48 protein-coding genes (2 of these 48 running past the window's edge) are annotated in these 57259 nt (G+C 74.2%); 21 read left to right on the top strand and 27 right to left on the bottom strand.

Features of this window, described 5'->3' with window-relative positions; genetic code table 11:
* On the top strand, window positions 1-643 hold the 3' end of the coding sequence (locus ABZ576_RS08215; RefSeq protein ID WP_360737373.1) for an MMPL family transporter. 1601 nt of this gene lie to the left of the window's left edge; only the last 643 of its 2244 coding nucleotides appear in the window; its start codon lies beyond the left edge, outside the window; the stop codon is at window positions 641-643.
* 104 nt (window positions 644-747) lie between these two features.
* Window positions 748-1773 carry a hypothetical protein gene (locus ABZ576_RS08210; RefSeq protein WP_360737371.1) on the top strand — a complete coding sequence of 342 codons (1026 nt, stop codon included), beginning with the start codon at window positions 748-750 and terminating at the stop codon, window positions 1771-1773.
* 118 nt (window positions 1774-1891) lie between these two features.
* On the opposite strand, the gene ABZ576_RS08205 is transcribed toward ABZ576_RS08210, so the two are convergent.
* From ABZ576_RS08205 to ABZ576_RS08195, 3 genes are read right to left on the bottom strand one after another with little or no spacing between them, the layout of a single operon-like run.
* On the bottom strand, window positions 1892-3163 hold the full coding sequence (locus tag ABZ576_RS08205; protein WP_360737369.1) for an extracellular solute-binding protein: 1272 nt from the start codon (window positions 3161-3163) through the stop codon (window positions 1892-1894).
* Window positions 3163-3996 carry a carbohydrate ABC transporter permease gene (locus tag ABZ576_RS08200; protein ID WP_360737366.1) on the bottom strand — a complete coding sequence of 278 codons (834 nt, stop codon included), beginning with the start codon at window positions 3994-3996 and terminating at the stop codon, window positions 3163-3165. Before ABZ576_RS08200 ends, ABZ576_RS08205 begins: the two co-directional genes overlap by 1 nt.
* A complete protein-coding gene (locus ABZ576_RS08195; RefSeq protein WP_360737363.1) occupies window positions 3993-4940 on the bottom strand; it encodes a sugar ABC transporter permease in 948 nt (315 codons plus the stop codon). The genes ABZ576_RS08200 and ABZ576_RS08195 overlap by 4 nt, the downstream gene beginning before the upstream one ends.
* Before the next feature lie 317 nt (window positions 4941-5257).
* Here ABZ576_RS08195 and ABZ576_RS08190 point away from each other — a divergent pair, with 317 nt between their 5' ends.
* Complete coding sequence (locus ABZ576_RS08190) at window positions 5258-6121, top strand: aminoglycoside phosphotransferase family protein (RefSeq protein ID WP_360737360.1); 864 nt, start codon at window positions 5258-5260, stop codon at window positions 6119-6121.
* A 106-nt stretch (window positions 6122-6227) separates the two neighbouring features.
* On the opposite strand, the gene ABZ576_RS08185 is transcribed toward ABZ576_RS08190, so the two are convergent.
* Entirely contained in the window at window positions 6228-7190 is a 963-nt protein-coding gene (locus ABZ576_RS08185) for a LysR family transcriptional regulator (protein ID WP_360737358.1), read from the bottom strand.
* Between the two features lie 94 nt (window positions 7191-7284).
* Between ABZ576_RS08185 and ABZ576_RS08180 the strand changes: the two genes are divergently transcribed.
* Entirely contained in the window at window positions 7285-8316 is a 1032-nt protein-coding gene (locus tag ABZ576_RS08180) for a DMT family transporter (RefSeq protein ID WP_360737355.1), read from the top strand.
* Window positions 8317-8351: 35 nt separating this feature from the next.
* Here the strand turns inward: ABZ576_RS08180 and ABZ576_RS08175 are convergent, their stop codons facing one another.
* The 4 genes from ABZ576_RS08175 to ABZ576_RS08160 all read right to left on the bottom strand — a co-directional run bounded on the left by ABZ576_RS08175 (window position 8352) and on the right by ABZ576_RS08160 (window position 12806).
* Window positions 8352-9083: a 3'-5' exonuclease gene (locus tag ABZ576_RS08175; RefSeq protein ID WP_360737352.1), complete on the bottom strand. Its 732-nt coding sequence runs from the start codon at window positions 9081-9083 to the stop codon at window positions 8352-8354.
* Window positions 9084-9183: 100 nt separating this feature from the next.
* Window positions 9184-10422, bottom strand: a complete 1239-nt coding sequence (locus tag ABZ576_RS08170; protein WP_360737349.1) for an SAV2148 family HEPN domain-containing protein — start codon at window positions 10420-10422, stop codon at window positions 9184-9186.
* Between the two features lie 116 nt (window positions 10423-10538).
* Window positions 10539-11942, bottom strand: a complete 1404-nt coding sequence (locus ABZ576_RS08165) for a copper amine oxidase (RefSeq protein ID WP_360737346.1) — start codon at window positions 11940-11942, stop codon at window positions 10539-10541.
* Between the two features lie 54 nt (window positions 11943-11996).
* Window positions 11997-12806, bottom strand: a complete 810-nt coding sequence (locus ABZ576_RS08160) for a Tat pathway signal sequence domain protein (RefSeq protein WP_360737344.1) — start codon at window positions 12804-12806, stop codon at window positions 11997-11999.
* Between the two features lie 199 nt (window positions 12807-13005).
* Here ABZ576_RS08160 and glgX point away from each other — a divergent pair, with 199 nt between their 5' ends.
* Window positions 13006-15117: a glycogen debranching protein GlgX gene (gene glgX / locus ABZ576_RS08155; protein WP_360737342.1), complete on the top strand. Its 2112-nt coding sequence runs from the start codon at window positions 13006-13008 to the stop codon at window positions 15115-15117.
* 345 nt (window positions 15118-15462) lie between these two features.
* On the top strand, window positions 15463-17829 hold the full coding sequence (gene treY / locus ABZ576_RS08150; protein ID WP_360737341.1) for a malto-oligosyltrehalose synthase: 2367 nt from the start codon (window positions 15463-15465) through the stop codon (window positions 17827-17829).
* Window positions 17830-17853: 24 nt separating this feature from the next.
* Here the strand turns inward: treY and ABZ576_RS08145 are convergent, their stop codons facing one another.
* On the bottom strand, window positions 17854-18789 hold the full coding sequence (locus ABZ576_RS08145) for a LysR family transcriptional regulator (RefSeq protein ID WP_360737338.1): 936 nt from the start codon (window positions 18787-18789) through the stop codon (window positions 17854-17856).
* An 88-nt stretch (window positions 18790-18877) separates the two neighbouring features.
* On the opposite strand from ABZ576_RS08145, the gene lpdA reads away from it, so the two are divergent.
* Together lpdA and ABZ576_RS08135 are read left to right on the top strand one after the other, a co-directional pair.
* The gene (gene lpdA, locus ABZ576_RS08140) at window positions 18878-20335 is read left to right on the top strand and encodes a dihydrolipoyl dehydrogenase (protein ID WP_360737336.1); all 1458 of its coding nucleotides are present in this window, start codon (window positions 18878-18880) and stop codon (window positions 20333-20335) included.
* Between the two features lie 133 nt (window positions 20336-20468).
* Window positions 20469-21719, top strand: coding sequence for a M14 family zinc carboxypeptidase (locus tag ABZ576_RS08135; protein WP_360737333.1), 1251 nt, complete (start codon window positions 20469-20471; stop codon window positions 21717-21719).
* 40 nt (window positions 21720-21759) lie between these two features.
* On the opposite strand, the gene ABZ576_RS08130 is transcribed toward ABZ576_RS08135, so the two are convergent.
* Window positions 21760-22173, bottom strand: a complete 414-nt coding sequence (locus tag ABZ576_RS08130; RefSeq protein WP_360737331.1) for an SSI family serine proteinase inhibitor — start codon at window positions 22171-22173, stop codon at window positions 21760-21762.
* Window positions 22174-22335: 162 nt separating this feature from the next.
* Window positions 22336-22887, bottom strand: coding sequence for a DUF1707 and FHA domain-containing protein (locus tag ABZ576_RS08125; protein ID WP_360737329.1), 552 nt, complete (start codon window positions 22885-22887; stop codon window positions 22336-22338).
* A gap of 195 nt (window positions 22888-23082) precedes the next feature.
* On the opposite strand from ABZ576_RS08125, the gene treZ reads away from it, so the two are divergent.
* Window positions 23083-24828: a malto-oligosyltrehalose trehalohydrolase gene (gene treZ, locus ABZ576_RS08120; RefSeq protein ID WP_360737640.1), complete on the top strand. Its 1746-nt coding sequence runs from the start codon at window positions 23083-23085 to the stop codon at window positions 24826-24828.
* Between the two features lie 6 nt (window positions 24829-24834).
* Here treZ and ABZ576_RS08115 read toward each other — a convergent pair whose 3' ends face one another.
* The 5 genes from ABZ576_RS08115 to cyc2 all read right to left on the bottom strand — a co-directional run bounded on the left by ABZ576_RS08115 (window position 24835) and on the right by cyc2 (window position 32078).
* The gene (locus ABZ576_RS08115) at window positions 24835-25770 is read right to left on the bottom strand and encodes an aminoglycoside phosphotransferase family protein (RefSeq protein ID WP_360737326.1); all 936 of its coding nucleotides are present in this window, start codon (window positions 25768-25770) and stop codon (window positions 24835-24837) included.
* A gap of 52 nt (window positions 25771-25822) precedes the next feature.
* Complete coding sequence (locus ABZ576_RS08110; protein WP_360737324.1) at window positions 25823-26950, bottom strand: aminopeptidase P family protein; 1128 nt, start codon at window positions 26948-26950, stop codon at window positions 25823-25825.
* Window positions 26951-27172: 222 nt separating this feature from the next.
* On the bottom strand, window positions 27173-27736 hold the full coding sequence (locus ABZ576_RS08105; RefSeq protein WP_360737322.1) for a PDZ domain-containing protein: 564 nt from the start codon (window positions 27734-27736) through the stop codon (window positions 27173-27175).
* A gap of 192 nt (window positions 27737-27928) precedes the next feature.
* Window positions 27929-29794: an O-aminophenol oxidase PhsA gene (gene phsA / locus ABZ576_RS08100; protein WP_360737638.1), complete on the bottom strand. Its 1866-nt coding sequence runs from the start codon at window positions 29792-29794 to the stop codon at window positions 27929-27931.
* A gap of 121 nt (window positions 29795-29915) precedes the next feature.
* The gene (gene cyc2 / locus ABZ576_RS08095; protein WP_360737319.1) at window positions 29916-32078 is read right to left on the bottom strand and encodes a germacradienol/geosmin synthase Cyc2; all 2163 of its coding nucleotides are present in this window, start codon (window positions 32076-32078) and stop codon (window positions 29916-29918) included.
* 152 nt (window positions 32079-32230) lie between these two features.
* Between cyc2 and ABZ576_RS08090 the strand changes: the two genes are divergently transcribed.
* Complete coding sequence (locus ABZ576_RS08090; protein ID WP_360737317.1) at window positions 32231-33127, top strand: alpha/beta hydrolase; 897 nt, start codon at window positions 32231-32233, stop codon at window positions 33125-33127.
* Complete coding sequence (locus ABZ576_RS08085) at window positions 33124-34389, top strand: cytochrome P450 (protein WP_360737315.1); 1266 nt, start codon at window positions 33124-33126, stop codon at window positions 34387-34389. Before ABZ576_RS08090 ends, ABZ576_RS08085 begins: the two co-directional genes overlap by 4 nt.
* Here the strand turns inward: ABZ576_RS08085 and ABZ576_RS08080 are convergent.
* The gene (locus ABZ576_RS08080; RefSeq protein ID WP_360737313.1) at window positions 34366-35565 is read right to left on the bottom strand and encodes a damage-control phosphatase ARMT1 family protein; all 1200 of its coding nucleotides are present in this window, start codon (window positions 35563-35565) and stop codon (window positions 34366-34368) included. The genes ABZ576_RS08085 and ABZ576_RS08080 overlap by 24 nt on opposite strands.
* A gap of 22 nt (window positions 35566-35587) precedes the next feature.
* On the bottom strand, window positions 35588-36235 hold the full coding sequence (locus ABZ576_RS08075; RefSeq protein WP_360737310.1) for a ScbR family autoregulator-binding transcription factor: 648 nt from the start codon (window positions 36233-36235) through the stop codon (window positions 35588-35590).
* A gap of 446 nt (window positions 36236-36681) precedes the next feature.
* On the opposite strand from ABZ576_RS08075, the gene ABZ576_RS08070 reads away from it, so the two are divergent.
* Window positions 36682-37596 (top strand): lytic polysaccharide monooxygenase, encoded by a 915-nt coding sequence (locus ABZ576_RS08070; protein WP_360737636.1) that lies wholly within the window; start codon window positions 36682-36684, stop codon window positions 37594-37596.
* An 18-nt stretch (window positions 37597-37614) separates the two neighbouring features.
* Here ABZ576_RS08070 and ABZ576_RS08065 read toward each other — a convergent pair whose 3' ends face one another.
* Entirely contained in the window at window positions 37615-38265 is a 651-nt protein-coding gene (locus ABZ576_RS08065) for a Tat pathway signal sequence domain protein (protein WP_360737308.1), read from the bottom strand.
* Between the two features lie 619 nt (window positions 38266-38884).
* Between ABZ576_RS08065 and ABZ576_RS08060 the strand changes: the two genes are divergently transcribed.
* Both ABZ576_RS08060 and ABZ576_RS08055 read left to right on the top strand, forming a co-directional pair.
* The gene (locus ABZ576_RS08060) at window positions 38885-39580 is read left to right on the top strand and encodes a DUF6230 family protein (protein ID WP_360737306.1); all 696 of its coding nucleotides are present in this window, start codon (window positions 38885-38887) and stop codon (window positions 39578-39580) included.
* A 5-nt stretch (window positions 39581-39585) separates the two neighbouring features.
* Window positions 39586-40056: a DUF6114 domain-containing protein gene (locus ABZ576_RS08055; protein ID WP_360737304.1), complete on the top strand. Its 471-nt coding sequence runs from the start codon at window positions 39586-39588 to the stop codon at window positions 40054-40056.
* Between the two features lie 114 nt (window positions 40057-40170).
* Here ABZ576_RS08055 and ABZ576_RS08050 read toward each other — a convergent pair whose 3' ends face one another.
* Together ABZ576_RS08050 and ABZ576_RS08045 are read right to left on the bottom strand one after the other, a co-directional pair.
* A complete protein-coding gene (locus ABZ576_RS08050; protein WP_360737302.1) occupies window positions 40171-40539 on the bottom strand; it encodes a metalloregulator ArsR/SmtB family transcription factor in 369 nt (122 codons plus the stop codon).
* Window positions 40540-40709: 170 nt separating this feature from the next.
* Window positions 40710-41672 (bottom strand): ABC transporter substrate-binding protein, encoded by a 963-nt coding sequence (locus ABZ576_RS08045; protein WP_360737299.1) that lies wholly within the window; start codon window positions 41670-41672, stop codon window positions 40710-40712.
* A gap of 323 nt (window positions 41673-41995) precedes the next feature.
* Between ABZ576_RS08045 and ABZ576_RS08040 the strand changes: the two genes are divergently transcribed.
* From ABZ576_RS08040 to ABZ576_RS08025, 4 genes are read left to right on the top strand one after another with little or no spacing between them, the layout of a single operon-like run.
* Entirely contained in the window at window positions 41996-45022 is a 3027-nt protein-coding gene (locus ABZ576_RS08040) for an ATP-binding protein (protein ID WP_360737298.1), read from the top strand.
* The gene (locus tag ABZ576_RS08035; protein ID WP_360737296.1) at window positions 45019-45495 is read left to right on the top strand and encodes a roadblock/LC7 domain-containing protein; all 477 of its coding nucleotides are present in this window, start codon (window positions 45019-45021) and stop codon (window positions 45493-45495) included. The genes ABZ576_RS08040 and ABZ576_RS08035 overlap by 4 nt, the downstream gene beginning before the upstream one ends.
* 16 nt (window positions 45496-45511) lie before the next feature.
* On the top strand, window positions 45512-45928 hold the full coding sequence (locus ABZ576_RS08030; protein ID WP_360737293.1) for a DUF742 domain-containing protein: 417 nt from the start codon (window positions 45512-45514) through the stop codon (window positions 45926-45928).
* Window positions 45915-46517, top strand: coding sequence for an ATP/GTP-binding protein (locus ABZ576_RS08025; protein ID WP_360737291.1), 603 nt, complete (start codon window positions 45915-45917; stop codon window positions 46515-46517). Before ABZ576_RS08030 ends, ABZ576_RS08025 begins: the two co-directional genes overlap by 14 nt.
* Before the next feature lie 3 nt (window positions 46518-46520).
* Here ABZ576_RS08025 and ABZ576_RS08020 read toward each other — a convergent pair whose 3' ends face one another.
* From ABZ576_RS08020 to ABZ576_RS08010, 3 genes are read right to left on the bottom strand one after another with little or no spacing between them, the layout of a single operon-like run.
* Window positions 46521-47189 carry an ABC transporter permease gene (locus ABZ576_RS08020; RefSeq protein ID WP_360737289.1) on the bottom strand — a complete coding sequence of 223 codons (669 nt, stop codon included), beginning with the start codon at window positions 47187-47189 and terminating at the stop codon, window positions 46521-46523.
* Entirely contained in the window at window positions 47186-47839 is a 654-nt protein-coding gene (locus ABZ576_RS08015; protein WP_360737287.1) for an ABC transporter permease subunit, read from the bottom strand. Before ABZ576_RS08015 ends, ABZ576_RS08020 begins: the two co-directional genes overlap by 4 nt.
* Window positions 47836-48969 carry an ABC transporter ATP-binding protein gene (locus tag ABZ576_RS08010; protein WP_360737285.1) on the bottom strand — a complete coding sequence of 378 codons (1134 nt, stop codon included), beginning with the start codon at window positions 48967-48969 and terminating at the stop codon, window positions 47836-47838. Before ABZ576_RS08010 ends, ABZ576_RS08015 begins: the two co-directional genes overlap by 4 nt.
* 257 nt (window positions 48970-49226) lie before the next feature.
* Here ABZ576_RS08010 and ABZ576_RS08005 point away from each other — a divergent pair, with 257 nt between their 5' ends.
* Genes ABZ576_RS08005 through ABZ576_RS07995 form a run of 3 tightly spaced genes read left to right on the top strand, consistent with a single transcriptional unit; the run spans window position 49227 to window position 54334 of the window.
* Window positions 49227-49604 carry a hypothetical protein gene (locus ABZ576_RS08005; protein ID WP_360737283.1) on the top strand — a complete coding sequence of 126 codons (378 nt, stop codon included), beginning with the start codon at window positions 49227-49229 and terminating at the stop codon, window positions 49602-49604.
* Between the two features lie 10 nt (window positions 49605-49614).
* On the top strand, window positions 49615-50493 hold the full coding sequence (locus ABZ576_RS08000) for a hypothetical protein (RefSeq protein ID WP_360737281.1): 879 nt from the start codon (window positions 49615-49617) through the stop codon (window positions 50491-50493).
* A gap of 49 nt (window positions 50494-50542) precedes the next feature.
* Window positions 50543-54334, top strand: a complete 3792-nt coding sequence (locus ABZ576_RS07995; protein ID WP_360737278.1) for a CHAT domain-containing protein — start codon at window positions 50543-50545, stop codon at window positions 54332-54334.
* Between the two features lie 78 nt (window positions 54335-54412).
* Here the strand turns inward: ABZ576_RS07995 and ABZ576_RS07990 are convergent, their stop codons facing one another.
* The 3 genes from ABZ576_RS07990 to murC form a co-directional block, all read right to left on the bottom strand.
* On the bottom strand, window positions 54413-55702 hold the full coding sequence (locus ABZ576_RS07990) for a PP2C family protein-serine/threonine phosphatase (protein ID WP_360737275.1): 1290 nt from the start codon (window positions 55700-55702) through the stop codon (window positions 54413-54415).
* A 111-nt stretch (window positions 55703-55813) separates the two neighbouring features.
* On the bottom strand, window positions 55814-56221 hold the full coding sequence (msrB, locus tag ABZ576_RS07985; protein WP_360737272.1) for a peptide-methionine (R)-S-oxide reductase MsrB: 408 nt from the start codon (window positions 56219-56221) through the stop codon (window positions 55814-55816).
* A gap of 15 nt (window positions 56222-56236) precedes the next feature.
* A protein-coding gene (murC, locus tag ABZ576_RS07980) for a UDP-N-acetylmuramate--L-alanine ligase (protein WP_360737269.1) crosses the window boundary here: on the bottom strand, window positions 56237-57259 show its 3' portion. It continues 366 nt past the right edge of the window; 1023 of the gene's 1389 nt are visible here — the last part of the coding sequence; the start codon falls outside the window, past its right edge — the gene reads right to left on this strand; it ends in the stop codon at window positions 56237-56239.

Below are 57259 nucleotides of genomic sequence, written 5' to 3'. Positions count from 1 at the left end.
CCAGTTGATGGGCTCGGTCGTCCCGGTCTTCGTGTTCGTGGTCGTCTTCGCCTTCCTGCTGATGCTGCTGTCGTTCCGCTCGCTGACCGTCGCGATCACGTCGATCGTGCTCAACCTGCTGTCGGTGGCCGCCGCGTACGGCATCCTCGTCGCCGTCTTCCAGCACGGCTGGGGGGCCTCGCTGGTGGGCGCGGAGGGCGTCGGCGCGGTCGTCACCTGGCTGCCGCTGTTCCTCTTCGTGATCCTGTTCGGGCTGTCCATGGACTACCACGTGTTCGTGGTCTCCCGGATCCGCGAGGCCCGGATGCGCGGCCGTACGACCAAGGACGCGATCCGGCACGGCGTGGTCACCACGGCCGGGGTCGTCACCAGCGCCGCGGTCATCATGGTCGCCGTGTTCGCCATCTTCGGCACCCTGTCGATGCAGTCCATGAAGCAGATGGGTGTGGGCCTGGCCGCCGCGGTCCTCATCGACGCCACGGTGATCCGCGGGGTGCTGCTCCCGGCGGTGATGGCGCTGCTCGGCGAGCGCAACTGGTACCTGCCGAGGTGGCTGCACCGGCTGCCGGACCTCACGCACGACGAGGCGCCGGAGGCGGGCACGGCGCCGGTGCCGGACCGGGGCGAGCGGCTGACTGTCTGATTCCGCCCGTTGACACGGGGTCTGCCGGATCCGGAGGGAACCGGCAGGCCCCGTCCGCGCTCTCGATGTCCGGACGGACACGTTCGACACGGGGGAGGAAACAGATGGACAGACGGAATCTGCTGCGGGGCGCGCTGGCCGTGCCGGCCGCCGGGCTGCTGAGCGCGGCGCCGGCGCACGCGGCGGGTGAGCGGGCGGCGGCCCAGCGGGCGGTGGGCGCGGACGCGGCGGGCGAGGGCGCGGACGCGGCGGGCACGGCGGCGCCGCCCGCGTTCGACGTGCTCGTCGGAGACGTGGTCTCGGGGCGGATCTTCCTCTTCGGCCGCAACCGGCCCTTCACCGACGCCAACATCAAGTGGCAGCTCAATCCGGTGGGTTCGGGCGCTCCGCTGGAGCACCGGTTCCGCGACACGAGCGGTGACGGGCAGGTCCTGCTCGCCGTGACCGGCACCCCGAACAGCGGGACGGCGAGCATCTACCGGCGCCGGGACAAGAAGCTGCTGTGGTCCGCGAACATCCCCAACTACCCGCACGCCATCGAACGGGCCCGGGGCACCGGCGTGGTCGTGGTCGCGGGCCGCAGCAAGGGACCGGGCGGCGGCGAGGCCAAGGGCGGCAGCCTGCACGTGTTCCGGCCGACGGACGGCCACAGCGGCTCACTGGTCCGCGCGGGCGCCCCGATCCCCTTCCCGCAGGCGCACGGTCTGCTGTGGGACCCGCGACTGGAGCGGATGTGGGCGGCGGGCGGCTCGGTGCTGAGGGCCTACCGGATCGTGACGACGGCGAGTTCGGCCCGGCTGGTGGAGGACACCGACCGCCGGCTCACCGGCTTCCACCACCCGCACGACCTCCAGCCGGACCACCAGCACCCGGGCCGGCTCCTGGTGACCGACACCAACGGCGTCTACGCGGTCGACAAGGCGACGATGAAGCGGACGACCCTGCACACCCGCAGGCTGGTCAAGTCGTACGTGCACCACTCCTCCGGCGAGCAGATGTGGACGGGTGCGGTGGCGGGCGGCAACGCCTTCGGCACGAAGTACGTCCACTTCAACGTGAGCGGGGTGCCCCGGGCCCGGGAGGGGGCCGTGATCTACAAGGCCCGGCTCGACACCACGGCCTACCTCTGACGGCCGCCCACGGCCGGTCCCGGCGGGCGGTTCGGCCTCGACGAGGCCGGCCGCCCGCCGGGTGCCGCCCTCCCCGGCCGTCTCCGCCCGGATCGCCCCCAGCCGGCGCGCGCCCCGGTCAGCGCTGGTAGCGGGCCAGGACCAGGTTGCCGTCCCGCTCCAGGCGTTCCCGCAGCTGCCGGAGGCCGATGGAGCCGCTGTAGTACTCCTGGAACGCCGGAGTGGCCACCTTGTCCTTCCACTCCGGGTAGCCGCGCACGGACTGGGCGGGCGCGGGCCGGAGGTGGGCGGCCAGGGCGGTGCCGGTGGCCCAGCCGTACCGGTCGGTGTGCAGGGCGGGGTCCCGCAGGGCCCGGGTGCCGGTGGGCAGCATCCAGTCGCCGAGGGCGAGGCGGACCATGTGCGGCGGCCGGAGCAGGAAGTCGATGAACGCGACCGCCTCTTTCTTGTGCGGGCAGTCGGCGGAGACGGACAGGGTCTGCGGGCTGACGCCCTGGGTGAGCCCGTCGGCGCCCGCCGGGGCCGGCAGCACCTCCCAGCGGAAGCCTTCCGGGGCCTGCTGCACGATCTGCTGGCGGTAGGAGAAGCCGAGCGGGACCATCGCGTACCGGCCGCCGAAGAAGCCGGGCAGGGTGTCCGAGCCGCCGCTGCCGAGGGTCGAGGCGGGCACGCTGCGGTCGGTGGCGATCTGGTCGTGGACGGTGCGGGGCACGACCGCGTCGCCGTCGGTGAAGCGCACGGTCACCTTGCCGTCCGCGCCCCGGTGGAAGAGCCGTCCGCCCGCCGACAGCGAGAGGTTGAGCGTGGCGGAGACGGGCTCCTTCAGCGGCCAGGCCACGCCGTACCCGCCGGGCCCGCCGAGCCGCTTGGCCGCCTGGCGGAACTCCGGCCAGCTCCAGGGGTGTCCGGGCGTCGGCCGGCGCACCTTCGCCGCCCGCAGCCGGTCGGAGTTCGCGATCAGCACCCGGGGCTCCTGGAGGAACGGCACACCGTACACACCGCGCCCGAACGTGACCGTGTCCCAGCTGCCGCGCGGGATGTCCGATCTCAGCCGGGGCGGCAGGAGTGCGCCCAGGTCGGCGAGGTAACCGCCGTAGGCGAAGTCGGCGAGGTCGTCGGACGCGTCGTGGACGACGTCCGGAGCCTCCCCGCCCTCGAAGGCGGTGAGCAGCTGGTCGTGCACGCTGTCCCAGCTGCCCTGCACGTACTCGACGCGGACGTCCGGGTGGGTCGCGTTCCACTGCCGGACCAGCTCCCTGGTGGCGGCGACGGACTCCCGCTGCCAGGCCAGGGACTGGAAGCGCAGGACGACCGGGCCGCCGCGGTGGCCCGGTGCCGAGCAGCCTGCGAGGAGCAGGAGGACCACGAGTGCCTTGGCCAGGACGCGCATCAGTTCTTCACCGCCCCGGCGAGCAGGCCGCTGGTGATCCGCCGCTGGACGAGGGCGAAAAGGGCCACGGAGGGGAGGGTGGCGAGGAACGCGGCGGCGGCCAGCGGGCCGAGGTCGGCCACGCCCTCCGCGCCGATGAAGTGGGTGAGGACGACCGGGAGGGTCTGTTTGTCCGGGCTCTTGAGCAGCACCAGCGCGAAGAAGAACTCGTTCCACGCGGTGACGAACGCGAACAGGGCCGTCGCCGCGATGCCGGGGGCGAGCAGCGGTGCCGTCACCGACACGAGCGTCCTCAGGCGCCCGGCTCCGTCGACGGCGGCTGCCTCCTCCAGCTCGGCGGGCACCGCCCGGACATGCCCGGCGAGCATCCACAGCGCGAACGGCAGCGCCCACACCACGTACACCAGCACCAGACCGGCCAGGGAGTCGATCAGCCGCAGGTTCTTCAGCACCAGGAACAGCGGGATGATCACCAGCACGAACGGGAACGCCTGGCTGACCACCACCCACCCGATGGCGGCGCGGGCCAGCCGGGTGCGGTGCCGGGCCATGACGTAGGCCATCGGGGTGGCGATCGTCACGGCGACGACGGCGGTCACCAGCGCCACCAGCAGCGAGTTGACGGCGGCGTGCGCCAGGGGCTGCTCCGCGAAGGCCTGCCGGACGTTGGCCAGGGTGGGCCGGCGCGGGATCCAGGCGGGGTGCGGACTGCCGAGCTCACGCGGCGCCTTGAGCGCGGTGGACAGCAGCCACAGCAGCGGGAAGGACAGGAAGGCGAGATAGGCCAGCAGGGCGGCGTACTGGCCGGCACGGGCCGCGGGGCGGGTCCTCACGCGTCCTCACCGCCCCGCAGCCGGCCGGCCAGGAACACCGCGAGCAGGACCGAGACCACCGCGACCAGCACGCAGCCCATGGCCGCCGCGTAGCCGAACTGGCCGTAGCGGAACGCCTCCTCGTACGCGAACAGCATGGGCAGCCGGGTCCTGCCGCCGGGCCCGCCGCTGGTCAGCACGTACACCAGGGCGAAGGAGTTGACGTTCCAGATCAGGTTGAGGGCGGTGATCGCCAGGGCCACCGGTCTGAGGGCGGGCCAGGTGACCGTGCGGAACCGGCGCCAGGCGCCGGCGCCGTCCACGGCGGCCGCCTCGTGCAGTTCGCGCGGGGTGTTCTGCAGGCCGGCGAGCAGGGCGACGGTGGTCTGCGGCATCCCCGCCCAGACGCCGACGACGATGACGGCGGGCAGGGCGGTGGCCAGGCCGCTCAGCCAGTCCCGGCCCCCGCCCAGGCCCAGGTCGCGCAGGGTCTCGTTGAGGACGCCGGCGTCCGGGTTGTAGACCAGGCGCCACATGATGCCGACGACGACCTCCGGCATGGCCCACGGGACGATCGCGAGCGCGCGGGCGAGCCAGCGCAGCCGTAACCGCTGGTCGAGCAGGAGGGCCAGGCCGAGCGACAGCAGGAACTGGGGCACGGTGACACCGGCCGCCCACACCAGCCCGATCCGGAACGACTCCCAGAACAGCGTGTCGTGCAGCAGGTCGCGGAAGTTCAGGGCGCCGATCCACCGGGTGGCCGCCGTCCGGCCGGACTGCGCGTCGGTGAACGCCAGCAGGATGCCGTACAGCAGCGGGCCGGCGCTGAGCAGGAGGATCGGGATCAGGGCGGGCAGGACCAGGAACCAGGCGCCGCGACCGGAGACGCGTCCGGCCGGCCGTCGTGCCTCGGCCACGGATGCCACGGAATCAGCCCCTTTGCCAGGTCTGGTTGGCGTGTCCATGGTCGTGAAGGGCGCGGACCGCGTCAAGGTACCGCGCACAAGGCCCCGACCTGTGCGAATGCGAGACTGTCCGCGGACCGCACACGCACGGCACGGGACGCACGGCAGAGGCGCACGGCCCGGACGCGCGGCCCGGACCCACGGCACCGGGCGCGCGGCCCGGACGTGTGGCCCGGACCGACGGCGCTGGACGGACGGCACCGGACGAACGGCACCGGACGAACGGCACCGGACGTACGGCACCGGTTGTGCGGCACCGGGTGACCGGCACCCGGACGAGGACGAACGGCACCGGACGAACGACACGGAGGCGGACGATGGACGAGGCACGGGCGCGGGACGTACTGGCCGCGGCGCGGGTGCTGCCCGGTTCGGCGCGGGACGCGCGGCTCCTCGCTCTCGGCGAGAACGCCGTCTTCGCGGCCGGCGACCTGGTGGTCAAGGTCGGCCGGGACGCCGAGCTGCTGGGACGCGCCCGGCGCGAGCTGGACATCGCCGGCTGGCTGGAGGAGGCCGGCGTCCCCGCCGTGCGGGCGGCCGAGCTCAAGCCGCTGCTGGTCGAGGGACACCCGGTGACGGTGTGGCACCGGCTGCCCGAGCCGGTACGGCCGGCCGAGCCCCGGGATCTCGCCGGGCTGCTGCGGATCGTGCACGCGCTTCCCGCGCCGCCCTTCGCATTGCCGCCCCGTGAGCTGCTGGGCGGTGTGGAGCGCTGGCTGCGGCTCGCGGGGGACGCGATCGACCCCGAGGACGCGGCCTATCTGCGGGCTCGCCGGGACGGCTTCGCGACGGCCGCGGCCGCGCTGGCGCCGCGGCTGGCACCGGGGCCGATCCACGGGGACGCGCTGCCCCGCAACGTGCACGTCGGCCCCGACGGCCCGGTCCTGGTCGACCTGGAGACCTTCTCCGCCGACCTGCGCGAGCACGACCTGGTGGTCATGGCCCTCTCCCGCGACCGCTACGGCCTGCCCGCCGCCGTCTACGACTCCTTCACCGAGTCCTACGGCTGGGACGTACGCGAGTGGGAGGGCTGCACCGTCCTGCGCGGCGCCCGAGAGACGGCCAGCTGTGCCTGGGTCGCCCAGCACGCGCCCGCCAACCCCCAGGCGCTGGCCGAGTTCGAACGCCGGGTGCGGTCCCTCCGGGAGGGTGACGAGACGGTCCGCTGGTATCCGTTCTGACGACCGCACCGGCCGGCGGCCCGCACGGGCGCCCGGGCCGGCCACCGGCGCCCCGCCGGCCGTCGCCGGCCGCACCCCGCGCCCCGGCGTGCGGGGCGTGGGCACGTCAGCCGGTGGGGCGGGGCCCGGGGGCCGTCCGGCCGGGCGGGGCGGATGCCGGTGCCCCGGTGTCCCTGCCGCGGATCGTGCGCGCCGCGGTGCGCAGTTCGGCGAGGACGGTGCGGACGGCGGCGCGGGCCGTGCGCTCGGGCCGGCAGAGCACGTCGATGTGGCGGGTTGCCTGGACGCCGCTGAGCGGGCGGAGGACCAGAGCCGGGTGCGGGCGCATGGTCCAGCGCGGCATCAGCGCGATGCCGCCCCCCGCGGCGACCGCCTCGGCCACCACCGCGAACTCGTTGATGCGGTGGGCCAGACGGAGCCGCCGGCCGGCCGCCGCGGCGATGGCCTCGATGGTGGCCATCACCGGGAACCCGTCGTGCACGGTGATCCACGGCTGGTCGGCGACATCACGCGGTGTCACCCGCCGCCTGGCCGCGAGCGGGTGCCCGGCCGGCATCGCCACGTCGAGCGGCTCGCGCAGCAGGGTCGTCACGGTCACCGTCCGCGGCCAGGGCGGGGCGTGGTCCAGGCGGTGGGCGAGGACCAGGTCGTAGCCGCGGGTCAGCCGGGGGAAGTCCTCCTGCGGCACGTCCTCGTCGGCGAGCGACACCGTCGGCGCGTCCGGCCCGGCGAGGCCGCGCAGCAGCAACGGGAAGAAGGCCGCGCCCGCGCTGTGGAACGCCGCCACCGACACCTCGCCGCCCGGCCTGCCGACGAACGCCTCGACCGCGTGCCGGGCCCGGGCCAGCGCCGACTCCACCTCCACCGCCGCGTCCGCCAACGCCTGCCCGGCGTCGGTGAGGACCAAGCGCCGCCCGAGCCGTTCGGTGAGCGGCACGGGGACGGAGCGCTGGAGCAGCCGCAACTGCTGCGAGATCGCCGACGGCGTCACCAGCAGCGCCTCGGCGACCGCGGTGACACTGCCCAGCTCGCCCAGCTCCCGCAGGATCCTCAGCTGCCGTTCGTCCATCGGGTCAGTCTAGGCCGACGATGTAGCACCGCTAAAAGATCGTTTAAGAAGGTGGTGCTGGGCTTCAGACACGTCGGCAGTGCACCGTGGGCGGGTGACCGACGCCCGCCGTACCGACGCGGTACTCCTTCTCGTCGCGCTCGTCTGGGGTTCCAGCTACCTCTCCGCCCAGACGGCCGCGGCCGCCCTGCCCGTCCTCCTCGTGCTGTTCGCGCGCTACGCGCTCTCCGCGCTGCCCTGCCTGGCCCTCGTCGCGGCCCACGGCGGACCGCGCGGCTGGACCCGGGCCGAAGTCCGCGCGGGGCTGCCGCTCGGGGTCACCCAGGCCGCGGTCCTGGTCGTGGAGACGTACGGCGTCGCCCACACCACGGCCGCCAACGCGGGGCTGATCATCAGCCTCACCATCGTGCTCACCCCGCTCCTGGACCGGACCGGCCGGCAGGGCGGCCCGCCACCCGCCTTCCTCGCCGCGGCCGGCGTCTGCGTCCTGGCCGTCGGTCTGCTCATGTCCGGCAACGGCTTCCACGCGCCGCGCCTCGGCGACCTGCTCATGCTCGCCGCGGCCGGCGTGCGGGCGGCACACGTCGCCCTCGTCGGGCGGCTCACCGCGGGCCGGGCGATCCGCCCGCTGCACCTGACGACGGTGCAGACCCTGGTCGGCACGGCGCTGTTCCTCCTCCCCGCCGCCCGCGACCTCCCCGCACTGGCCCGTGCCGACGCGGCGACCTGGGCCCAGCTGGTCTATCTCGCCCTTTTCAGCAGCGTGTTCGCCTTCCTCGCCCAGACCTGGGCGGTGCAGCGCACCTCCGCGAGCCGGGCCAGCCTGCTGCTCGGCACCGAGCCCGTCTGGGCCGCGGCGGTGGGCATCGCCCTCGGCGGCGAACACCTCACGCCGCTCACCGCCCTGGGCGCGGCCCTGATGGTGGCCGGCACCTACTGGGGCCAGGCCGTGGAGCGCGCCCACCGGACCGCCCGCGCCGCCGCCGGCCCCCAGACCACCGGCAAAGCCCGTCCGTTCGCGCAGGCGCCGTCCCCCGGGAGCGACGAAGGCGATGACAGCGGCGGAGGCGGCGGAAGCAGCGGGGAAGACGCCGTGCGCCGGCCCACGACGCTCACCGGCGGCTGATCCTCACGCGCCCCGCGCCGGCCCGGCCGCCCGCCTCAGACCTTCCCCTGCGCCACGTCCGCGAGTTCGCGCAGCGGCCACACCCCGTCGACCACCGCGTCGGTGTCCCCCTTGCGGCGCAGGAAGGCCTGGAAGTCCGCCGCCCACTCGGCGTACCACTCGATCTGCCGGCGGTGCAGCTCCGCCGGACCGAGGGCCGCGACCTTGGGGTGGCGGCCGGCTATCGCGGCGGCGAGGCGGGCCGCGGCGAGCGCGTCGGCGGTGGCGTCGTGCGCGGCGTCGAGGGCTATGCCGTACTCGGCGCAGACCGCTTCCAGATTGCGTTTGCCGCGGCGGTAGCGGTCGACCCGGCGGTCGATGGTGTACGGGTCGATCACCGGAGCGGGCGGGGCGCCGCCCAGCCGCTCGGTCAGGGACGGCAGCCCGTGGCGGCGCAGCTCGGCCGAGAGCAGCGTGAGGTCGAAGGCCGCGTTGTACGCCACGACCGGGACGCCCGCCGTCCAGTAGGAGGCGAGGACGTCCGCGATGGCGTCGGCCACCCGGTCGGCGGGGCTGCCCTCGGCCGCCGCGCGTTCGTTGCTGATGCCGTGGACCGCCACCGCGTCGGCCGGGATCTCCACGCCCGGATCGGCCAGCCATTCCCGGCGCCCCAGGGGCTCGCCCGCCCTGACCTCGATCACAGCACCCGTGACGATGCGCGCCTCGCGCGGATCGGTCCCGGTCGTCTCCAGGTCGAAGCCGATCAGCAGCTCCCGGTGCCAGCCCATGGGTGGTCCCCCTTCTTGTGGTGCTTTCCCCCAGTGGCCTCCACCATCGCACGCGGCACTGACAACGCGAGGTCGGCATTCCGCTTCCCCGCGCGGACGTTCAGGACACCGGTCGCGAATCCGCCCAAGCCAACTCGAATTCCTCGCGGTATGTCGGGAAGAGCCCTGCTTCCGCCGCATCGTCCGACTTGACCAGCTTGCTGCCGTTGCGGAGTACCAGGACCGGTGACTCCATCCCGCGCGCCCCGCGCAGGTAGGACTGCACCACGGCGACGCCGTCGGCACCGTCGCCGTCCACCAGGTAGGCGGTGAAGCGGGGCGTCTCGTCGTACACCTGGATTTCGAAGGCGCCGGGGTCGCGCAGCCGGGACCGCACCCGGCGCATGTGCAGGATGTTCATCTCCACCGAGCGGCTCAGCTCGCCCCGTTTCATCCCCAGTTCGCGTTCCCGGCGCTTGACCGAGCTGGAGGCGGGGTTGAGGAAGAGCAGCCGCACCCGGCAGCCGGACTCGGCGAGCCGGACCATGCGCCGCCCGGAGAAGTTCTGCACCAGCAGGTTCAGACCGATGCCGATGGCGTCGAGCCGGCGGGCGCCGTCGAAGATGTCCTCGGCGGGGAACTGGCGCAGCAGCCGGACCCGGTCGGGGTGGACGGCGACGACGTCGGCGTACCGGTCGCCGACGAGGTCCTCGACCGCGTCGACCGGCAGCCGGCGCGCCGAGGGCACGTCACCGCCCGCACCGAGCATCTCCAGCAGCCGGGCCGAGGCCCGCTCGGCCTGCCCGAGGACCGCCTCGGACAGTGCCCGGTTGCGGGAGACGACGTTGCGGGTCACCTCCAGCTCGTCCAGGGCGAGTTCGAGGTCGCGGCGCTCGTCGAAGTACGGCTCGAAGCACGGCCAGTGCTGCACCACCAGCTCGCGCAGCTGGGGCAGGGTGAGGAAGCTCAGCACATTGTCGTCGGCCGGGTCGAGCAGGTAGCCCTTGCGGCGGCTGACCTCGCGGACGGCGACCGCGCGCTGCACCCACTCCTGCCCGGCCGGACCTGCCGCGGCCACCACCCACTCGTCGCCGTGGACGGGTTCGTAGACGGGCCGCAGCACGGCGGCCACGACCGCGCGCAGCCGCTGCTCGACGAGGTTCAGCCAGATGTAGGCCCGGCCGGCCCGCTGGGCGCGGGTGCGTACCTCGCGCCAGGCGTCGGCGTCCCAGTCCAGCTCCGGGCCGATGGACCCGGCGTCCATCGGCCGGGCCAGGGACACCGCGCCGGGCGGGACGTCTGTGGAGTTCCCCTCGTGACCCTCGTCACCAGGAGGCAGCTCCAGCCCTCCCGAGCCCACCCGTGCACCGCCTTCCGCCACCCCGGGCCTTCCCCGTCTCAACGATCAAGGAAGGGTACTCCGCGAGCGGTCGGCGGTGCAGCCGGATGGACAGGTCGGTTTGCCGGCCGCTCGGCTCAACTACGCCATTCCCAGTGTCCGTTCTGCCATGCGAGATCCTTGGGAGTGAGCGGATTCATAGCCGTGACGTCCCGCGGGGCGATGGAGAAGCCCTGCCAGTGCACGGGCATGGGCTGCTGGTCCTCGTCCCGGGCGATGTGGTGGAAGCCGACGTTCATCCAGACCACCGGGTGGGTGAGGGTCTGGCCGCCCACCCACTTCTCGACGGACTTCGGGTGACCGGCCGCGCACGTGAGGTTCCTGCTCGCGAACAGCTCGCACGGGTCGTACTGGGTCACGTACACGTCGTGCCGGGTGAACCCGCGGCCCGGGTACCGGGTGGTGGGACCGGGGACCAGCTCGTACGAACGGGCGTGCCCGTCCTTGTTCTTGCCGGTCGCGCTGACCACCCGCCACCAGCGGTAGGCCTTGTGGTCGTCCGCGAACTCCTTGGCGACCTTGGTGCGGGTGGTCCGGGCGGTCGGGCCCTCCTGCCGGCGGGCGGGGGCGCTGACGGTCGAGTCGTACCGTTCCACCTTCGTCCGGGACGATCCGTCGAGGCCGAAGTCGAGCCGCCAGAAGACGTTGTGACTGTGGCTGGTCGCGTAGTCCTTGGCGCCCTTGCCGATGGGCCAGCCCCGGCCGTCCCGGGCGTTGTAGTCCCCCCAGGAGAGGCTGCCGGTCGCGCCGACGTTCATGGTGACGGTGCCGTCGTCCTGGAAGCGCCACTCGGTGATGTACTCGTACCAGCCCACCTGGTTGACCGTGTACACCAGGAGGTCCCTGCCCTGCTGCTGATGGACCTTCTCGGTCGCGTAGTCGTGCATGCGGTAGGCGTGGCCGCGCGAACGGGTGGTCGTGCACAGGCCCTTGACGTCCCGGGGGCGCGGGTCCCCGTCCGGTACCCGGACGGTCTTGATGGTGCCGCCGGGGCACTCGCCGGGCGTGAGCGGCTGGAGGTCCTGGCCGAAGGTCTCGCCCGTCAGGTCGTAGTACTCGTGCCTGCCGTCGTCGTAGGGGACGTGGATCTGGCCGAGTCTCGCGCTGTTGAGCACCTTGATCGGCTTGGCCTCGCCCTTGGGCCGGTAGGAGACGTTCTCCAGGACGAGGCCGGCCCTGCCGTCGTAGTGCCAGCACATGCGCCAGGTCGTGCCGGTGGAGAGCTTCTGCTCGATCGTGTAGGCGGCGCTGCATCCGGGGGCGGCCGCGGGGGCGGCGGTCTGCGGGCGGGCCGCCGCCGGGCCGGCGGCCAGCGTCGCGCCGGCGGCGAGCGCGGCGAGCGCGGCCAGGGCCAGTCCCCCGGCCGCCGCCTTGCGGGTCGCACGGCCGACGGCCGTCGTGGCGCGGGCGGTACGGCCGGTGGCCGGCGTCGGGTGGGCGGCTCGCGGGCGGGCGCCGCCGGGCAGGTACGTGTCGGGCATGAAGAGATGGCTCCCTTTGCCGGAGGTACGGGTGTGAGAGGCGGGCGGCGGCCGTCAGCCGCGGTCCAGGGCGGCCACCTCGCGCGCGCTGAGGTCGATCACCAGGTCCCTGGTGTCGATCCACGGCCCGTTCCTGACCTTGGAGAACAGCCGCACGCAGCGGTGCACGCCGCAGGCGTCGAGCACCGCTGGCTGGGCTCCCGGCGCGGCCAGGTAGCTCCCGCCGCTCAGCGTCAGCTGGTCCGGGGCGGTGAGCTTCGTGCCGGTGGCGTCCTCGTAGTCCGCTCTGAGGCCCGCGCCGAGCGGGTCGGCGATCAGGATCCGGGCCGCCTCGGCGGTCTCGGCGCGGCTCGGCGGCGGCTGGACACCGCGCTGGGTGCCGGTCCGCTCGACCTTGCCGCTTCTCAGGTCGACGACTTTCGTGACGAGGGTGTCGGTCTCGTAGTCGTAGAAGGTCATGTCGGCCCGGCGCGGCGCGTCCGGGTCGTCGGCCTGGCCGGCCTCCGGTTCGGCGAGGTCGACGCCGAGCCGCTGCGGCCCGCGCTCCCCCGCGACGTCCCGGCCCGTGGCCGAAAGTCGTCCGGCCGCGGCGATCTCCCCGACCCGCCGGATCTCGTCGTCGGTGAGCGGATCGCGGCCGGTTCCTTCCCGGTGCTCCGCGGGCGGCCGCTCCACGACACCGGGCGGTACGGCGTCCGGGCCCGGCCCGGCCTGCCGCGCGGCCCGCGTACCGCCGCCGCCCGTGGAGTCGTCCGCGCCCGCGGTGCCGGGCAGGGTGACCGCGGCCATGGCGGCGGTCCCCGCCGCCGCGAGGGCCGCGGCGGTCAGTACCTTGCCCAGATGACGGTGGACTGTCTCGCGCACATCTTCCCCCTACTCCCCCCTGGTCCCCGGGAGTACGTGTATGCCCCGCGTGTTCGGCGCACGGCGGGTACCAGAACCGCCGTGCGCACTGGTCACCGGATAAGAGGGCGGGTGAGCCACGGGAGGTTGCCTCACTTTCGGACGAGACTCGGGGCCAACGCGGCCCCGGGCGGACGGCACACCTGGGAGAGTCGTATCCATGCAGGTCTGGCCTGGAGAGGCGTATCCGCTCGGCGCCACCTATGACGGCGCCGGAACCAACTTCGCGGTCTTCACGGAGGCCGCGGACCGAGTAGAGCTGTGTCTGCTGCACGACGACGGCTCGGAGACGGCGGTGGAACTGCGCGAGAGCGACGCGTTCGTGCGGCACGCGTACCTGCCGGGCGTGATGCCCGGACAGCGGTACGGGTTCCGGGTGCACGGCCCGTACGACCCCGGGCGGGGGCTGCGCTGCAATTCGGCGAAGCTGCTGCTCGACCCGTACGCGAAGGCGATCAGCGGGTCGGTCCGCTGGGGCGAGGAGGTCTACGGCTACCACTTCGGCGCCCCGGACGAGCGCAACGACCTGGACTCGGCGCCGCACACCATGACGTCGGTGGTGATCAACCCGTACTTCGACTGGGGCGACGACCGGCCGCCGCGTACCGAGTACCACCACACGGTGATCTACGAGGCGCACGTCAAGGGTCTGACCATGCGCCACCCGGGGCTCCCCGAGGAGCTGCGGGGCACCTACGCGGCACTCGCCCACCCGGCGGTCATCGAGCACCTGACCAAGCTCGGTGTGACGGCCCTGGAGCTGATGCCCGTGCACCAGTTCGTGAACGACCACCGGCTGGCCGACATGGGGCTGAGCAACTACTGGGGCTACAACACCATCGGCTTCTTCGCCCCGCACAACGCGTACGCCTCCTGGGGCGACCGCGGCCAGCAGGTGCTGGAGTTCAAGTCGGCGGTCCGGGCGCTGCACGAGGCCGGGATCGAGGTGATCCTGGACGTCGTCTACAACCACACCGCGGAGGGCAACCACCTGGGCCCGACGCTGTCCTTCAAGGGCATCGACAACCCCTCGTACTACCGGCTCACGGACGATCCGCGCTACTACATGGACACCACGGGCACCGGGAACTCGCTGCTCATGCGGTCCCCGCACGTGCTCCAGCTGATCATGGACTCGTTGCGGTACTGGGTCACCGAGATGCACGTCGACGGGTTCCGCTTCGACCTGGCGGCCACCCTGGCCCGGCAGTTCCACGAGGTGGACCGGCTGTCGTCGTTCTTCGACCTGGTGCAGCAGGATCCGGTGGTGTCCCAGGTGAAGCTGATCGCCGAGCCGTGGGACGTCGGCGAGGGCGGCTACCAGGTGGGCAACTTCCCGCCGCTGTGGACCGAGTGGAACGGCAAGTACCGGGACACGGTCCGGGACCTGTGGCGGGGGGAGCCGCGGGCGCTCGCCGAGTTCGCCTCCCGGCTGACCGGTTCCTCGGACCTCTACCAGGACGACGGCCGCCGCCCGCTGGCCTCCATCAACTTCGTCACCTGCCACGACGGTTTCACCCTGCACGACCTGGTGTCCTACAACGACAAGCACAACGAGGCCAACGGCGAGGACAACCGGGACGGCGAGAGCCACAACCGGTCCTGGAACTGCGGCGCGGAGGGCGACACCGACGACCCGGAGGTCCTCGGGCTGCGCGCCCGGCAGATGCGCAACTTCATCGCCACGCTGATGCTCTCCCAGGGTGTGCCGATGATCAGCCACGGCGACGAGTTCGCCCGCACCCAGCGCGGCAACAACAACGCCTACTGCCAGGACAACGAGGTGTCCTGGGTGGACTGGCCGGAGTCGCTGGAGAGCGACCTGCTGGAGTTCACGCGCGCGATGGTGTGGCTGCGCCGCGACCACCCGGTCCTCCGCCGGCGCCGCTTCTTCCACGGCCGGCCCGTCGAGGGCACGCACGACGAGCTGTCCGACATCGCCTGGTTCACCCCGGACGGCCGTGAGATGACCCAGCAGGACTGGAACTCGGCGCAGGCGTCCGCGCTGACGGTGTTCCTGAACGGCAACGCCATCTCCGAACCCGGCCCGCGCGGGGAACGCGTCTTCGACGACTCCTTCCTGCTGATGTTCAACGCCTCGCCCGGTCCGCTGGACTTCCTGGTGCCGGTCGACCACGGGCGGCAGTGGCAGGTGGTGGTCGACACCGCCCGCCCGGAGGGGGTGCCACCGGGCACGGGCCCGAAGGTCGCGGCCGGCGACCGCATCACCCTGCCGGACCGCAGCCTGACGGTGCTCCAGCGGCCCGCGTAGCCGGGGGCGGGGCCGGCGCGGCGGGCGGGGCGCGCCGACGGGTGGCGTCCCGCCAGGGGGCCGGGTGTCCCGTGCGCGCGCGTGGTGCGCCTCGCGGGGCACCGGGTGCCCGCACGGGCGGCCCCCGGGCGCGTGCCCGCGCGCGGGCAGTCGTGCGGGCCGTTTCCCGGGCGGGTGCCGCCGTACGGGTGTCCTCGCGCGCCCGGTCCCCCTGGTCCGGGTGCTCGCGGGGGCCGCTCGTACGGGCGACGAGCGCCGTGCCCGTCGCCCGGACCCGGGCAGCCGCGCGTGGGCCGGACGGAGGCGGATGACACGAAAGACGGCGAGCGGGGTACGTAGGTTCCCATGACTTCTGCGCGCCCCGGACCGGCAGTGCCCACGGCCACCTACCGGCTGCAGCTCCAGCCGGCGTTCCCGTTCGCCGCCGCCGCGGCGGCCGTACCGTACCTGGCGTCGCTCGGCGTCTCGCACCTGCACCTGTCCCCGGTCCTGGAGTCCGTACCGGGCTCCGCGCACGGCTACGACGTGGTGGACCCCACGCGCGTGCGGGAGGAACTGGGCGGCGAGGAGGGGCTGCGCGCGCTGGCGTGGACCGCGCGGGAGCACGGTCTCGGCCTGGTGGCGGACATCGTGCCGAACCACATGGCGATGACGCCCCGGTACAACCCCGCCCTGTGGGAGGTGCTGCGGGACGGGCCCGGTTCGCCGTACGCGCGCTGGTTCGACATCGACTGGGAGGCGCAGGGCGGGCGGGTGCTGCTGCCGGTGCTCGGCGGCCCGGTCGGCTCCGAGCTGGCGCACCTGACGGTCGACGGCGACGTGCTGCGCTACCACGAGCACGCCTTCCCGCTCCGCCCGGGCACCGGGCACCTGCCGCTGCCGGAGCTGCTGGACGCCCAGTGGTACCGGCCGGTGTGGTGGCGGCTGGCCCGCACCGAGCTGAACTACCGGCGCTTCTTCAGCATCTCGGAGCTGATCGGGGTGCGCGTCGAGGACCCGGAGGTGTTCGACGCCACCCATGCCAAGATCCTGGGGCTGCTGGCGGAGGGCGTGATCGACGGGCTGCGGGTGGACCACCCCGACGGGCTCGCCGATCCCGACGGCTACCTCGCGCGGCTGCACGAGGCGACCGGCGGGCGCTGGACGGTCGTGGAGAAGATCCTGGCCGGGGACGAGCGTCTGCCGGCCTCCTGGCCGGTCGCGGGCACCACGGGCTACGACGCTCTGCGGCACGTCGACGGCCTGTTCACGGACCGCACCGGCGCCTACGAACTGCTGGGCCGGTACCGGGCGTTCGCGGCGCCGCAGACGGACCGGGGAGGCAACTGGGAGGCCACGGTCCGGCGGGCCGCCTACAAGGTGCTCACCCACGAACTGGCCACCGAGACCGACCGGCTCACCCGGGTGGCCGCCCGGCTGTGCGCCGGCTCACCGGACCTGTCGCTGCGCGACCGGGCCCCCTGGGCGCTGCGTACGGCCGTGGAGGAGCTGCTGGTCCGGCTGCGCGTGTACCGGCCCTACGCCTCCCAGGACGCCTCGGCCGTGATCACCGAGGAGGCCGCCGAGGAGGCCCGGCTGGCCTTCGTGGTGCCGGAGGAGGCCGAGGCCGTCGGCATCGTGCGCCGGCTGCTGGTGGAGCCGCCCGGGGACACGGCGCCGGACCGCGCCGACCGGGTGGAGTTCCGCACCCGGTTCGCGCAGACCGCGTCGGCGCTGCGCGCCAAGTCGGTGGAGGACACGGCGTTCTACCGCTACGTGCCGCTGCTGTCGGCGGCCGAGGTGGGCGGCGATCCGGGCAGCCCGGGCGTGTCCCCGGAGGACTTCCACGCGTTCTGCGCGCGCGTGCAGCGCGACTGGCCGCTCACCGGCACGGTCGTCTCCACGCACGACACCAAGCGCAGCGCGGACGTGCGCGCCGCGCTGGCCGTGCTCACCGAGTGCCCGGACCGCTGGGCCAAGGTGCTCGCCGAGGTGACCACGGCGGAGGAGGGCGTGCCGGACGGGCAGCTGGCCTGGGCCGCCTGGCAGACGGTGTTCGGACTGGGCCCGGCGGAGGAGGACCGGGTCCGGCAGGCGTTGCTGAAGCACGTGCGCGAGGCGGGCATGTACACCAGCTGGACGGAGCAGGAGCCGCCGTACGAGGAAGCGGTGGCGGCCTTCGTCACGGCCGGGCCGTGCGGGCCGTCCGGCGAGCGGGTGGCCTCGTTCCGCAAGGCGCTGGAGCCGCACGTGCGGGCCAACGTGCTCGGCACGGCGCTGGTGCACCTGACGATGCCCGGGGTGCCGGACGTGTACCAGGGCACGGAGGGCGAGTACCGGGCGCTGGTGGATCCGGACAACCGGCGGCCGGTCCGGTTCCCCCCGCCGGCGCCCGGCGAAAAGGACGCGCTGACCGCGGCGGCGCTGCGGCTGCGCGCCCGGCGGCCGGGCGCCTTCGGCGCGGGCGCGTCCTACGAGCCGCTGACCGCCGAGGGACCGGCGGCCGAGCACTGTCTGGCGTTCACGCGCTCCGGCGAGGTGGTCACGGCGGTGACCCGGCTGTCGCTGCGGCTGGCGGAGGCGGGCGGCTGGCGGGAGACGCTGCTGCCGCTGCCGCCCGGCCGGTGGACGGACGTCCTCGCCCCGGGGCGGTCGTTCAGCGGCCACGCGCGCGTGGCGGACCTCCTGGGCGAACTGCCGGTGGCCCTGCTGGAGCGGTCCGGGGAGGACTGAGCGGGGCCGAGGGGCGGCCCGGGCTCAGTCGGCCGGGGCGGCGGGCGGACCGTGGTCCTCGCCGGGGGCGATCGCGGTCAGGGACGGCCAGGTGGTGCGCAGGAGGTCGACGAAGGCCGCGGCGGCGCCGGTGGGCGGCACGCGCGCGTAGACGGCCAGGGGGCGCCGCCAGGGCGGGTCGGGGGTGAGGACCACGCAGTCCTCGCCGACGGCACCGCGCACGATGTGGGAGGGCGCGGTGCACACCCCGACGCCGGCGGCGGCCATGCGTACGGCCGTGGAGGTGTGCTCGGTCCACACGGCGGTCCGGGGCTGGAACCCGGCCTTCCCGCAGGCCCAGTCGAGGAACCGCTCGCCGTGCACGACGGGCTCCATGGCGCAGCGGATCCAGGCGCGGTCGGCGAGTTCGGGCAGGGTGACCGTCGTGCGGCCCGCGAGGCGGTCGTCGAAGGGCACGACGAGGACGAGTTCCTCGTCGCCGACGGGGACGACGGTGCCGGGCCGGCCGACGGGTTCGGGGCCGAGGGCGAGATCGGCGGTGCCGCGCTGGACGGCCTCCTCCAGGGCCTCGGCGGTGGCGTACTCGTGCAGGCGCAGCAGGACCCTCGGGTGTGCCGCGCGCCAGCGGGCGAAGACGTCGGGCAGGGCCCCGACCGCGAGCGAGTGCAGGGCCGCCACATGCAGTTCGCCGCCCTCGGCGCCGGCCGTGGCGCGGGCCGCGCGGCGGGCCTGCGCGGCGCTGCGGACGGCGAGTTCGGCGTGCGGCAGGAAGGCGCGCCCCATGGGGGTGAGGCGCACGCCCCGGGGCAGCCGCTCCAGCAGGGCGCCGCCGACGGACTTCTCCAGCGCCCTGATCTGGTGCGAGAGCGCGGGCTGGGTGACGTGCAGCGCCTCCGCCGCACGGGTGAACGACGCCTCCTGGACGACGGCCACGAAGTACTCCATCTGCCGCAGGCTCACCGTCCCGGCCCCCCATGAAGAACGTGCATGGATTCCACAACAACATTGCCTTGGACTCATGACAAGGAGTGGACGGAGGGTTGATGCCATGACCATCAACACATCCGACGTGATCGTCATCGGCGGCGGCACGGGCGGCTACGGCACCGCGCTGCGCGCCGCCTCCCTCGGCCTGGACGTCGTCCTCGTCGAACGCGACAAGGTGGGCGGAACCTGCCTGCACCGGGGCTGCATCCCGAGCAAGGCGATGCTGCACGCCGCCGAGCTGGTCGACGGTATCGCCGAGGCCCGCGAGCGCTGGGGCGTGAAGGCGACGGTGGACTCCGTCGACTGGGGGGCGCTGGTGGCGACCCGGGACGACATCGTGACGCGCAACCACAAGGGCGTGGAGGCGCATCTCGCGCACGCCGGCGTGCGGGTGGTGCGGGGCAGCGCACGGCTCACCGGACCGCGCGCGGTGCGGGTGGAGGGGCTGCGCGCGGACGCCGCGCCGGACGGGCCCGGCAGCTCCGCGTCCGGTGCGGCGGATTTCACCGCGCGCCGCGCGGTCGTGCTCGCGACCGGCTCGCGTCCGCGTACCCTGCCGGGCCTCGCGCCGGACGGGCGGCGCGTGGTGACCAGTGACGACGCGCTGTTCGCGCCGGGGCTCCCGGCGTCCGTCCTGGTGCTGGGCGGGGGCGCGATCGGCGTGGAGTACGCCTCCTTCCACCGGTCCATGGGCGCGGAGGTCACCCTGGTGGAGGCCGCCGACCGGATCGTGCCGCTGGAGGACGCGGACGTGAGCCGGCACCTGGCGCGCGGCCTGAAGAAGCGCGGGATCGACGTGCAGGCGGGCGCGCGGCTGCTGGACGCGGAACTGCTGGAGAACGGGGTACGCGCGCGCGTGCGGACCGCGCGGGGCGAGCACCGGACCGTGGAGGCGGAGCGGCTCCTGGTGGCCGTCGGCCGCGTGCCGGTCACCGAGGGCCTGGGGCTGGACGCGGCCGGGCTGACGACGGACGAGCGCGGGTTCGTCGTCCCGGCGGACTGGAGCAGGCTGGAGACGGCCGTGCCGGGCGTCCACGTCGTGGGCGACCTGCTGCCGCCGCCCTCGCTCGGTCTCGCCCACGCCTCGTTCGCGGAGGGCCTGCTGGTGGCCGAGACCCTGGCCGGGCTGCCGTCGGCGCCGGTCGACTACGCGGCCGTGCCCCGGGTGACGTACTCCTCGCCGCAGACGGCCTCGGTCGGTCTGGGTGAGGCCGAGGCACGCGCGCGCGGGCAGGAGGTCGACGTCAACACGATGCCGCTGACCGCCGTGGCCAAGGGAATGGTGCACGGGCAGGGCGGCGTGGTGAAGGTCGTGGCGGAGGCCGGCGGCGGGCGGGTCCTCGGTGTGCACCTGGTCGGCCCGAACGTGTCGGAGATGATCGCCGAGAGCCAGCTGATCGTGGGCTGGGACGCCGAGCCCTCGGACGTGGCCCGGCACGTGCACGCGCACCCCACCCTGTCGGAGGCGGTGGGCGAGGTGTTCCTGACACTGGCGGGGCGCGGGCTGCACCAGCAGTGATCCCAGGAAACGCAGGGGCGGTCACCCGCCGGGGCACTGCTCCGGGCGCCCCCGGCCGTCTCCTGCCGCCTGCTTGACAGTTCACCCGTCCCGTGCGGGACTGGGAGGGCGAAGCCGGGCGGACAAGTCGGGGGTGAGTCCTCTGCCGGAGCTGCGCTATCCCAGCGTTCCCGAACTGATCGCCGGCGCTCGGGCGTTGGCCGCTCGGGAACCCGGGCTGTGCGCGCTGCGGCAGGTGGGTGTCTCGCGGGCGGGAAGACCCTTGCACCTGCTGTCGGTGGGACACGCCCCCCGGGCGGTGCTGGTCGTGGCCGGCGCCCACGCCAATGAGCCGACGGGCGGTTCCACCCTGCGGGTGCTTGCCGAAAGAGTGCTGGCCGAGAGGGAGTTGCGGGCGGGCACCTCCTGGCACTTCCTGCTGTGCGCGGACCCGGACGGCGCGAGCCTGCACGTGACCCCGGCGCCGCGCAGCCTGCTCGACTACCACCTCGGTTTCTACCGGCCGACGGGCGCGGAGCAGCCCGAGTGGTCACCGGCGGTGCTGCCGCCGGACCGGCTGCCGCCCGAGACCCGGGCGCTGACCGGCGTGATCGACGAACTGCGCCCCTACCTCCAGGTGACCCTGCACGGCACCGATCTGGGCGGCAGCTGGGTACAGCTGACCAAGGACGTGCCCGGCCTGGCCGAGCCGTTCGCCAAGTCCGCGGCGGAGCTGCACATCCCGGTGGAGACGGGGGCCTCGGACGCGGCGGGCTGGCCGGCCTCCGGCCCCGGGGTGCACGTGATGCCCGGCCCGGAGACGGGCGTGGCCTACCCGAGCATGCCGGACGACGCCCGGCACAGCACCTGGTACCACGCGCACCGGTACGGCGGCCTGACGGCCGTGGTGGAGGTGCCGATGTGGGCCAGCGACCTGGTGGACGACCCGGCGCCGCACCCGGCGCCGGCGGCGGCCATGCGTCGCCTGGCCGCGCGGCTGCTGCGGGACGCGCGCGAGGTGGAGTGGATCCTCGCCGAGGCGCTGCCCCGGCTGGACGGCGTGGACGGACCGCTGCTGCGGGCCGCGCGGTGGGCGCTGGAGCTGATCCCGGGCCTGGCCGAGGACTGGGTCCACACGCCCCCGGCGGGCACGACGATGGCGTACGTCGGCAGTGTGGACGCCTTCGGGCGGCGGCTGCCGCTGCGGGCCGCGGCGATGCTGCTGCGGGTGCTGCGGGAGGCGGACGACCGGGCGGCGCCGGCCCTCCAGCAGCTCGTCGCCACCTGGTGCGACGCCTTCGCCCAGCGGTTCCGGGCCCGCTGGGTGCCGTTGGAGCACCAGGTGGAGCACCAGTCCCGGACGGTGCTGGTGGCCGCCCAGCAGGCGCGCGACCAGGTGGCGTGAGCCGGCGCGCGGCCCGCGCCACCCGGCAGCGGGCGGCCCGTCAGTCGTCCAGGGCGAAGACGGCCCCGGTGCGCGCCCTCATGACGCACGGGCTGGTGTACGTCTCCTCGAAGTCGACCGTCCGGTTGTTCCAGTGCCCGCGCGCGTGGGTGGTCACCGGGGCGTAGATCATCGGGCAGAAGACGTTCTTGGCCGGGATGCGGCCGACGTCGCCTTCGGCGGCGGCCAGTTCCGTGCAGGCCTCGGCCGCGCGCGTGTGCCCCTGGGGCGGGTCGCACAGCAGCAGGGCGCCGCGGGTGTCGCTGGAGCGGGCGTCACCCTTGGTGACCGTCAGGTAGAGCCAGTTGCCCGGGAGGATGTCGCGGGAGGCCGCCCGGGCCGGGCCCGCGGCGAGGAGGCCGGCGGCGGCCAGCAGGGCGCCGGCCGCCGCTGCCGCTCTGGTGATGTAGGTCATGCCCGTTGCATCGGCACGGAAGCCCGTCTTCCGCAGTGCGGCTCACCCGAACGGGACGGTACGCGCGCACGACTGCGCACCCGTTCGAAAAAGACCGGCCGGAGCGGGCCCGGTGCGTCGCGAGCCGGGACGCCGTCCCGCCCCGGACCGGGCGAGGCGGGCTCAGCCCGTCGCGAGCCGGTACGCCACCTTGCCGAAAGCGACCTGGTCGCCCTCGCGGACGACGACCGAGCCGATCACCCGGCGGCCGTTGACGGTGGTGCCGTTGGTGGAGCCCAGGTCCTTCAGGATCCACAGGCCGTCGTGGTTGCGCAGCTCGGCGTGTACGCGGGAGACGGTCTCGTGGTTCAGCCGCAGCCCGTTCGCCGGGTCACGGCCGATGCGCAGCGGGTGGGTGTGCCCCGGGTGCGGCAGCAGCAGCTTGGGCAGCCGCTCGGCCTGCCAGGCCCGGCGCAGCCGTACGGTGAACCCGGAGACGGCCTCCACGGTGCCGAGGACCGCGCGGGAGAGGCGGTTCTCCTGGGGCAGGTCGGCGACGAGGACGGCGAGTTCGTCGGAGCGGCGCGCGGCCAGCGCCAGCTCCATGCGGCGCACGAACGTGTCGTGCGAGAGCCGGCCCAGGGCGACGCCGTCGCGCAGCACCTGGAGCGCCTTGTCACGCTCTGCGTCGGACAGACGCGCAGGGTGGGCGGGGAGCTCGAAAGACGACGTCACGCGAGTGATTGTCGGGCAGTGGCCCCCGGGTGTCCAGAAAAGACGAATCGGTGCCCGCGCGCACGTGCGGCGACGACACCCGCCGGGAAAGGCGGTATGGGAAGGCGCATTGATCGTCCGGACGGCACGATGGAGGCGCGGGACATCACGGTGGGCAGACACAGCATCACGGTGAGCGGACGAAGGGGAACCGTCGTGCAGTTCGAGGTGTGGGCACCGCAGGCAGACCGGGTGACGCTCCATTGCGAGGGCGCCACGCGCGCGTTGGCGCGTGACCCCGCGCGGGCGGGATGGTGGACGGGCGAGGCGGAGGCCCGGGACGGCGCGCGGTACGGGTTCGCGCTCGACGACGGGCCGGTGCTGCCCGACCCGCGTTCGCGCCGCCAGCCGGACGGCCCGGACGGGCTGAGCGCGGTCGTGGACCACTCGCGGTACGCCTGGCGGTCGCAGTGGGCGGGGCGCGGGCTGCCCGGGGCGGTGCTGTACGAGCTGCACGTGGGCACGTACACCCCCGAGGGCACCCTGGACGCCGCGGCGGAGCGGCTGGAGCACCTGGCGGAACTGGGTGTGACGCACGTGGAGTTGATGCCGCTGTGCCCCTTCCCGGGGCGGCACGGCTGGGGGTACGAGGGCGTGTCGCTGTGGGCGGTGCACGAGCCGTACGGCGGCCCCGAGGCCCTGAAGCGCTTCGTCGACCGGGCGCACGAGGCGGGACTGGGCGTCGTCCTGGACGTCGTGCACAACCACCTGGGCCCGTCGGGCAATTACCTGCCCGCCTTCGGGCCGTACTTCACCGACACCCACCACACTCCCTGGGGCTCGGCGGTGAACCTGGACGCGCCCGGCTCGGACGAGGTGCGCGCGTACCTGGTGGGCAGCGCGCTGGCGTGGCTGCGGGACTACCGGATCGACGGGCTCCGGCTGGACGCGGTGCACGCGCTGTACGACACGCGCGCGTGCCACTTCCTGGAGGAGCTGTCGGCGGCCGTGGACGAACTGGCCGGCGACGTGGGCAGGCCGCTGTTCCTGATCGCCGAGTCGGACCTGAACAACCCGCGGTTCATCACCCCGCGCGCGGAGAACGGCCTCGGCCTGCACGCGCAGTGGAACGACGACTTCCACCACGCCCTGCACACGGTGCTGACCGGTGAGTCCCAGGGGTACTACGCGGACTTCGCCCGCGATCCGTTCGCCGCGCTCGCCAAGACGCTCACCGGTGGCTGGTTCCACGACGGCACCTACTCCAGCTTCCGTGGCCGCCGCCACGGCCGCCCGCTGGACCGCGCGCGGGTTGCGGGGCACCGGCTGCTCGGCTACAGCCAGACCCACGACCAGGTCGGCAACCGCGCGCAGGGCGACCGGCTCTCCGCCCACCTCTCCCCCGGTCTGCTGGCCTGCGCGGCCGCGCTGACGCTGACCGCGCCGTTCACGCCGATGCTGTTCATGGGCGAGGAGTGGGCGGCGGGCACGCCCTGGCAGTTCTTCACCGACCACACCGACCCCGAGCTGGCCGAGGCGGTACGGCGGGGCAGGCGGCGGGAGTTCGCGGCGCACGGCTGGGCCGAGGAGGACGTACCGGATCCGCAGGACCCGGCGACCCGGGAGCGCTCCTGCCTGGACTGGTCGGAGCCGGAGCGCGAGCCGCACGCGCGCGTGCTGGCCTGGTACCGGCGGCTGATCGCGCTGCGCCGCACCCAGCCCGACCTCACCGACCCCGACCTCGCCGACACGAAGGTGGCGTACGACGCGGGGGCCCGCTGGCTGGCCTTCCGGCGCGGGGACGTACGGGTGGCGGTGAACCTGGGCAAGGCGCCGGCGGCGATTTCGCTGGGCACCGGCCGGGTGGAGGTCCTCGCGGCCTGGGACCCGGTCGAGGTGCCGGGTCCGGACGGGCTGCTCCAGGTGCCCGGGGAGTCGTGCGTGGTGCTGGCACAGCCCTAGGGGGCGTCAGGGTCCCGGCTCGTCCTCGGGGAAGTCGGTGACCCGCTCCAGCAGGATCGGCTCCCAGGCGCGCCGCAGCTGGGTCCGCAGCAGGGGCAGCGAGCCGCCCGTACGGCCTTCCAGGTGGTCGGTGAGGTGGATGACCGTGTCGCAGCGGGCGAGCCACAGGCCGCGCAGGCAGGGGCGGGCGCCGTAGCCGGCGAGGGTGGCGGCGCGGACGGCGGCCGGGGAGCCGACGGCGACGGCGAGCCCGGCGATGTCCTCGGCCGGGTCGCCGAGGGCCGCCGCGGTCCAGTCCAGGACGCCGCGCACCCGGCCGTCGGCGCTGACCAGGACGTGCGCGCCGGTCAGCGCGTGGTGGGTGAGGACGGCGGTGCCGGGCTGCGCGGCGAGCTGCGCCGCGCCGGGCGGCGTGAGCTGGTGCAGCCGGGCGGCGTCGAACTCGTCGGCGGCGGCGAGCCGTTCGGCCGCGTGCACGGCCATCCGGCGCAGCGCCTCCAGCGAGCGCGGCGCGGCGCGCGGCACGCCGAGCGCCTCGGCCTGGCGGGCCGGCACCGCGCGCAGCCCGCCGAGCAGCCCGGCGAGGTCGGCCTCACCGACCGCGGAGACGTCGTACTCGTCGGCCGTGCCGCCGGCCACCCGGGTGTCGAGGGTGTAGGCGAGGCCCGGCGCCCAGTCGCCGTGCGCGACGCTGGTCGGGACGGCGACGGGCAGGTGCGGGCGGACCAGGTCGCGCAGGCGCAGTTCCCGGCGGCGGCGGACGGACGCCTCGCGGTCGGGCGCCAGGCGCAGCACATGGCGGCCGCCGATCCACCAGGTGTGCTCGCGGTCCTCCGTCACGGGGCGCACATCGGGTCCCGCGGTGCCGTCGCCGCCCTCCTTGAGCAGCGAGCGGACCAGTCTGCGGACGCTGTCCGCGGTGGGTGTCGGTGCCTGGGTCATGGGTCGCGCGCAGCCGTTCCGGGTGGGTCGGGAAGGGGTCTCCTTGCGTCTCTCAGTCCACTATGACCATCTCACGGGTGGTGTTGTTGAGGCGGCGGCCCCCGTCCTCGGTGACCGTGACGATGTCCTCGATGCGCACCCCGAAGCGGCCGGGCAGGTAGACGCCGGGCTCCACGGAGAAGCACATGCCGGGCACGAGGGGCTGCTCCTCGCCCTCGATCATGTACGGCGGCTCGTGCGTGGTGACGCCGATGCCGTGTCCGGTGCGGTGGATGAAGTACTCGCCGTACCCGGCGTCGGTGATCACCGCGCGGGCGGCCCGGTCGACCTCCTGGCAGGCCACGCCCGGGCGGACGGCCCGGAAGCCGGCCTCCTGGGCGGCGCGCACCACGTCGTGGACCCGGCGTTCCTCCCCGGTGGGCTCGCCGACGTGGACCGTGCGCGTGGTGTCGGAGCCGTAGCCGTCCTTCAGGCCGCCGAAGTCGAGGACGACCATGTCGCCGGGCCGGATGACCCGGTCGCCGACCTCGTGGTGCGGGTTGGCGCCGTTGGGGCCGGAGCCGACGATGGTGAAGTCGACCCGGGAGTGGCCGAAGCGGCGCAGCAGGCCGGCGAGGTCCCGGCCGACGTCCGACTCGCGGCGGCCCGCGAAGGGGACCTTGCGGATCTCCTCGAACGCCAGGTCGGCGGCGGCTCCGGCGGCGGCCAGCAGGTCGAGTTCGGCCGCGTCCTTCACCGCGCGCAGCATGGGCAGGGCGTCGGTGAGGGCGGCGTAGGAGGTGTCGGGCAGGGCGCGTTGGAGACCCAGCAGGTGCATCGCCCAGGTGTTGTCGCTGATGCCGAACCGGCCGCGTGCGTCGAGGAGGCCTGCGGTGACGGCGTAGGGGTCCGTGCCGTCGGTCCAGTCGCGCAGGGTCAGCGCGCCGGCGCCGGCCGCGTGCTCGGCGTCGGGGGCCTCCAGGGTGGGCACGACGAGGACGGGGTCCCGGCCGGGGGCGAGGACCAGCACGGTGAGCCGTTCGGTGACGGCGGTGGGCGTGTAGCCGGTGAGCCACACCATGTCCGGGCCCGGGGCCACGAGCAGCCCCGCGAGGCCGGCGTCCGCGGCGGAACGCGCGGCACGCTCCATGCGGGCCGCGTAGTCGGCGGCGGTGAAGGGCGCGGGTGCGGTACCGGTCATCCGGGCCTCCGGGCGCGGGTGGGGAAACGAGGGCCGTGCGTCTCGGGCAGCATCCTGCCCGCCCGGACGGAGCCGCGCGAGCCGGTCACGCGGTCCGGTGTCCCGCGGTTCTCGGCGAGGGGGCTCGGCATGGGCCCATCATGGCGCGCGGGACGCTGTGTGACCAGTGTGTTCCATGGCGTGTACGGGATCTGCGGGGGCCCGGGCCGTGTCCCCGCCCGGTCAGGCCACCACCGCGGGGGTCACCGTCAACTGCTGGTAACCGCCGCTCGTGTGGCGCACGGTGAGCAGGAGGGCCTTGCCCGGCTTCGCCCGGCCGACGGCCCGGACGAGGTCGGTGGCGGAGTCGACCCGGGACGCGCCGAGCTGGAGCACGACGTCACCCCGGACCAGGCCCGCCGCGTAGCCGGGGCCGGGTACGTGCACGCCCACCACGAGGGCGCCCGCCTTCTCGGCGTCGACCGCTTCCACGCCCAGGGTCGCCGCCGGCCCCGCGGGCGCGGGAGCCGGCGTGGCCGTGGGGGCGGCCCTGGCCGAGGGGGCGGGCGGCGGGATGCGGCCCTGCAGCTCGGCGAGCCGGCTCATGCCGATCACCGTGGCGCCGACCGTGCCGATGCCGACGCCGGCGAGCACCAGCAGGGTGCCGGCGCACAGGCCGAAGATCAGGGTCCGCAGCCGCCGCCCGCGCCGTGGTGCGGCGTGCGGGCGGCGCGCCGGGCCGGGGTCGTCGTCGTCCCGCCGCTCCTGGCCGGGCATCGGTTTGGGCCGCAACGCAGTCTGTTCCATGGTTCGCTCGCCTCCGGTTGATGCTCTACCCGGGGCGAGGCGCCGCGACGAGACACGAAAGGGTGAGACTGGCCGGAGGGTGGCGGAGGGTAGCCATGGCAGTCGACGCGGTACCCGGCTCCGGCCCCGACCAGTCCCGCCACCCCGGCGCGGCCTGAGGTCGCGCCGGGCCGGTGCGGCTCCTTGCCGGTCTCAGCCCGTGTGGCCCTCCCCGTGGCCGCCGTGGGCGCCGCCGTGGTCGAACTTCAGGGCCTCGGCAGGCATGACGACGAAGGGCCGCATCATGCCCATGTCCTCGTGTTCCAGCAGGTGGCAGTGGTACATGAACCGGCCGTACGCGCCGTCGAAGCGGCCCATGACGCGCAGCATCTGGTTCCCCGGCACCCGGAAGACGTCCTTGTACCCGCGCTCGTTGGGGGCGAGGGGGACCGCCGTCCCCGCGTCGTACCGGATCGGGGTGCGGGTGCCGCCGGCCGCCGGGTCGAAGCCGGAGACGTCGTAGGCGTCCCGGCCGAGGATCTGGAAGTCGGCCAGGTGGATGTGCATGGGGTGGACGATGGGTGCGAGGTTGAGGAAGCTCCACTGCTCGTGGCTGCCCTCGCCGATCGTGAAGCCGAGCCCGTCGTTGAACGTCCGCGCGGTGCGCCGGTACGTCTTCGTGGTGCCGTCGGGTCCGGTGACCTGGACGATGCCGTCGGCCGGGAGCCGCAGGCCCTCCCGGGTGCGGACCTCGGTCATCTCCCAGATCTCCGGGTGGCCGCCGGCCCCCTTCGTGGCGGGTGGGGTGAGCAGGATCAGGCGGTGGCCGTGCGGTATGTCGTGGGTGAGGCGGCGGAAGGAGCCGGAGAGCACCTCGGGCAGTTCGAAGGTGTCCTCCGGGCAGGTGTCCCGGACCCGGAACTCCAGGACGGCCGGGTAGGGCACGTCACCCGCCGGGTCGGGCACCCCGGCCGGCTGGTTGCGGCCCTTGTTGACCAGCCGCAGGGTCCGGCCGGCCAGACCGCGGAAGTCGACCAGCAGGTCGAAGCGCTCGGCCGGCGCGGCGGTCAGGGCGGGCAGGTCCCCGGCGAAGTCGACCGGCACCGGACGCGGCAGCAGGCCGCCGTCGCTGCCTATCTGGTGCACGGTCCCCGGCACCGGCTCGCCGTCCTCGTCGATCAGGACGAGCTCGAAGATGCGCGCGTTGGAGGCGTTGACCAGCCGGAAGCGGTACCAGGCCGGGTCCACGTCGGCGTACGGCCATATCCGGCCGTTGACCGTGGTGTACGGGCCGGTGAACGGGAGGGAGACGGGCTTGCCGGTCTCCGGGTTGCTCTCCTGGACGATCACCGTCTTGTGCAGCAGCCGGCCGTTGAGGCGGCCGTCCTCGTCGGTGTCGAGGTTGCGGTCGGCGAGGAGGAGCGGGATCTCCCGCTCGCCGGAGGGCAGGTGGAGGGCGTCCTCCTCGTCGTCGCGGACGAGGTAGGTGCCGTACAGGCCCGCCATCACGTTCCACCGCGTGATGTTCATCGCGTGGTCGTGGTACCACCACTGCACCGCCTGGTGGTCGTTCGGGTACTCCGAGAGCTGGGCGTCGCCGTGTCCCACGGCGTTGTCCGCCCAGCCGTCGTTGCCCCCGCCGGTCTGGGCGCCGTGCAGGTGGGTCACCGACCAGGCGGGAAGGGCGGCGACGTCCTTGTTCGGCTCGATGCCCTCGCGGCCGGGCTCGGTGGTGGCCTGCGGCCGGCCGTCCGTGCGCAGCGGCACCTCCACGGAGGTGACCGGGTACTCGCCGTCCCCGGGGATGCGGTTGGTCCAGGCGACACGGATCCGCTGTCCGCGCCGGACCTCGATGGTCGGGCCCGGGACGTGTCCGTCGTAGCCCCACATCAGGGTCGGCGGCAGCTGCGGGTGCAGCCGCACCCAGGTCGGGCGCAGGGCGATCTCGGTCTCGCGCGTGACGTCGTCCGCGGCCGGCCGCAGGACGGGCGGCACGGTCAACGGCGCCACGTACGGCGTCAGTTCGGCCGGCGCCGGTTCCTTCTCCTGCGCGTTCTCTCCGGCGAGCCTCTCGATGATCTCGGTCAAGGTCGAACACCCCCGTGTTCTGCGTCTGTTGTTCCCCTTGCTCCACAAGACTCCCGAGGGCTCACCGAAGTTCTCTGAATGCCCGGTTCCGTACGAAAAGATTCGGCGAGGGTCAGCCGAGCGACAGGGCCGGCACGGCGGGCGGGCGGTCGGGCACGAAACCGTGGGCGCGGCGGCCCAGCCACTCCGCCTTGTACCGGTCGACCTCCCGATGCCAGTTGAGGATGCCGGACAGCCAGTTCCGGAGGTCCTGGACATAGCCGTCCATGATCGTGCGCGCCTCGGCCGACAGCTCGAAGTCGTCGTACAGGACCGGCAGTTCGTGGGCGACGACGTGCTGGAACTGCTGCATGCGCTGGGTCATCAGGTCGTGGACGACCCCGAGCGCGGCCGGGTAGTCGGCGCCGAAGAAGTTCTGCACGACCAGGATGGCGTTGTGGATCTCGCCCTCGTACTCGATCTCCTTCTGGTACGAGAAGACGTCGTTGAGCAGGCAGGCGTAGTCGATGGCCGCGTTCTCCAGGGAGCGCACCGGACCGCTGGCGTACACCTCGGCGGGGATGGCGGGGCCGTGGCCCATGCGGCACAGGCTCAGGGTGAGGTCCGAGCCGAAGGTGGAGCGGCGCATCTCCAGGTAGTCGACCGGGTCGGGGACGCGGTTCTGGAGCTGGTTGGACAGTTCCCAGACCCAGCTCTCGGTCATCGTGTCCACGGACGCCTTGAGGGTCTGCCGCTGGCCGGCGGTCATCCCGGCCGTGGTGCGCGTCCACAGGTCGATCAGCCCGCGCTCCATGGCGTTGCCGGGGACGAGGTCCGGCACGCCCTCGACCGGCATGCACTGCGACAGCCGGGCCGTGGTCAGCCGGGCGGCGGCGAGGTCGCGGCGGTGGCCGTAGACCAGGGGGTAGTAGTCGTCGCCGTAGGTGCCCCAGGCCAGCCACTGGGCGCTGAGGTCGAGGGCCTCGGGGGTGGCGTCCGGGTCCAGGCCGGCGGAGCACAGCGCGAGGTCGTAGGCGGCGAGCTTGTCCTCGTCCCAGACGCCCTCCCGGAGGATGCCCATGGTGTGGCACCAGTCGACGAGGCGGGCGCGGGACCGGTCCAGGTGGGGGCTGAGCTCCAGCTCGAAGGGCATGTGGAAGTCGGGGAGACGGGCCGGGCCGACCTTCTGGTAGGGCACGTGGGAGTAGGCGCGCAGGCGGTCCCGGGCGGCCGAGGCGAGAAGTGCGCCGACACCGGCTGCCGAGGTGCCGGGGCCGCTCGGGAGCCGCCAGGGCGAGTCGGACCGCGCGCCCTTGTTCATGTAGCGGCTGGAGCGCATGTGCCATTCGTGGCCGCCGGACTGCCAGTCCTGCAGTCCCTTGGTGTAGGCGGCGACCGCCGCGACCTCGCCCGGGGTCAGGCCCCGCTCCAGGGCGACGGCCGGCACTTCGGTGAGCGCCGTGTGCTCGAACTGGTACAGCCGGGAGGTGAGGATGTCGTTGACGGTCTCGGCCGCCTCCTGGGTGGTGCAGCCGAAGAACTTCTCCAGGACCAGCACGCCGTTGCTGTTCTCGCCCTCGTCCTCCACCTCGCGCTGGTAGGAGAAGAGGTCGTTGCGCAGGTGGACGGCGTCGGAGAACGTCTCCATCAGGACACGCAGCGGCCGGGTGCCGGCGACGGCGGCGGGCACCTCGGCGGTGGCGTACTCCACGAGTCCCGCGGACCAGGGGGCACCGCCCACCTTGCGGCGCATCTCGATGTACTCGACGGGGTTGGCGATGCGCCCCTCGTTGATGTTGGACAGCTCCCACATCGACTCGTTGAGCAGGTGCTCGGTGGCGACGGAGAAACGGCGGCGCCAGTCCACGGACATCGACGGCACGGTCCGCGCCCACAGGTCCCTCAGCCCGGCCTCCACCGGATTCTCCGGATCCGGCACCGGGGTCGCGAGGTCGAGCGGCATGAACAACGGCAGGCGGTCCAGGTGCGCCTTCCCGGCGGCGCGGTCCTGGGTGCGCTTGTACATGTCGAGGAAGTGGTCGTCGAAGAAGAACACCCACACGTACCAGTCGGTGATCAGGGACAGGGCGGGTCCGTCGCAGTCCGGATGGGTGTAGGCACACAGGAGTCCGTAGTCGTGCGCCTCCAGGTCGGCCTGTTCCCAGATCCCGGAGCCCTCCAGCATGCCCATCTCGCGCGCCCAGCGGGTCGAGTGGGCGCGGGCCTCGTCCAGGTGCGGGTTGAGCCGTGCGGGATACGGCATGTAGAAGTGCGGGAGTTCGAACGGCTGCGTCATGGCCGGGGCCCTACCCGTGGTCCCGGAACCCCATCCGCCGCGGGACACATGATCACACCATCGCGTGAACCGGCCGCGAAACCGGAACTCCGTGGTGTGGTTGTGGTGTTCGCTCCCTTGCCGTGTCCGCGCGCGGGCGCCACGGTAGGCGCATGACCTCCTTCGTGCTGCCCCATGAGGTGCACGGCGACGGCGCCCACAAGGTGTTCGCCGTGCACGGCTGGTTCGCCGACCGGTCCGCCTACGCGGCCGTCCTGCCGGACCTCGACCGCACGTCCTTCGGCTACGCGCTGGTGGACCTGCGCGGTTACGGCGAGGCCCGGGACGCGACGGGCTCGTACACGACGGCCGAGGCGGCCGTGGACCTGGTGGAGCTGGCGGACCGGCTCGGCTGGGAGCGGTTCTCGGTGATCGGGCACTCCATGGGAGGTGCGGTGGCGCAGCGGCTGCTCGCCGTGGCCCCGCACCGGCTGCGCAGGATCGTGGGCGTCTCGCCGGTGCCCGCCTCGGGCATGCCGCTGCCCGGTGAGCAGGCGGCCCTGTTCCTGGACGCCGCGCACCGGCCCGAGAACCGGCGCGCGATCATCGACGTCACCACCGGCGGCCGCCGGCCCGCCGCCTGGCTGGACCGGATGGTCGCCCGCTCGCTGGAGCGCAGTGACGCCAAGGCGTTCCGGGCCTGGCTCGACTCGTGGGCGGGCGAGGACTTCAGCGCCGATGTGGCGGGCAGCGAGGTGCCGGCGCTCGCCGTGGCGGGCGCGCTGGACCCGGCGCTGTCGCCCGAGGTGATGCGGCAGACCTGGATGTCCTGCTACCCGCGTGCCCGGCTTGCGGTGCTGCCGGGCGCCGGCCACTACGCCATGGACGAGACCCCGCTGGACCTGATCCGCACGGTCGAGGACTTCCTGCGGGCGGACGAGACGGCCGGGCGGGACGGGAGGCAGGAGCCGGACGGGTCGGGCGCGGTGGGGGTGGCGGACGCGGGCGACGGGGCCGGCGCCGCTGACGGAGCGAGCGCCGACGGGGTGGTCCAGGGCGAGCCGGCGTGAGCGTGCGGGAGGCGCCGCCGGTGCCGGACGTCTTCGATCCGCGCCGGTACGCGGCCGGCGTCCCCCACGCGGAGTACCGCGTGCTGCGCGACCACCACCCGGTGGCCTGGCAGGAGGAGCCCGAGGTGCTGGGCTGGCCGGCCGGCCCCGGGTTCTGGGCGGTGACCCGGCACGCGGACGTCGTACGGGTGCTGAAGGACGCGACGACGTACTCCTCGCACCTCGGCGCGACCCAGATCCGGGATCCGGATCCGGAGGACCTGCCGTTCATCCGGCGGATGATGCTCAACCAGGACCCGCCGCACCACCACCGGTTGCGGCGTCTGGTGAGCCGGGCGTTCACACCGGGGCGCGTGGACCGGTTCGCGGCGGCCGCCCGGGAGCGGGCGCGCGCGCTGCTCGCGGGGGCCGTGGCACAGGCGCGGCAGGGGGACGGGACGGTCGACCTGGTCCGGTCCGTCACCGACGAGTACGCCCTGCTGAACCTGACGGATCTGCTGGGCGTCCCGGTGGGCGACCGGGCGATGCTGCTGCACTGGACGCAGCGGGTGATCGGCTACCAGGACCCCGACGAGGCCGCCCGGCCGGTGCTGGACGGGTCCGGCAGGCCGGTGAACCCGCGGTCGCCGGCGATGCTGCGGGACATGTTCGGCTACGCCCGGCAGCTGGCCGCGTACAAGAGGCGGCAGCCCGGCGACGACATCATGACCACGCTCGCGCACGACGGCGAACTCCTGGAAGCCGAGCTGGAGATGTTCTTCTTCCTGCTCACCGTGGCGGGCAACGACACCGTGCGCGGCGCGGCCCCCGGCGGGCTGCTGGCGCTGGCGGAGCACCCGCGGGAGTACGAGCGGCTGCGCGCCGGGACGGTCGGCGTACCGTCGGCGGTCGAGGAGCTGCTGCGCTGGCATCCGCCCGTGCTGACCTTCCGCCGGACGGCGGTGCGGGACACCGGGCTGGCGGGCCGGGAGATCCGGGCGGGCGACAAGGTGGTGGTGTTCCACGCCTCGGCCAACCGGGACGGGCGCGTCTTCACCGAGCCCGACCGGCTCGATCTCGCCCGCTCCCCCAATCCGCACGTCTCCTTCGGGGACGGTCCGCACGTGTGCCTGGGCGCCCACTTCGCCCGGCTCCAGCTGCGGCTGCTGACCGAGGAGGTGCTGCGCGCCCTGCCGGGGCCGCCGCGCCCGGCCGGACCCGCCGCGCGGCTGGTGTCGAACTTCATCAACGGCCTGAAGTCACTTCCGCTCCGCCTCACCTGACGGGTCGACCTGGATCAGGGCGTGGGTGCCGCTCGTGCGCCAGCCCGCTCCCTCGGCCGCCGTCAGCGCGGCCTCGGTCCGGGCGGACAGGCCGGTGATCACATCGGACTTGAGGGTGCGCAGCGCGGCGACCGGGCCGGGGAAGCAGGCGGTCGTCCGGTGGAAGGGCGTGGTGGGCGGCCAGAGCCGGTCGCCCACCAGGCGGCGGTAGTTGAGGTCGCCCTTGACGAGGGTCAGTGTGGCCGCCGCGAACTCGGCGCGCAGGTCGTCGGGCATGTCGGCGTACGGCAGCGGGGAGCAGGAGAAGGGGTGGGCGCGGACGGTGAGCCGGCCGTCGGCCAGGGCCGTCCAGAGCAGGCGCGCGTACGCACCGGCCGCGCCCGGCGCCGACCGCAGCCGGTGCAGCGCGTCCACCACGTCGGCGGTGGTCGCGTCGGAGACGTAGTACGGGTACGGCTTGACGTGCAGCACCGCCCGCGCGACCCGCCCCTCGGCGAGGAGATGGGCGATCAGGAGCAGATCGGGGACGAGTTCGCGGCCCGCGTTGTCCGCGACGAGTACGAGCGTGCCCGTCCCGGTGGGGGGCAGCAGCGACCAGAGGACCTCGCTGTCGTCGGCGACCAGGGCGGGGGCCGGCTCGTGGGACGCGGCGCCCTCGACGGAGAGTCGGAAGCCGAGGTCGGCGCGGTTGCCCCAGAGCGAACCGTGCAGCAGGGCCCGCGCCCGTTCCGGCTCGGCGAGCTCCCGCAGGCCGTCCAGGGCGGCCAGTTCCTCGTCGGTCTCGGGGGCGTCGAGTTCGGCGCGCTTGAAGGGGCGGAAGGGGTCGATGCCCTGCCAGGCGCCCGGGCCGAACCAGCCGACGGCGTCGAGCAGCCGTCGGTAGAAGTAGCTCTCGGCCCACAGCCAGGGGATGTCGTACCAGGACCGCCCGGTGTGGTCGGCCAGGCCCCAGGCGAGCCACCGCTCCCGGTCCGGGGCGTGGGCGGGCAGCGGCTCGACCGTCCCCTCGGTGCAGTTCTTCAGCAGCTCGTCGAGCGCCGTGTGCTGCCCGGGTCCGTAGGGGAAGGCCTCCCGCACCCGCCGGATGATCGCGGGGTGCCGCTCGGCCAGCACGCTGTGCGGGAACGAGCCGGGTTCGTTGCCGAGGATCACGGGTGCGAAGGGGGTGTGGGGCATGTCCGTCACCGTATCGCGGGCCTCAGGCGGAACGGATCTCCCGCTCCAGGTGCGTGGCGAGGGTGACGTAGCGGGGGCGGCGGTGCACCGGGACGAGGCCGCGGATCATGAGGTGCCACATCTCGGCGACCCTGCGCGGCAGCCGTCCGACGGGTTCGAGCGAGCGGCCGGCGACCCGGGTGCCGATGAAGAAGCAGACCAGGGAGTGGGCGACGGCGCCGACGTCGAGGTCACCGTGCACATCGGCCTCTCTGACGGCCGCGCTGAACTTGCGGGTGGCGAACTCCTGCCACTCGGTGAACGGATGCCGCAGCGGTGGCCGTACGGCGATGTCCGCGGTGGCGAGGCGGAGTCCGGCGCGCGGCACCGGGTCCTCCACGGCCAGCCGGGCGATGCCGAACGTGGTGCGCATCAGGGCCTCCAGCGAGGAGCAGCCGCGCTTCTCGACATCGGCGACGAGCTGTTGCGCCGCCTTGGCCTGGAGTTCCAGGATGGCGTGGGCGAGATCCTCCTTGGCGGCGAAGTGGAAGTACAGGGCGCCCTTGGTGACCTTCGCGTGTGCGACGATGTCGCTCAGGCTGGTGGATTCATAGCCGTGCCGGTCGAACAGGTCGGCGGCGGCCGTGATGATCGTTGCCCGGGTCTGTTCGGCGCGTAACTGCCTCGCCATCCTGGGACCCCTCCTCGCACCGTAAACGAACAGGACATGCGGTTTGTTTTTAACCCCTTGCATACGATAACTCACCCAGGGGCAACGGGAGTCCGGTGTGCCCGGCGCGAGGGACGACACGTGTCAGCGGGCGCACGCGGCACCGGTCGCGTCGTCGGCAGCGCGTGAAGGGGCGAGCCCACACCGGTTCCCCCTTCATCGCGTGCCGGCGGTCGGCAGCCTCGGGACGACGAGTGCCGCACCCATGATCGCCACGATACGAGGCCGATGCCCGGCTCCTCAACGGGGCGTTGGAGCAGGCGCGAAACAGCCGAACCGGTCGGTGCTTTCACGCCCCCCGGGCGCGGGTGTGCCGGTCGGTGTGAACACGGTGGGCGCCGGCGCCGTACTGGTCGCCGCAGACCCCGTTCCCGTGCCCGCCCGAGGAGACGTCCGTGACGACCCGGATGACCCGGATGACCGCCCGTCTGAGCGTCAGGGTAGCCGCCGCGGCGGCACCGCTCCTGCTCCTGCCGTGGGGGGCGGGGACCGCCCGGGCGCACGGAGCGCCCACGGACCCGGTCAGCCGGGTCCGCGCCTGCTCGCCCGAGGGCGGTACGGCCGCCCGGTCGGCCGCCTGCCGGGCCGCGGTCGCGGCGAACGGCGCTCCGTTCACCGCGTGGGACAACCTGCGCGTGGCGGGGGTGGAAGGCCGTGACCGGCAGGTGATCCCGGACGGCAGGCTGTGCAGCGCCGGCCTGCCGGCGTACCGGGGCCTCGACCTGGCCCGCCGGGACTGGCCGGCGACACGGCTGGCACCGGGCGGCCGGCTGACCCTGACCTACGCCTCGACCATCGCGCACACGGGCACGTTCGAGCTGTACCTGACCGAGCGGGGTTTCGATCCGGGACGGCCGCTGAGGTGGTCCGATCTGCCGGAGCGGCCCTTCGCCCGGATCACGGACCCGCCGCTGCGCGACGGGGCGTACCGCATGAGCGCCACGCTGCCGTCGGACCGGACGGGACGTCAGGTGCTGTACACGGTCTGGCGGAACAGCAGCACGCCGGACACGTACTACGCGTGTTCCGACGTGGTCTTCGCCGAGCGCGGGGAAGCCGGCGGGGCGGCGCGGCCCACGCGGCCCGCGGCGACGCCGGCCGGGCCGCGGCCCGGCCGGACGGCGAGTGCTCCGGCGCAGGGTTCACCCCCGGCGGCACGGACCGGCGAGCGGCGGGCCCGGGCCGCCGCCGACGGAACGGCGGTGGCCCGGGCCACGCCCGGCGGCTCCGGGTCCTCGGCACCGCTGCTGGCGGGCGGTGCCGCCGCGGTGCTGCTGCTCACCGGGGGCGCCGCCGTCGCCCTGCGGCTACGGCGGCGCTGAATCAGACGCTCCGGTCGCTTAGTTCACGTAGACGCGGACACCGGCGTCGGTGACGGGTGCGTACTTGGCCGTGAAGTAGCCGTTGGTGAAGCACAGCGACGAGCCGGAGCTCTTGGTGAACTGCTGGTTGGTGAAGGTGATGCTGCTGTCGGCGTTGTCGGCCTTGCCGCTCAGACCGGGCGCCTGGTACACGCAGGTGACGGTGCCCAGCAGGGTGCGCAGCTGGACGGTGGCCTGGATGACGGAACCGCTCGGGGGCGAGACGGTCAGGGTGCCGTCCGAGGTGACCGTCGCCGCGTAGGGCAGGTTGTTGATGGTGATGCCGTTGACCCCGAGGACCCCGGTGACGTTGCTGGTGCAGGTGCTGCCGTCGAAGGTGTGCCCGGTGACGGACTCGGTGGCCGTACCGGGGGCGGCCGGGTTGCTGGTGACCTTGGCGGTGAACTGGGAGCTCGTGCACTTCACGCCGCTGGTGCCGGTCGCGCTGGAGTAGAAGGTGGCGTTCGTGCCGGAGGCCAGCGGCGCGGTGAGGGTGTCGCCGACGGCGACGGCGGTGCCGCCCGTGCTGCCGGTGGTGAGGACCGTGCCGGCCGCGGAGGCCGGGGTGGCCCACGCCAGGGCGAGCGCGGTGCCGGCTCCGGCGAGGGCGATGAGGGATCGCGTACGCATGCGGGTGCCTCTCTTGTCGAAGTGGGGGGACAGATGAGGTGAGGTGGGGGGTGGCGGTGGTGCGGGGGGTGCCGCCGGCGCAGGTGCGTCACGCCTTCTCCGTACGCGGCGGACCGGCGACGGCGGCACACCGGGCACCGGCCGGAGACTTCGGTGGAGCGCCTCCGGCCGGGCCGGGCAAGGGGGCGACGGGGCACGGGGTGGAAAGGGGAACGACCGTGCCGGAGCCGCGCTGCGAGGTGGAGCGGTTGCCGTGAAGGGCCGGGAACGCGGTCTGTGCCGCGCCGGGAACGCGGCGGACGCCGCCTGCTGGATCCGGCGCCACGGATCCTTGGAAACAGGGGAAGTTGTAGACCCCCTCAACCATCAACGTCAAGGTGACGAAAGCGAGTTGTGGCAGGGAAAAACGGGCCGCGCACATCCGCCACCGTTTTTCCACAACTCCCTTGACCCTTCAAAGTAACCGGCGGTAACTTCCTCGAAGGCTACTGCCGCGTAACGAGAAAGCCCTTGCACCCGCCGGGAGTCGCGAGGAGGCGTACGCGGCATCCGCTGTCCGCGCCAGGACACCGCGCCACTGAAGCCCAACCCGCATTGATCCATGCCCATGGGAGCAGACATGGCCTCGTCCCCGGACGTCCCGTCCACCGGCAACACCCCCGAGAACCCGGGGGGCGACACCCCCTCCGAAGCCCCGAACGCCGGGACCGCCCCCCGCGGTGCGAGACGGGGGCGGGTCAGGGCCCGCCGGGCCGCGGTGATGGCGGTGCCCGCCACCCTGGTCGCCGCCGGCCTCGCGGTCCTCACCGCGCAGGGCGCGCTGGGCGTGCAGTTCGCGATCTCCGGCATGCCGTTCACGGTCACCGCGACCGAGCTGAACGGCACCGGATTCGAGCAGTTCGGCGCGCTCGACAACATGGCGGAGGGCAGTCCCAACGCCGGGGACTCCGGCGGCCAGGTCCTCGTCGTCACGTCCGCCATCAAGAACGCCACGCTCACCAAGCTCTGCCAGAGCGTCGACCTCGGCGGCACCAACCTGCTGATCACGGCGGGCGGCGGGGCGGAGAAGGTCACCGCGAAAGACCTGACCACCGACTCCACCGAACTGTCGGGCGACGCGGCGTTCGACAACATCGAGATCGGCAACGACGCCAGCACGCTGACCAAGGCGGGCGTGAAGGGTCCGATCGGCGTCTTCAGCCAGCAGGCCGACACCGTGCGCATCGCCCATCTGCGGCAGACCAACTACGCGACCACGGCGGGCGTGTTCAAGCTGCCGGGGCTCAAGCTCCGCTTCAGCGACTCGGGCTGCTGATCGCCGTGCCCGATCCGCACACCACCGGGGACCGTCCACGCCGGGGACCGAGGCTCGCCTTCCGCGCGTGGCGGGCCCGCCGGCCCTTCTGGGGCGGGCTGCTGCTCGCCCTCGGCGGCGGCGAGATCCTGCTCACCGAGAAGGCCTCGCTGAAGGTCGTGCTGCACATCGGCATGCAGGGCCTGGCCGGCTATCTGCTGCCCGCGCTCATGGTGATCCTGGGGCTGCTGACCCTCTTCAACCCCTCCCAGCGGCTCTTCTACTCCATCACCGGGGTCCTGCTCTCCCTGGGCACCTGGCTCACCTCCAACCTCGGCGGTTTCTTCCTCGGCCTGCTCCTCGGCGTGACCGGCAGCTGCCTGGCCTTCGGCTGGCTCCCGGACCAGGAGCCCCGCGTCAGCCGCCGCGAACGCCGCAAGCGGGCGAGGGCCACGGCCCGCGCGCTGGCGTCGGAAGGGGCGGAGGGCGCGGCCTGAGCGGCCGGCCGGCGAAGCCCGCCACCGGCATGAAACGGTCAGCCCGACGAGCCCTGCCCCGGGCATGAGCAGCCGGCCTGCCAAGCCCCGCCGCACCCCCTCGGCGCCCTTGGGTCAGAGGCCACGGAGCCGGCGGGCCGGGACGGCGGCGGGCGCCGCCTGCCCGGTGAGCCGGCCGACGAGGAGGCGTACGACATCGAGGACCGCGGCCTGTTCGGCGGCGTCGACGAAGTACACCTGGCGGCGCCCCTCGCGGCGGGAACGGACGAGCCCGGCCAGCTTGAGCTTGGTCAGGTGCTGGCTGACGGCGGGCAGCGCGCCGCCGACCCGCTCGGCGAGCCCGGTCACGTCGCTCTCCCCCTGGGCCAGCGCCCACACGATGTGCAGCCGGGCGGGCGAGGCGAGCAGCCCGAAGGCGGCGGCCGCCTCGGCGAACACCTCGGCGGAGGGGTCCTGGTGACCGGGGCCGCGCGCTGTCGCCACCGCCACCTTCCTCCCGCCGCCTCGTCGCCGTGCCACGGCTGTGCACACCGTGTCCGCCCGCCCAGTCTAGGTCCTGGCGGCTTCCCGGCCGTCCCGGAAGGACGAGCGGGCCGTGGCGGACGAGGCGTGACGACGCCGGTCCACCAGACCCCGCGCGGGGCGGGCGGGGATCAGCCGAGACCGGTGGACTTCAGCCATGCCTTGGCGACGTCCAGCGGGTCCTTGTTCCCCGCCTGCACCTGGGTGTCCAGGTCCAGCAGGGTCGCCGTGTCGAGCTTGGCCGAGACCGCGTCGAGCGCCGCCACGCCCTCCTTGGACAGCGCGCCCTTGTACACGAGCGGCTGGACGTTCTCGAAGCCGAAGAGGTTCTTCGGGTCCTGCAGGACGACGAACTTCTCCTTGGAGATGTTCGGGTCCGTGGTGAAGATGTCCGCGACCTGCACGGCGTTTCTCTTCAGTGCCGCCAGGGTGAGCGGGCCGCCCGCGTCCAGCGCCTTGAAGGACTTGAACTCCAGCCCGTAGACGGACTTCAGGCCCACCAGACCCTGCTGCCGGGTCTGGAACTCCGGCGAGGCGCCGATGACCAGGTCCTTGGCGACGGGCTTCAGGGCGGCGATGGAGGACTTCTCGGTGAGGTCGTACTTCTTCGCGGTGGCCGCGTTGACCGTGACGGAGTCCTTGTCCTGGGCCGAGGAGGGCTCCAGCAGGGTGAGCTTGGAGTCCAGCTTGGCGTTGATGGCGGCCGTGGTCTCGTCGAGGCTCTTCGGAGCGGCCTTCGGGTCGAGGTAGGCCAGCAGCGCGCCGTTGTACTCGGGCAGCACCGACACGGAACCGTTCTTGATCAGTCCGTAGGTGGTCTCGCGGCTGCCGATGTTCGGCTTGTACGTGACCTTGATCCCCTTGGCCTTCAGGGCCTCGCCGTAGATGTCGGCGAGCAGGGTGCTCTCGGGGAAGTTGTTGGACCCGACGACCACGCTGTCGCCGCTCGCCTTGCCGCCGTCCGTAAGGGGGTTGTCGCCGTCGTCGTCCTCGGAGGAACAGCCCGCCAGCAGGGCCGTCGCCGCCACGAGGGCGACCGCCGCCGCGCCCCGGTTCCTCCGGATGGACCTGCTGATGTGGGTCGTTGAAGTCACGCGTCGATCCAATCCAGCCTGTTCTCGGTCAGTCAAGTGCCGCAGATCACCGATTGGCCTCCTTCTGTGGTCAGTTGTGCACGGAGCGCGGTCACTTTGTAACGCATTCTTGATGAAAGGCGAGCTGATCGACTCCTCGACGGGCCTGTAGTGTCGGGCGGGTTGGATCGACCACAGCGGTGTGCGGGGCTCGCCCCGGTGTCCGCGGCACAGGCGTCGCGGGGGCGGCGGCGCTCCCGTTCGGGAGCGCGACGGGGCTCTCGGGGCGAGGGGCGAGTCCGGGGTGACGGCTCCCCCGGACGAACATCCACGAAGGAGGCCCGGTGTCCACGACTCGGGTGGACGCGCCCGGCCGGCACGCACCCGTGCGGGGCGAAGACCGGGGATTCGCCGACCGCTGGCCCTTCCGGCGCAAGCTCAACCTGCTCGTCGGCATCCCCCTCGCGGTCATCGCGGGCCTGCTCGCCTACCTGTTCACCGACCTGGCGCAGCAGTCGTCCAGCGCCGCCTCCGCCGCCCGGCTGGTGCGCGACAGCGCGCAGGTGGCGCGGCTGGTGGACCGCGTGCAGGCCGAGCACCAGCAGGCCATCCTGCTCTCGACGCGCTACGAGGCCGGGGACGCGAAGCCCTCGGCGTCCGGCTACCGCGCGGCGCAGAGGGCGGTCGACTCCCAGGTGGCCGCGGTGCGCGCGGCCTTCGGTGACCGGCTGCCGCAGAGCGAGGCCCAGGCCCTGCGCGGGGTCGAGGGCCTCAGCAGTCTGCGCACCTCGGTGGAGCGGTCGTACCTGCCCGCCGACAACATCGACCCGGCCTACGCGGGCGCCGCCCAGAGCCTGATCGACGGCCTCGGCCTCGACCGTGACGCCGACCTCGCCGAGACCTTCACCGGCAGCCTGCTCGACTCCCTGCTGCGCGCGGACGCCGCCCACGGCGCGTTCGAGACCAACGTGTTCGCCGCGACCACGGGGGACACCAACGCACGGATCGAGTTCACCAGCGCCGTCGGCGCCCGCCAGCTCTACACCCACCAGGCCGAGCGCTTCACCCGCTTCGCCACCGGTGCGCAGGCCGAGCGGCTCGCCGGGGTCGAACACACGGCGGCACAGCGGGAGATCGCCGAGGCGTACGCCGGGCTCCAGGTGGACGCCGGCCGGCTGCAGGCGGAGGGCCGGGAGGAGATCCGGCGGGCGGTCCGGCGCGCGCTGGCCGACTACCCGGCCTACCCGGAACAGGCCGCCGCCCGGCTGGCGATCACCACCGCGCTGATCGGCCAGATCGCCGACCGTGCCGACGGCGCCGCCGAGTCCGCCGGGTGGCGGGCCGGCCTGCTGCTGAGCGGTGCGGTGGTCGCCTTCGCGCTGTGGATCGCCTTCGCCGTGCTGGTACGCCGCTCGGTGGTCCGGCCCGTGCAGGCGCTCACCGGGGCGGCGCGGGAGGTCGCCGAAGTGGCGGGCCGGGAGCTGGCCCGGGTGGCCGACGACGACGCCGAGGACGACGGGCCACCCCGGTTGCGGGACATGCCGGTGACGGCACGCGACGAGATCGGCGACCTGGCCGAGGCGTTCAACCACGTCCAGGCCACCGCCGCCGCACTGCTGGAGCGCCAGGTGCTCAGCCGGCGCAACACCGCCGAGATGTTCGGCAACGTGGGCCGCCGGGTGAGCAACCTGACGACCCGCCAGCTCGCGCTGATCGACGCCGTGGAGCGCGGTGAGACCGATCCCGCTCTGCTGGAGCGGCTGTACTCCATCGACCACATAGCCGTACGACTGCGCCGCAACGCCGACAGCCTGATGCTGCTGGCCGGCATCCGCGAGCCCGTGCTGGACGCCGGGCCGGCGGCGCTGTCGAACGTGGTCCGGGCCGCGCTCGGGCAGATCGAGGGCTACCAGCGGGTACGGCTGTACGTGGCGTCGGACGCCGTGGTGGAGCCGGACGTCACCGGGGACCTCACGCTGATGACGGCCGAACTGCTGGAGAACGCGGTGTCGTTCTCGCCCGAGGGCAGCCCCGTGGAGGTCACCGTGGGCCGCGGCGCCGGGGGCGCGCACGTGGTGGTCACCGACCACGGCCTCGGCATGAGCGCCGAGCGGCTCGCCGAGGAGAACGCCCGGCTGATCCGCCGCGAGCGGCTCGACCTGGTGCCGACCAAGGTGCTGGGCCTGTTCGTGGTGGGTGCGCTGGCGCGCCGCTGGGAGATCGGGGTCGAGCTGACCCGGACGCCGGGCGGCGGTGTGACGGCGGAGGTCACCCTGCCGCCCGCGCTGCTGCCGGCGCCACCCCCGGGGGCGCCTGCTCCGGCCCGGCCGGACACGGCGGTCGGCGCGGTCACCGCTGGGCGCGGGTCCACGGCGGGGGTGTCTGGCCCGCCGCTCCCGCCCCGCCGGCCGCCGGCCGCACCGACGCCGGACACCCACGAGAAGCCACCGGCAGGCGGCACCCCCCGGGACGAGCCGGCCCGCGCGGAACACGACGGCACGCCCGGGGGCGCCCGCACCGACGTGCACGGCGACACCAGCGCGCGCACCGCACACGATCCCGCCGGCCACCCCGAGCCCGTCCGGGCGGGGCACGGCGGGCCCCTGCCCCGCCGAGTGCCACCGTCACGACGTGCACCGCGGGACGCGGCGCAGCACGGCAGCGACGCACCGGGGACCGCCGAAGCGGAGACCGCCGAAGCGAAGACCGTCGAAGCGGATACCGCCGAAGCGCAGACCGTCGAGGCGGATACCGCCGAAGCGCAGACCGTCGAGGCGAAGACCGCCGAAGCGCAGACCGTCGAAGCGCAGACCGTCGAAGCGAAGACCGTCGAGGCGAAGACCTCCGCACCGGAGCCTTCCGGGGCGCCGCCCGCCGAGGGGTGGGCCGGGGCGGCCTCCGGTGGCGGCCGCCCGCTGCGCCGCCGGGTCCGCGGGGCCACTCTGCGGACCACCGCCGGTGCCGGGCCGGCGGTGCCGGAAACCGCCCGGCCGCTGGACGCGGAGGCCGTCCGCAGCGCGCTGGAGGAGTTCGAGGAGGCGGTGGAGCGCGCCCGGCGGGACAGCGACACGGGCGGCTTCCCGCGTCCGGCGGCCACCACGCCGGCCACACCTTCCGGCGCGCCGGCCACGCACCACCACCCGGCGCCCGCCCCGCACGACCCGACCACGCACCACCACCCGGCGCCCGCCCCGCACGACCCGGCCACGGACCACCACCCGGCCACCGACGACCACCCGGCCACACCCCCGCACCACCCGGCCACCGACCACCAATCGGCCGCACCCCCGCACCACCCGGCCACCGGCCACCACCGCCCGACCACACCGCCGCACGATCCGAACCACCCTCCGGAAGGAGCCGAGCAGTGACCACGTCGACAGGTGACACCCCGACGGGCGGCACCCCGCCGGCCGATCTGCAAGCGGCCGCGGCCGACTTCACCTGGCTGCTGAACCGCTTCGCGACCGAGACCGCGGGCGTCGTCGACGCGATCGCCGTGTCCTCCGACGGTCTGCTGATCGCGGTGTCGCAGCTGCGCGAGCACGCCGACTCCGAGCGGCTCGCGGCGATCGTGTCCGGCATCACCAGCCTGGCCGCCGGCGCCTCCGGCAACTACGGCCTGGGCGGTCTGAACAAGGTCATCATCGACCTGGAGGGCGGACACGTCATCGTCTCCGCGATCGGCAGCGGCGCCGTGCTCGGCGTCGTCACCGGCAAGGAGGCCAAACTCGGCAACATCGCCTACGAGATGACGCTGTTCGCCAACCGGGCGGGTGCCGCGCTGAGCCCGCAGCTGGTGCTGGAGCTGAAGAACAGCGTGGGCGCGGCCGCGGCCGGCTGAGGAGGCGGAGGTTTTCATGGCGGACGGCACCCCGCCCCCGGGTCCCGGCCCGGTCGGCCCCGCCCCCGCCGTACGGCCGTACCTGGTCACCGCCGGCCGGGTGGCGGACGCCGGCTCCGGCCGGGCGCTGCCCCTGGAGACCCAGGTGGTGGCCACCGTCGCCGGGCTCGACGCGCTCGGCCGCCTCTCCTTCGAGCGGCACGACATCGTCGCCGCCTGCCGACTGCCGCAGTCCCTGGCGGAACTGGCGGCCCGGCTGCGGCTGCACCTCAACGTGGTCCGTGTGCTCGCCGAGGACCTGCGCGAGGCCGGGCAGCTGGCGGTCCACGTGCCGGACGCCTCGGCCACCCACGACGCGTCCGTCCTGCGCAGGGTTATCGACGGCCTGCGGGCCGTCCCCGACTCCCGAGGGGTACCGAGTGACACCGACTGAACCGCTCCAGGCCCGGGGCCCGGCCGCCGGCCCGGCCGCGCGGCCGCCGCTGCCGGTGAAGATGGTGGTCGCGGGGGGCTTCGGCGTGGGCAAGACCACGGCCGTCGGCGCGATCTCGGAGATCGAGCCGCTGACCACGGAGGCGTCGATCACCGAGGTCGCGGCCGGGGTGGACGACCTCACGCACACCCCGCGCAAGACCACGACGACCGTGGCGATGGACTTCGGCTGCATCACCATCGACCCGACGCTGAAGCTGTACCTGTTCGGCACGCCCGGGCAGGAGCGGTTCGGGTTCATGTGGGACGACATCGTGGAGGGCGCGGTCGGCGGCCTCGTCATCGTCGACACGCGCCGGCTGGACGACTGCTACGCGGCCGTCGACTACTTCGAGCACAAGGGGATCCCGTTCGCCGTCGCGGTCAACGCCTTCGACGGCAGGGTGGAGCACTCCCTTCAGGAGGTCCGCTGGGCGCTGGACGTCTCCGACGGGGTGCCGGTCGTGGTGTTCGACGCCCGGGAGCGGGGCTCGGTGCGGGACGCGCTGCTCACCGTGCTCGAACTGGCACTGGCCCGCACCGAGGGGTAGCCGTCAGCCGCTCCGGCGCACTCCCGGCGAGACCGTGAGCCGGGACACCGCCCAGAACAGGGCGAGGGTGGCGAGGGCCAGACCGGCGACCAGGGTGGCGCCGCCGACGACCTTCTCGTAGTCCTTCTGGTAGAGGCCGTCGATGATGTACCGGCCGAGGCCGCCGAGGCTGACGTAGGCGGCGATGGTGGCGGTGGAGACGATCTGGATGGCCGCCGTGCGCAGGCCGCTGAAGATGAGCGGCAGTGCCACCGGCACCTCCACCTGGAGCAGCACCCGCCCTTCGGACATCCCCATGCCCCGGGCGGCGTCCACCGGCGAGGGGTCGACGGAGCGGACCGCCTCGTAGGTCGTCACCAGGATCGGCGGTACGGCGAGCACGACCAGCGGGATCATCACCGGCAGCAGGCCGAAGCCGATCCAGATGAACATCAGCACGAGCAGGCCGAAGCTGGGCAGCGCCCGGCCGGCGGTGGCGATGAGCGCGAGGGCGTTGCCGCCGCGGCCGTAGTGGCCGGTCAGCAGGCCGACGGGCAGTCCGATCACGGCGGCGATCAGCAGGGCCTCCAGCGAGTACCCGACGTGCTCGGAGAACCGGGTGGGGATGCCGTCGTAGCCGTGCCAGTGGGCGCCGTCGCTGAAGAAGGCGTGCGCGAAGTCCAGGACGTTCACCGGGCGGCTCCCTTCCTCGGCATCCAGGGGGTGAGCAGGCGGCGGACGAGGACGAGCACGGCGTCGGCGAGGATGCCCAGCACCGCGATGGTCAGCACCGAGTTCACCGCCAGTGCGGGGCGGTGGTAGGTCTGGGCGTCGTACAGCATGTTGCCGAGGGCGCCCTGGTTGCCGATGAGCATGCCGACGCTGACCAGGGAGATGCTGGACACGGTCGCCACCCGCAGGCCGGCGATGATGGCGGGTACGGCGATGGGCAACTGCACCTGGAAGTACCGGCGTACCGCCCCGAAGCCCATGGCCTGGGCGGCGGCCAGGGTTTCCGGTGGCACCGAGCGCACGCCGTCCACGATCGCCGGGACCAGCACCACCAGGCTGTAGAGCGCGAGCGGGATCATCACCGTGGTCTCGCTCTGCCCGAAGTAGTCGATGAGGACGACGAAGAAGGCCAGCGACGGGATGGCGTAGAGGACGGTGGTGATGCCGAGGACGGGCGGGTAGATCCAGCGGAACCGGACGCACAGCTGGGCCACCGGCAGCGAGACGAGCAGTCCGGCGAGGACCGGCAGCAGGGCCTCGCGCAGATGCAGTCCGATCAGGCCGAGGTAGCTGTGCTGGAGGTCGCTCGGGAGGTCGAAGAAGCCGTTCATCGCCCGGCCTTCGTGTCGGCGTGTTCCGCCACCCGGCCGTGGGCGGCGCGGATCGCCTCGCCGATGACCTGCTGGGACACGACGCCGACGGCGCGTCCCTCGCCGTCCACCGCGACGGCCCACCCGGTCGGGGAGAGCACGGCACCGTCGAGCGCGGTGCGCAGCGAGTCGGTGCCGGGGACGAACGGCCGCCCGAAGTCGAGGAGCCGGTCCCGGTCGACGGCGCCGGCGGTGAGCCGGTCCGGCTCGCTCCAGCCGAGCGGGCGGCCTTCGGGGTCGGTGACCAGGAGGTAGGGGGCGGCCGTGGCGCGGGAGGCGAGCCCGGCGGCGTCGGCGTCGACCGGCACGAGGGGCGCCGTCTCCAGCTCCAGTCCGGCGGCCGGGAAGAAGGAGAGCCTGCGGATGCCGCGGTCGGCGCCGAGGAAGTCCTCCACGAAGGGGTCGGCGGGCGCGCTGAGGAGTTCGGCGGGCGGGGCGAACTGGGCGAGCCGGCCGCCGGTGCGCAGCACGGCGACCTTGGTACCCAGTTTGATCGCCTCGTCGATGTCGTGCGTGACGAACACGATGGTCTTGCCGAGTTCCGCCTGGATGCGCAGGAGTTCGTCCTGAAGTCCCTTGCGGACGACGGGGTCGACCGCGGAGAACGGCTCGTCCATCAGCAGTACCGGCGGGTCGGCGGCGAGCGCGCGGGCCACGCCGACGCGCTGCTGCTGGCCGCCGGAGAGCTGGTACGGGTACCGCTTGGCGAGCGCGGTGTCCAGGCCGACCCGTTCCATCAGCTCGGCGGCCCGGGCGCGGGCCTGCTGCTTGCTCCGGCCGAGCAGCCGGGGCACGGTGGCGATGTTGTCCACGATGGTGCGGTGCTGGAACAGGCCGGCGTTCTGGATGACGTAACCCATCGACCGGCGCAGGGTGTTGACCGGCTGCTGCCGGATGTCCTGGCCGTCGAGGAGGATGCTGCCCTCGCTGGGCTCCACCATCCGGTTGATCATCCGCAGGGTCGTCGTCTTGCCGCAGCCGGAGGGCCCGACGAGGACGGTGATCGCGCGGTCCGGTATCTCCAGCGACAGCCGGTCGACCGCGACCGTGCCGTCCGGATACCGCTTCGTGACTCCATCTATCCGTATCAAAACGCCGCGTACCCTTCGGGTCCGACCGATCCTGGCTGACGCGGGGAGAGTCTAGACCGCGTGTGTTTCCGTACTTTGGCGGGAGAGTGGCCGGCGGGGGCGCGGGCGCCGGTCCGGCGGCGCGCCGGGCCCGCCGCTCACCGCGGTGGCGGGACGCGCGAACGGGGTTCGCCGACGCGGCCCGCCGTGCCGGGCGGACGGCGCGAGTGCCACGGAATCCCGGATCACCTCCAGGACCTCGGCCTACCCTGGGCGATGTGCCGTCACTCGAGGAACATGATCACCAACTGGCCCTGCTGTGCAGCCGGTTGCCTCAGTTGCGCCGCCTGCACCAGGGCCCGGTCGGCGCCGCCCGGCGGCGGGTCGTCGATCAGGCCGTCCGGGCTGCCCGGGCCGGCGAACCCGTCACCGCGCACCTCCTCGAACTGGGCCTGCTGACCACCGCCGGGCCGGCCGCGGATGAGGTGCGCTCGTCACGGCCGACCTCCATCGCCGACGACGGGCCGCACACCGTGTCCGGGGCGTACGTCTGCCCGCGCGGGCTGTGCGCCCGGCGTGAGCGGCGGCGGGCGGACCAGGAGCTGCCGGTGTGCGAGGTGTTCGACGTGGCCCTGCGTTACGACGCCGAGAGCTGAGCGGGCGGCCGTGCTCACCGGGCTCGTCACGGACGTCGGCAGGAAGCTGGCCGAGCGCTGGGCTGCGACCCTGGTGCTGCCCGGGCTGGTGTTCACCGCGCTCGCGGCGACCGGGCTGACGCTGGGGCAGCGGCACTGGGCGGACGCCGGCCTGCTGCGGCACCGGCTGCGCGAGCTGACCGCCGGCAGCTCGGACTCCACCCGGACCGCGGTGCTGCTGCTCGGCGTGCTGGCCGCGTCCTTCGCCGCCGCTTCGCTGGCCGACGCGCTGGCCGGACCGTACGAGCGTGCGCTCAGCGGCAGTTGGCCGCGTCCGCTGCGCCCGCTGGCCGGCCGGCTCACCGAGCGCCGGCGGCGCGCCTGGGACAGCCGCGACCGGGCCTGCGCGGCGGCCCGGGACACGGGCGCGCTGGCCGAACGGGAGGCCGAGCGGAACGCGGTGGCCCTGGTCCGGCCGGAGTACCCGACCTGGACCGGAGACCGGCTGCGCGCCCCGGCCACCCGGGTCCGGCTGCACTACCGGATCGAACTCGCCGACGCCTGGCCCCGGTTGTGGCTGCTGCTGCCGGACACCACCCGGCTGCCGCTGGCCGAGTCCCGGCAGCGGCTGGACGAGGCGATGCGGCTCGGCGGCTGGGCGGTGCTGTACCTGCTGCTCGGCGCGGTGTGGTGGCCGGCCGCGGTGGCCGGCGCGGGCGCGGGCCTGGTCGCCTGGCGGCGCGGACGGGAACGCGTCGAGGAGTACGCGGAGTTGGTGGAGTCCGCCGTGGACGTCCACCTGCCGGAGCTGTTCGAACGGTTCGACGAGGAGGCGCGCCCGGTACGGGCGAGCCTCGGGCGCGCGGTCACCGAACGGTTCCGCAAGGGAGCGGGCGCACGGCGCCGATGACGGTGACCGCAGGCGCGGGGCCTGGCGCCACGGACAAGGGGTGGGGACGATGACGACGAACAGGGCGTGGGACCGGGAACCGGCCGGGGAGGACAGGGGCACCGAGTGGGCACGGCCACCGGCCGCGGAGGACACGCGCCGCACGGTCGCCGGTGAACGGGTGCGCGGCACGCGGGGGCACGAGGCGCCCGGTGCGCGGCCGCCGGGCGAGCGGGAGCGGTTGTTACGGGCCGTCCGCGGCCGGCTGGGAGCGGACGGCACCGGCGGGCTGCTCACCGAGGAGGCGCGTGCCGAGACCGACGCCCTGCTGCGGCACCTCCTGCTGGCCGAGGGGGACGGCGGCCCGGGTGTGGACCAGGAGGTGGCGTACGCGCTCGGCGTCGCCCTGCTGGTCCGCGCCGGCGGCCGCGGAGACGCCGGCGCGGCGGACACCCGTACGGGCGTACTGCTGCTCGGCCCCTTCCACTTCCATGCGCCGGGCTCCCCCGACGTCCTGCCGCCGCCGTTGCGCGCCGGGCTCGACGAGCTGCTGGGCACCGGCCGGCCCGAGGACTCCGCGGCCGCCGTCCAGGAGCACGCCGCGGCCCTGTCCAACCTCGGTCTGCTGCTGCTGGAACTGGGCATCGGCCTGTCCTGGCCCGAGGCGCTGGAGACCTGCGCCGTGCTGACCCGCGGGGCTCTGCCGCACCTCGCGCCGGAGGGAGCCGACCGTGCGGTGGCCGGCTGCAACCTCGGCTACGCGCTGCTCATCCTCGGCGGCCTGCCCGGCAACCCCCGGCCCGAGCGGCTGGACGAGGCGGTCGAGGCGTTCCGCACGGCGTTCGCGGCGACCGCCCCGGACCACCCGAACCACGCCCGCTGCGCCGGCGGCCTCGCGTCCGCGCTGCTGGCCACGGCGGCGCGGACGCAGGACGCCACCTCGCTGCCGGAGGTGATCGAGCTGCTGCGCACGGCGACGCGGAGCGCCGGCCCGGCCGACGGCAACGCGGCACGACTCCACTCCGACCTGGGGTACGTCCTCACCCTGCACGCCCTGGGCACCGAAGGGACGCGGAAGGTTTCACCCGGTGTCCGGGAGGAGGCCGTGGCCGCGCTCCGGCGGGCCGTCGACCTCACCCCGGCCGAGGATCACGAGGCGGTGCGCACCCATCTCGACCGGCTCGCCCGCGCCGCGCTGATCGGCCTGCCCGAGGCCGGCCCGGCCCGCGCGGCCGAACTCGCCGCGGACGCCGCCGACGCGCTGCGCCGGCTGCTCGACCTGACCCCTGCCGGCCACCCCGAGCGGGAGGACGTCCGGACGCGGCTGTTAGCCAACCTGATGGCCGCGGGGCGGCCGGAGGAAGGCGCCGCCCTGCTGTTCGTCTCCGCCCCCCTGTTCGCCGACCCGGACCTGTTGCGCCGGGCCGCCGAGGAGATGAGCGAGGAGATCGCCGGGCCGGACGTGCCCGCCGCCCGGTCCGGTCTCCCGCCCGAGCTGCAAGCCGACGCGGACGCCATCGACGCCATCGTGCGTTCGGCGATGACCGGCGAGGACGGCAGCCACCCGATCGCCGCCGTACTCCGGCTGCTCGGCATGGGCCCGCACGGCGGTGGCCGCGGACGCGGCCAGGAACTGCTCGACTTCGGCAGACTCGTCCTCGGCCACCCCGCGGACGTCTCGCTGGGCGACATCCTCCGCCAGGGCATCGAGCTCGCACTCCAGCGCCTCGCCAGGCTGCCCGAGGCGGAACGCGCGCAGGCCCTCACCGAACTCATGCGGGCGGACGCCCCCGATCCGGTCCCGCCGCAAGCGGCCGACACCAGTGCCCTGGAGGAGATCCTCGGCGTCTACGACCGGCTGCTCGCCGCCGCACCGCCCGGCTCCCGCGAACACCGCCTGCTGCGGACCGGCCGCTCCGGTCTGGCCGTCGCGAGCGGCCTGCACGCCCCGGGCGGCACGGCCTTGGACCCGGCACGGATGCGCGAGACGCTGCCGGTGCTGCGCGAACTGTTCGAGGACCTGCCGCGGCTGCTGGAGGACCTCGGCATCGGCTCCGGCCTCTTCGCCGGGCACGCGTCGCTGGCCTTCGCGTACGACTCGCCGTTCGACCAGGTGCAGGCGGTGGAGGACGGCGTACGCGGCGCCCGCCGCAGGCTGGCCCGGCTGGCACCGGGCACCCCGGAGTACGACGACACCCGCACGACGCTGGCCCTGCTCCTGTTCGTGCGGCACGGGATGTGGGCGGAGCAGGCCGACTACACGGAGGCCGTGGCCCTCGCCCGGGAGCTGACCGCCGGGGCCGCGCCGGATGTGCGCACCGCCATGCTGGTGCACCAATGGGCTTCCGCCGCGCAGCACCGCGTCCAGCAGGCGGAGTTGCTGGAGGCGGAGCCGCCCGCGGCCGGCCGCTCGCCCAGTCTGATCACCCGGTTCGCCTCCGACGGCGCCGCCCGGGAGCTGGACGGGCACGACCCGGTGGCGGCCCTGGAAACCCTGGAGGAGGGCCGGGCGTATCTGCTGTCCACCGCGCTCAACGCCCGCCAGGAGCTGGCCGCCCTGCAGGACGCCGACGCCGAGCTGCACGGCCGGCTGCGGTCCGCCCTGGACCGGCTGCGCGCGTTGCGCCGGAGTATGGAACCCGGCCGCTGGCCCGGCCCGGAGGAGATGGCCGAGCAGCGCGCCGCCGCGGACCAGGCGGCCCGGCTGATCACCGAGCTCCAGCAGCGGCCGGGCTTCCGGCGGTTCCTCACCCCGCTGCCGCTCGGCCTGGACGACCTGCGGCCGGCCGCCGCCGAGGGGCCGGTGGTGAGCGTCAACGTCCATCCGCGCCGGTGCGACGCGCTGGTGCTGCGTCCCGACGGGGTGCTGCCGGTGCCGCTGCCCCGGCTGGACGCCGCCGGCCTCGCCGCCCAGGCCGAGTCCTTCGGGCTGGCCGTCGGCGCGCTCACGGCCGGCCCGCGCCATCCGCTGTTCGAGGGGGCGCGGGAGGTCTTCACCGGCACGCTGGCCTGGCTGTGGGACGTCCTGGCCGAACCGGTCCTGGACGCGCTGGGCTTCACCGGCCCGCCCGCCCCCGGGGCGCCCTGGCCCCGCCTGTGGTGGTCGCCGTCCGGCGTGCTGAACTCCTTCCCGCTGCACGCGGCCGGGCACCACGGGCCGGACGCGCCCGCGGGGGCGGCGGTCCTGGACCGGGTGGCCTCCTCCTACACGCCGACGCTGCGCGCGCTGCTGTACAGCCGGGCGCGGCGGCGCGCGGCACCGGGGCGGCGCGGTGTCCTCGCGGTGGCCATGCCCGAGACGCCGGGGCAGGCGGCGCTGCCCCGGACCGTGGCCGAGGCCGCTGCGGCGGTCGCGGCGAGTGGCGGCAGCCGGCTGATCGGCCCGGACGCCACCCGGGCGGCGGTGCGCGCGGCGCTGCCGGACGCGGCCGTGGTGCACTTCGCCTGCCACGCCGACAGCGACCCCGAGGACGTGGCGGCGGGCCGGCTGCTGCTCGCCGACGGCGACCTGTACGTCGGCGAGGTCGCCGAACTGCACGTGGAATCGGCCGAGTTGGCGTACCTGTCGGCGTGCGGGACGGCCCGCGGCAGCGCCTCACCCGCCTACGCCGACGAAGTCATCCACCTCGCCTCGGTCTTCCAGCTGGCGGGCTACGCCCAGTCGGTGGCGACCCTCTGGGAGGTCGGGGACGCCTTCGCCGCCGAGGCCGCGGCCGCCTTCCACCACGCCCTGGGCCCGCTCCTGCCGTCCGCCGCCCCGCTGCCCGCGGCGCTCGCCCTGCACGAAACGGTCCGCGCCCTGCGCACGGCCGCCCCGGACCTCCCCTGGACCTGGGCCGCGCTGGTCCACGCCGGTTCCTGAACGGCGCCGCCGGCACGACGGCCGCCCCGCACGGGGCCGAGGAAGGCGGGGCAACGGTGCCGCCGGGGGCCCGTCCGGTTACGGCGGCGGGGTGGGCGTCCCCTGGCGGATGTGGGGGCGGGCGGCGAGGACGGCGACGTCGTCCTCCGCGTGCCGGGCGTCGAGGCGGCCGAGGATGGAGTCCAGGACGGTGTCGAGGGCGTCCCCGGCGTCGAAGCGCAGGGCGGCCAGCCGGGCCAGGGAGCAGTCGATGTCCTCACCTCGGCGTTCCACGAGCCCGTCGGTGAACAGGACGAGCGTCTCGCCGGGCGCCAGCCGGTGCGTGGCCGACTCGTATCCGCCCAGTCCGGTGCTCAGCGGCGGTCCGGCCGGGACCGGCAGCAGCGAGGCCGCGCCGTCCCGGCCGATCAGCGCGGGCGGCAGGTGACCGGCGCTGGCCAGCGTGACCTGGCCCCGGCCGGGGTCGACACGGGCGAGCAGGCAGGTGGCGGGCCGGCGCTCGGCCTCCCCGGAGGCGATGTCGTCCATCTGCCGCAGCACCCGGTGCGGGGGCAGGTCGGCGGCGGCGATGTAGCGCAGGGAGGAACGGTAGGCGTTCATGTCGACGGCGGATTCCAGGCCGTGTCCCATGACGTCGCCCACGACGAGCAGGGTCCGGCCGAAGTGCAGCCGCACGGTCTCGCACCAGTCGCCGCCCACCAGGGCGCGGCTGCCGGCCGGGAGATAGCGGACGGCGACGTCCAGGTTGGGGTGCGGCCGGCCGGGCTCGGCCAGCAGGGCGCGCTGGAGATCACCGGCGGTGCTGCTGACCCGCTGGTAGGACTCGGCGTGCCGGAGGTGGGAGGCGGCGCACTGGGCGAGCAGGGTGAGCAGCCCGGCCTCCGTCCGGCGCAGCGGCTCGCCCGCCCGCGCCCACACCAGGACGCCGTACCGGTCGGCCGCACCGGTCAGCGGGGTGCACAGCGCGGCACCCCGGCGGGCGGCGCCCCCGTGCTCCAGCCAGGGATGCGACGGCGCGCCGACGGCCGGTACGCCCGTCTCGCGGGCCGCCGCGGCGGCCCAGCGGACGTCGGGCAGCGAAGCCGCGTCCCCGGTCACCGCCGCGTATCCGGGGGCGCCGTCCCCGGTGTGCCGCAGCACGGCGGCGGCTCCGCCGGCCAGCCGTACGGCGGCCCGGGTCAGCTCGGCGCAGGTCGTGTCCGGGTCCAGGGTGGTGCCGATCCCGGCCAGGGCCTCCCGCAGGGCGCCGAGCAGCGCGCCGGCTTCCGCGTCCTGCCCGGCCTCGTCGGCGCCGCCATCCTGGTGGCGGTCACCGGCGCCGGGCAGGGGCCTGCGGCGGGACCGGATCCACCGTGCGACACCCCTCACCCTCACAGAATCTCAAACCGGGAGGAGCCGGGCACCAGCCCGGCGACCCCCCGACCACGCGACCCTGCTTTTCTGGAGACCGGGGCGGCCCCGGCCACGGCCGCCGTGGGCTCAGCCCTCGTCGGGGGCCAGGCGCAGGGAGATCGAGTTGATGCAGTAGCGCTGGTCGGTCGGGGTCGGGTACCCCTCGCCCTCGAAGACGTGTCCGAGGTGGGAGCCGCAGCGGGCGCACCGCACCTCGGTGCGGACCATCCCGTGGGAGCGGTCCTCGACGAGCTCCACGGCGTCGGTGTCCTTCGGGTCGTAGAAGGACGGCCAGCCGCAGTGCGAGGCGAACTTGGTCTCCGAGGTGAACAGGTCGGCGCCGCAGGCCCGGCAGGAGTACACGCCCTTGGTCTTGGTGTCCGTGTACTCACCGGTGAAGGCCGGCTCGGTGCCGGCCTGGCGCAGCACGGCGTACTCGGCCGGCGTCAGCTCCGCGCGCCACTGCTCGTCCGGCTTCTCGACGTCGTACGACATGAGCTCTCAGCCCCTCTACTGCGACAGGCGGTCCAGGATCAGCGGGCCCAGGTCCGTCACGTCGCCCGCGCCCATGGTGAGAACGAGATCACCGGGCTTCGCCATTCCCGAGATCACCGCGGGAATCTCCGTCTTGTCGTGCACGGCGGTGACGTCGGCGCCCGCCGCGCGCGCGGCCTCGACGATGAGCTCGCTGGTGACGCCGGGGACCGGGTCCTCACGGGCCGGGTAGATGTCCAGCACCACCGAGGCGTCGGCGAGGGCCAGCGCCTGCCCCATCTCCTTGCCCAGTTCCTGGGTGCGGGAGAAGAGGTGCGGCTGGAAGACGACGAGGATGCGGGCGTCGCCGGCGGCGGCGCGCATGGCCTCCAGGTCGGCGGTCATCTCGGTCGGGTGGTGGGCGTAGGAGTCGATCACCTGGACGCCGGCCGCCTCGCCCTTGAGCTGGAGGCGCCGCTTGACGCCGGTGTAGGCGGCGAGCGCGGGCGCCAGCTCCGCGGCCGGGATGCCGAGGGCGGCACCGGCGGCGAGGGCGGCGACCGCGTTGAGGGCGTAGTGGCGGCCGGGCACGGACACCGCGAAGGTCAGCTCCTGCCCGTCGAGCAGGGCGGTGACCTGGCTCTTCAGTCCCTGCGGGACGATCGACAGGACGCGCACGTCGGCGTCCTCGGCCTCGCCGTACGTCACGGTCCGCACCGACCCGGCCAGCCGCCGGGTCAGCTCCCGGGCGCCCTCCTGGTCGGCGGAGACCACCAGCGTGCCACCGGGCACGATCTTCCCGGCGAAGGTCTGGAAGGACTCGTAGATCTCGTCCATCGAGGCGTAGTTGGCGTGGTGGTCGAGTTCGACGTTGAGGACGATGGCGACCTCGGGCGCGTACTTGTGGAAGCTGCGGTCCGATTCGTCGGCCTCGGCGACGAAGATGTCGCCCTCGCCGTGCAGCGCGTTGGAGCCGGGCGCGTCCAGGTCGCCGCCGATGGCGTACGACGGGTCCAGCCCCAGCTCGGACAGCGAGACGGCCAGCATCGAGGTGGTCGT

It is taken from the genome of Streptomyces sp. NPDC013455 (assembly GCF_040632975.1).
Classification (GTDB): domain Bacteria; phylum Actinomycetota; class Actinomycetes; order Streptomycetales; family Streptomycetaceae; genus Streptomyces.
The sequence above is the reverse complement of the archived record's forward strand: the minus strand, read 5'-3'. Positions and strand labels throughout refer to the sequence as shown.

What these genes read in the sequence shown, in the direction of transcription:
- cyc2 (WP_360737319.1), bottom strand. Translation starts at nt 32,078, where the DNA reads ATGACGCAGCCGTTCGAACTCCCGCACTTCTACATGCCGTATCCCGCA.
- ABZ576_RS08205 (WP_360737369.1), bottom strand. Translation starts at nt 3,163, where the DNA reads ATGCGCGTCCTGGCCAAGGCACTCGTGGTCCTCCTGCTCCTCGCAGGC.
- glgX (WP_360737342.1), top strand. Translation starts at nt 13,006, where the DNA reads ATGCAGGTCTGGCCTGGAGAGGCGTATCCGCTCGGCGCCACCTATGAC.
- ABZ576_RS08115 (WP_360737326.1), bottom strand. Translation starts at nt 25,770, where the DNA reads ATGACCCAGGCACCGACACCCACCGCGGACAGCGTCCGCAGACTGGTC.
- ABZ576_RS08110 (WP_360737324.1), bottom strand. Translation starts at nt 26,950, where the DNA reads ATGACCGGTACCGCACCCGCGCCCTTCACCGCCGCCGACTACGCGGCC.
- ABZ576_RS08195 (WP_360737363.1), bottom strand. Translation starts at nt 4,940, where the DNA reads ATGGACACGCCAACCAGACCTGGCAAAGGGGCTGATTCCGTGGCATCC.
- msrB (WP_360737272.1), bottom strand. Translation starts at nt 56,221, where the DNA reads ATGTCGTACGACGTCGAGAAGCCGGACGAGCAGTGGCGCGCGGAGCTG.
- ABZ576_RS08175 (WP_360737352.1), bottom strand. Translation starts at nt 9,083, where the DNA reads ATGGGCTGGCACCGGGAGCTGCTGATCGGCTTCGACCTGGAGACGACC.
- ABZ576_RS08030 (WP_360737293.1), top strand. Translation starts at nt 45,512, where the DNA reads ATGGCGGACGGCACCCCGCCCCCGGGTCCCGGCCCGGTCGGCCCCGCC.
- ABZ576_RS08105 (WP_360737322.1), bottom strand. Translation starts at nt 27,736, where the DNA reads ATGGAACAGACTGCGTTGCGGCCCAAACCGATGCCCGGCCAGGAGCGG.
- ABZ576_RS08070 (WP_360737636.1), top strand. Translation starts at nt 36,682, where the DNA reads ATGACCCGGATGACCGCCCGTCTGAGCGTCAGGGTAGCCGCCGCGGCG.
- ABZ576_RS08190 (WP_360737360.1), top strand. Translation starts at nt 5,258, where the DNA reads ATGGACGAGGCACGGGCGCGGGACGTACTGGCCGCGGCGCGGGTGCTG.
- ABZ576_RS08060 (WP_360737306.1), top strand. Translation starts at nt 38,885, where the DNA reads ATGGCCTCGTCCCCGGACGTCCCGTCCACCGGCAACACCCCCGAGAAC.
- ABZ576_RS08065 (WP_360737308.1), bottom strand. Translation starts at nt 38,265, where the DNA reads ATGCGTACGCGATCCCTCATCGCCCTCGCCGGAGCCGGCACCGCGCTC.
- ABZ576_RS08130 (WP_360737331.1), bottom strand. Translation starts at nt 22,173, where the DNA reads ATGACCTACATCACCAGAGCGGCAGCGGCGGCCGGCGCCCTGCTGGCC.
- ABZ576_RS08015 (WP_360737287.1), bottom strand. Translation starts at nt 47,839, where the DNA reads ATGAACGGCTTCTTCGACCTCCCGAGCGACCTCCAGCACAGCTACCTC.
- treY (WP_360737341.1), top strand. Translation starts at nt 15,463, where the DNA reads ATGACTTCTGCGCGCCCCGGACCGGCAGTGCCCACGGCCACCTACCGG.
- ABZ576_RS08080 (WP_360737313.1), bottom strand. Translation starts at nt 35,565, where the DNA reads ATGCCCCACACCCCCTTCGCACCCGTGATCCTCGGCAACGAACCCGGC.
- ABZ576_RS08185 (WP_360737358.1), bottom strand. Translation starts at nt 7,190, where the DNA reads ATGGACGAACGGCAGCTGAGGATCCTGCGGGAGCTGGGCGAGCTGGGC.
- ABZ576_RS08165 (WP_360737346.1), bottom strand. Translation starts at nt 11,942, where the DNA reads ATGCCCGACACGTACCTGCCCGGCGGCGCCCGCCCGCGAGCCGCCCAC.
- ABZ576_RS08075 (WP_360737310.1), bottom strand. Translation starts at nt 36,235, where the DNA reads ATGGCGAGGCAGTTACGCGCCGAACAGACCCGGGCAACGATCATCACG.
- ABZ576_RS08210 (WP_360737371.1), top strand. Translation starts at nt 748, where the DNA reads ATGGACAGACGGAATCTGCTGCGGGGCGCGCTGGCCGTGCCGGCCGCC.
- lpdA (WP_360737336.1), top strand. Translation starts at nt 18,878, where the DNA reads ATGACCATCAACACATCCGACGTGATCGTCATCGGCGGCGGCACGGGC.
- ABZ576_RS08090 (WP_360737317.1), top strand. Translation starts at nt 32,231, where the DNA reads ATGACCTCCTTCGTGCTGCCCCATGAGGTGCACGGCGACGGCGCCCAC.
- ABZ576_RS07995 (WP_360737278.1), top strand. Translation starts at nt 50,543, where the DNA reads ATGACGACGAACAGGGCGTGGGACCGGGAACCGGCCGGGGAGGACAGG.